The sequence below is a fragment of the Acidithiobacillus sp. 'AMD consortium' genome, assembly GCF_008926505.1.
In the GTDB taxonomy this organism is placed as follows: domain Bacteria; phylum Pseudomonadota; class Gammaproteobacteria; order Acidithiobacillales; family Acidithiobacillaceae; genus Acidithiobacillus; species Acidithiobacillus ferridurans.
In genome coordinates, this window is record NZ_CP044411.1 from 114,826 (window position 1) to 169,020 (window position 54,195).

Below are 54,195 nucleotides of genomic sequence, written 5' to 3' on the forward strand. Positions count from 1 at the left end.
GCCGGCAGTCGGGATAACCGCTGTAATCCTGGCTGTTTACCCCCAGGAAGATGTCCCTGGCGCCCAGCACCTCCGCCAACGCCAGGGCCAGCGACAAAAAGACGGTATTGCGCGCGGGCACATAGGTGATGGGGATGCCCGGCGCCAGGCCGCTCTCGGGGACGCTGAGTTGCGGGTCGGTCAGCGCCGAGCCGCCAAAAGCCGCCAGATCGATACGCAGCACCCGGTGGCTGGCCGCCCCCATGGACTGTGCCAGCAGCGCCGCATAGCGTAATTCTTCCTTATGCCGCTGCCCGTAATCAAAAGAGAGGGCGTGGACGGCAAAGCCATCCCGGCGCATGAGCGCCAGCACGGTGGCGGAATCCAGTCCGCCGGAAAGCAGTACAATGGCGGGTGTGGCGGGCATCGGCATGGTCAGTGTCCGGGCAGGTCGCCCCAGATCAGTTTGTGCAACTGAATCTGCAGACGCACCGGCAAATGATCGGCGAGTATCCATTCGGCGAGATCGCGCAGGGCGAGCGTGCCATGGCTGGGAGAAAAGAGTATTTCGCAGCGTTCGGCCAATGCTTCCCGCGCGAGCACCTCTTTGGCCCAGTCGTAATCGGCACGGCTGCACAGCACAAATTTAATCTGGTCCTGCGGGTTGAGTAAGGGCAGGTTTTCCCAGAGATTGCGTTCGCATTCTCCGGAATCCGGGCTTTTGAGGTCGAGCACCTTCACCACCCGGGTATCCACCCCCGCCAGCGAAAGGGCGCCGCTGGTTTCCAGAAAGACTTCATGGCCCGCATCGCAAAGCTGCGTCAGCAGCGGCAACACATCGGCCTGTGCCAATGGTTCGCCACCCGTCACCACCACCAGCCGGTTTCCGCCTGCCCGCACCTGTTCCAGAATTTCGGGGATCCGCCGCCATTCTCCGCCATGAAACGCATAGGCGGTATCGCAGTAACGGCAACGCAAAGGGCAGCCCGTGAGACGCACAAAGGTCGCCGGACGTCCGACGCTGCGGGTTTCCCCTTGCAGGCTGTGGAAGATTTCTGTGACGCGGAGCCGTCCCTCCATCACTTTCCGGCGGGCAACGCCTGTAACTGCGCCTCGGCCTTCTGTGCCGACGGTGTGCTCGGATACTGGCTGATGATTTTGCTGAGAACGGTGCGGGCTTTGCCGGACTGGCCGACGGCCTGATAGATTTCCGCCATCCGCAGCATGGCCTCCGGCGCCTTACTGCTCTGGGAGAACTGCGCCTCCACGGTATGGAGGCTCTTCAGGGCAGCATCGTTCTGGCCCAGTACGTACTGCGCCTGCCCAAGCCAGTAGTAGGCGTCGGGCACCAGACTGCTCTGCGGGTATTTCTGAATGAAACCCTGTAATCCGGTGACGGCCGATCCGTACTTGCCCTGCCGCAGCAGATCGAACGCCCGTTGATAATCCGCTTGTCCCAGACCCTGAACCGCAGGCGCGGAGGTATTGCTCGCTGCGGAGGCGACGGCCGCGGCCGGACTGATGATGGCGACATTGCCGCCCAGCACGCTGCTGGTGCTGGCGGTTGCCGCCGTGCCCCCCGTAAGCTGGGCGGTCAGAGCCTGTACCTGAGCGGCCGTAGACTGCTGTTGGGTTTGCAGGGCGTGGGTTTTGGTATCGAGTTCGCCGCGCAGGTCGCGCACTTCCTGTTCCAGATGCTGGGTGCGCCCGAGCAGGTCGGCCAGCGCGCTCTGGCTACCCTTGTTGGCCTGTTGAACCGCCACCAGACTGCTCAGTTCGCCCTGCATGACCGCCATCTGCTGTTGCAACTGCAGCACTTTCTCGCCGGTTGACTCGGCCTGTGCGAAGGGGCTCAGGCATAGCAAGGAAAGGACGGGGAAAAGATGCCAGCGTTTCATCAGCATACGCTCCTTGGTGTTCAGCCGTTATAGCCACCGCTATAAACGAAGTCCACGCGGCGGTTTCTGGCCCAGCAAGCGGAGTCGTTGGTGGTACACAAGGGATTGTCCTTGCCGAAACTCACGGTACTGATCCGTGCGGCGCTGACGCCCTGGGACTGCAGGAACTGCTTCACCGTCTCGGCGCGCTGTTCACCGAGGGCCAGGTTGTACTCCTGGGTACCGCGATCATCGGTATTCCCCTCCAGGCGCACTTGGACATGGGGATGGGCCACCATGAACTGCGCGTTCTGGGTGGCGATCTGTTGCGCCTGTGCATCCATGGCACCGCTGTTGAATGCGAAATGTACCCGCAAGTTCTGGGGCAAAGCGGCCAGTTCAGCGGCACTCAGGCCGCTGCTGCCACCCCCGATCGGTCCGTTGGCATTGAGGTTCTGGCCATTGATTCCCTCACCGGCAAGACCGGCCGTGGCCGCCGAGTTGGCGGGAGCCACCGCGCCAGCCGTCGTGGGCGCCCCACTCCCCACATTGTGCGCACAGCCCGCCAGCACCAACGCTCCAGCCGCGGCAACCACCACCTTCAGAAAATCAGAACGCATATCTTTAACCCCCGGCGAAAAATTTGGAGGAATTGTAGCCCGTAGCCAGAGACAATAGCAATGCGGCGACGTGGCGCGGCGCTCTCAATAAGCCCCCTCCCGCCGCAGACCACTTTGACCATAAACGCTAAATGTCCTATCAAGAATGTGCACAAACGTGCGCACGGTAACGCTCCTGTGCCGTCACCGCATGGCCTCCCACGGGTTGATGACGTTGAGGCCGGCCGCCAGGAACGGCGCAACGTCGCGCGTGGCCACCGTGAAGCCGCGCGCGTTCGCAATGGCGGCGATGTGGCCGTCTGGTGTGGGGAAACCCTTGCTGGCGGCACGGGCGTTAACGGCCAGCTCGACGTAGTGCCGGGCTGCGTCGGTGTCGAAGGCCAGCACGCGATCCCCGAACAGCTCCAATAGGCCATCCAGCGTTTGGGTCAGCGCATCTTTGCGTCGGCCGGAAGGCAGGGCACCGATGCCGAACAGCAGTTCGGCAAGCGTGATGCTGGACAGGTAGAGGGTTTCGGCCGCCTGATCATCCAGCCATACCCGCACGGCGGAATTCGGTTCCGCTTTCATCGCCTCGGAAACGACGTTGGTATCCAAGACGATCATTCAAACCTCACGGGCTCGGCCGGGGTCTTGTCGCGCACCTGCTCGAAGGTTGCGATGTCGTCATCGGTCAGCCCGGCGCGGCGGCCCAGCTCGGCCAGGGCCGTGCCCAGGCGAAGCCGCTTTGGCGGGCGAACGGTCGATTCGAGGATGTCGCGGATTTCGGCCTCGGTGCTGCGGCCGTGCGTTGCTGCGCGTACACGCAGCGCGCGATGCACCTCGTCCGGCAGATTTCTGACGGTAACTGTCGCCATATTGGCCTCCCGCGCTTTATGCTATCAATGATAGCATCATAATAAGAATGCTATCACTTCGCAATCGTCCGTCAAACCAACATCTTCATTCCGCATCACCGCCGCCTGCGTTGCCGCAGCTAAGGTATGGCGTGCTGCCCATGGGATCATTCCTCACCCATGGCGCTCTCGAATTTGCGGATATCGTCCCGGAAGGCTTGTAACAGAGCGAGCGCGTCTTGCGTTAATGCAAGGATTCGCTGCCGGTCCAGCACGCTTCCGTAAATATTGCGCTCTCGATGCCGGAATGCCCTGAATATATGGAGCGCATTGGCTGTGTCGTGGGAGAGCACCGCCGGACGGTCTTCGGTGGCGATCTCCATCTGGTCAATCAGGTCTTTGTGCCAACTATCCCCTTTTGGGCTGAATTCGTCCACATTGGCGGCGATTCTTTGTAGGCATTTCTCCATTCCGCTGTAGAGTTTCTCGATGGTGGAGGCCATGGCGATGTAGACAATTTGATCCAGTTGTGGGTGGACGGCGGGCAGGTCTTTATGGAGCGCGTCTTGCGCCGAGAGCAGGTAGTTGGACTCCCACACAATGTCATTCAGCTCCTTGTCGAGAAGAATGAATAGCGGATGCCTACTAATCACTCCACCGCACCTCGTCGGCGTATACCACATCAAACGGAATGTCTTGCAGCAGATCTTCCACAATGCCCTCCAGCGTGTACCTCTGCGAGGGGTCCGCCAAGCGCTCGATGAGGAAATCCACGTCCGAGTGCGCCTGGAAGCGGCCTTCCGCCAACGAGCCGATGATCTGCGCCTTGATGCCCATATTGTGTAATCTATCGACAGCGGTCGCGGCCCTCAGCAGGGCGGTTGCACGGCGCTGCTCGGCATGTTTCCGCAGAATGCGTTCGAGCCTGGTCATAGCCTCTTTCTTCCCCATGGGTTACCTCCCCGGCCAGAAGCGATCATTTAATCATCCTTGCGATTGTGGAGTCTCATTCCGCGATGTGCAAGTTGAACAATTTCCCCAATTATGGGCCCCTACCATAGGTCTCAGCGCGGCGGGATCTGCCGCTATGCTCGGCGGCCAGGTCGGGGTGATTCTGCAGGTATTGTTTCAGGCAGTCCTCCGCATCCAACACCATGCTGCGGAATTTCAGGCAAGCATAAGGTACCGCCCCCTCTGCCCACACGCTCCTGGATAAAAAACAGAGAATATTCCCCCTGGGGACCTTGGTGGACAACCGAGTAATGCTGCAGTACGCCTTCTGACGCGTCCCGCCGAGTTTTCGTCGATACCAACATCTCTGTTTACAGCAACGGTCATGGTCAGCAAAGATGATCCTGGAAACGACTGGTACACCACGACCGGCCTGCGGAAGCCCGCTGCAATGACTGCCAGCACTGGACAAGCGGCCAGCGAACATGTACAGTAAAGCGTACATACAAGGAGCTCCAGGATGGATGCGATTACCTACACAACGGTTCGCGCAAACTTGGCGAGCGCGATGGACAGAGTTTGCAACGACCACGAAGCGCTGATTATCACCCGCAACGGACAGCAGTCCGTGGTGATGCTCTCACTCGAAGACTACAAGGCGCTGGAAGAGACCGCCTATCTTCTGCGCACGCCCGCGAACGCGAAGCGCCTTCTTACAGCGGCCGCCCAACTGAACGCTGGCAAGGGCGTTGAGCGGAAACTGGCTAAGTGAAACTGGTTTTCGCAGACGAAGCATGGGAAGACTATCTGTATTGGCAGAAGCAGGACAGGAAGATGGTGGAGCGGATCAACAAGCTGATTCGCGAAATCCAGCGAGAGCCATTTGGCGGCATGGGCAAGCCCGAGCCGCTGAAACACGCCCTCTCAGGATTTTGGTCACGCCGGATCACGGATGAGCACCGCATGGTGTACCGGGTTGAGGACGACCAACTCCAAATAGCCCAATTGCGTTTCCACTACTGAGTGGCGCAGCCTCTTAAGGAATATTCCATTCTCAAGTCGTGAAGTTTTTGTTATTCGAAGTGCCCTACAATCAATAAGCCCCCTCCCGCCGGAAAACCACCTTCACCGTCAGGAGCAGGATGACGATGTCGTACCAGAGCGTCCAGTTCTTGATATACCAGGCGTCGAGGTAGGCGCGTTCGTCAAAGGTGGTCTCGGAACGCCCGCTGACCTGCCACAACCCGGTGATGCCCGGATAAACCATATGATACAGGCAGATATTGTCACCGTAGCGGTCCAGCTCCCGCGCCAGTAAAGGGCGCGGGCCCACCAGACTCATGTCGCCGCGCAGCACGTTGAACAACTGGGGCAGCTCATCCAGGCTGCCACGCCGCAGAAACTTCCCGATCCGGGTCACCCGGGGATCGTTGCGCAGCTTGAAATTTCTTGCGTACTCGGCGGCCAGGTCGGGGTGATTCTGCAGGTATTGTTTCAGGCGGTCCTCCGCATCCAACACCATGCTGCGGAATTTCAGGCAAGCAAAGGTGCCGCCCCCTCTGCCCACACGCTCCTGGATAAAAAACACCGGCCCGCCGTCCTCCCTGCGGATGCGCCAGGCGATATAAAAAAGCAGCGGCGACAAGAGCACGACGAGCAACGAAGCGGCCAGCAAGTCAAAAAGGCGCTTGACGATGCGCGGACCGGGCCGGGCCAGGTTGTCCCGCACCCGCAGCATCAGCACCTCGTGGCCAAAAAAGTGCATGGCCTCCATGCCAAACAGCGGCAGACCGCGCAAGGGCGGCACCACCGTAAGGTTGGGGTAGCTGAGCCCCAGGGAGCGCACCAGTTTTTCCTGCGCGTCCCACTGATCCATGTCCAGGGCCAGCACGACATGGGGTTTGCCCAGACGGGCCAGGGTAGCTAACGGATCGTCTCCCAGCGCCTCCATGGGCGCCTGGGTGGGGAGTTCGCCGGAAGCCGGATCGCACCCCCCCGGCATCAGCACCCGTTGCACGGCATAGCCCAGCATGGGCTCGCTGTCCAGGGCGCGGATGGCCTCGGCGGCGTTCCGCCCGCAGCCGATGACCACCACCGGCCGCACCCACGCACCCAGGCGCTGCAAGATATGGTGTGCCAGCCATCGGGTCAGGGGCAGCAGCGCCAGCGCAAGCACCCAGGTGGAAAAAAGCCATAGTCGTGACAGAGGCCATTTGCCCGAAAAGGCAATGGTGGCATTCAGCGCCAGCAAGAGCGTGAACACGCCCAGCACTTCGCCGGCCTCGTCCCAAAAAGCCTTGCGCCGGGCATAGTGCCCCTTGACGGCGAAGGCGGTAATGCCCAAAGCCATCAGCAACAGGAACAGAAGCACATTGACCTGCGCAAGGGTGCCCCACCAGTAGAGCAGCACCCAGCCGGGACTCAGGTGGTAATAGAAGGCGTGGGAAAGGCGGCCAAGATAAAAGGCGGTCAAAAGCGCCAGCACATCGCCCAGCACAAGCGCATAAGGCACCCATTGCGGCCTACGAAAACGGATACGGCCCGTTGCCGCAGATTTCATGACATCACCGATCAGAACCGCCCATACGCTACCCCGTCGCCCCGTATCATGACGCCGCAATTAGACTTGGGAAAGCGCCTGCGCGTCAAGCCGCGGAGGCCCAAGCCGGTGGAAGGCGCGATGTTTGGCTGCTAGACTAAAAAGCTGTATTGCTCTGACAGAGGACGCCGCATGCCGTTAGAAGACAACGCCGGAGCCGGACAGCCCCAGCGCGCCAATGCCGCGACCCCCATTTCCGAGGACGAGATCAGCCTGCGCGACCTGTGGGAGATCATCGCCAAACGCAAATGGCTGGTATTTCTCAGCATGGTGGTCTGTTTGGGGCTGGCGGCCGTCTATGTGAGTCTGGCGACCACGATCTATGAGAGCAAGGCCGTGGTGCAGATTGGCAAGGTCGCCGGGCAGCCGGTGGACAACGGCCTGCAGTTGGCCAACCGGCTGATGAACCAATACACCCCGGTCAATACCGTGCAGGCAAAAAAGCAGATGCCCAAGCTGTACGCCGTGACGCCGGATAAGGCAGACGGCTCCATTCTGACCCTGGAGGCCCAGGGGCGCTCGCCACAAGAGGCGCAGCAGTATCTGCAGGGGGTCATCCAGCGATTGCTGGCGGAGGATCAACAACGCTATCAGCAAATCGTGGGGACCCGCCAGGCGCAGTTGACACAGTTGCAGGCGCTGTATCAGGGCATGCGCACCTCCCTGGATACCAAAAGTGGCAAAGGGCAGGTCGATTCGACATCGGCTTTGCTGTTGCTGGAGCAGTCTCGGCGCAGCGACGCGCTTACCAACATACAGGCAGCCATCGCCAAGATGGAAAACGCACTGGCGCCCAATAACACCAGTCCCACGGTGCAAACCCTGTCCCCCCGTTATGACCCCATCCCCGTCGCGCCCAAACGTGGGCTGATTCTGGTGCTGGCGGGGCTGGGCGGTCTGATGTTGGGCGTGTTTCTGGCGCTCCTGCTAAATGCGCTCCGCAAACAGTCGGCATAACGGCCCCGCAACTGCCCAGGCCGTACGCCTTGACGCCCCCATTCCTAACCCCTAACCTAGCCATAAGTTCACTGCCTGAACAAGACCATGCTCGACGACGCCACACGCTACCATTTACTCAAGCTCCTGATGGAGCACCCCGAAAGCACCCAGCGCGAGCTGGCCGCCGCCATGGGCGTGAGCCTGGGCAAGGCCAATTACTGTATCAACGCCCTCATCGAAAAGGGCATGGTCAAGGCCGATAATTTTCGCCGCAACCCCCACAAGGGCGCCTACGCCTACCTGCTGACGCCCGAAGGGGTCCAGGAAAAGACCCGGGTCACCGTTCGCTTCCTGCAGCGGAAAATGGCCGAATACGACACCCTTCAGGCGGAGATCGCCGCCCTGCGCCGGGAAGTGGACGGCCTCAGCGCGTCCGGCCTCGATGCCGGGAAGGGGGCGGCATGACCGGCGCCGAGCGCCTCGCGCGCTACGAAGACCTCTTCGGCCTGCCCGACAACGTCGTGGGCGAGATCATTGCCGGTCAACTCCACACCCATCCCCGGCCCGCACCGGCTCATGCACGGGCCAGTTCGGTGCTCGGTAACAAAGTGGGGACACCTTTCGATCAGGGGGAAGGCGGCGGCCCCGGCGGTTGGTGGGTACTCGACGAACCCGAACTGCACCTGAGCGAAGACATCCTCGTCCCGGACCTCGCCGGCTGGCGCCGGGAGCGGATGCCCGCACTGCCCAAAACCGCGTGGTTCGAGATGGCCCCCGACTGGGTCTGCGAAGTGATCTCTCCGGCTACTGCTCGTACCGACCGTGTCCTCAAACTGCCCCGCTACGCCGCCGCCGATGTCGCCCACTGCTGGCTCATCGACCCCGACGCACGCACCCTGGAAGCCTATGCCAACCAGGATGGCCGCTGGCTGCTCCTCGGTACCTGGGGCGGTACGGACCAGGCCGCCATCGACCCCTTCGCCGCCATCACCCTGGATCTCTCCGGGCTGTGGGTGGATTGAACCCCATGCGCCTCAGCACCGAGCAAATCGCCCAGATCCGCCAGAGTGCGGCGGAAAGCTTCGGCCCGGAAGCCCGCGTCTGGCTCTTCGGTTCGCGGGTGGATGAGAGCAAGCGGGGCGGCGACATCGATCTGCTCGTTCAGACGCGCGCGCTGTCAGCCGACGCTGCATTGCGGCGCAAAATACGCATGCTCGGCCTGCTCGAATCCCGCCTTGGCCAGCGAAAGATCGACCTTGTCATCGAACAGCCTGGCGATGCTCGCCCGATTGTGCGCGTCGCCCACGAAACCGGGCTTGCCCTATGAAACAGACGCCAGAACAAGAGGATATCGCCGCCATGTCTGTCGTGGATCGTCTCAATCGCTTGGAACAACTGGGCTGGCTACCCTCTGCGGCGGAGTGGTCGGAACTTCGCCGTATTCGCAACGCATTTGCCCATGACTACCCGGAAACCCCAGAAGAACGCCACGCGCAGTGGCGTCTAGCCATGGCTGCCGCTGAACGGGTATTGACCATTCTGGATGGATTTGCCGCCCATATGCACACAGTGCTGCCGGGCTGAACTCATGCGCCCCAGCCTCGAACACATCGCCCAAATCCGCCAGAGTGCGGCGGAGGTCTTCGGTCCGGAAACAGAAGCCCATATGGACATGGGCCGGCAAAGTCCCTGACATGACCGCCCCTCACCCCCGTATCGCTCGCTCCACCCTTATCAATCTGGCGGGCGCTGCCGTACCTGCCGCCCTGCTGTTAATCACGGTACCGATCTATCTTCACCTCATTGGTGAAGCCCGCTACGGCGTCCTCGCCATAGTCTGGCTGCTGCTCGGCTACTTTGGGGTATTTGATCTTGGATTCGGGCGGGCAGTCGCCAACCGCATCGCCGCTCTCCACGACGCTACGGCCGAAGAGCGACAGGGCATTTTTTGGACCGGATTAGCGATCAGTGTTGTTACCGGCCTTATTGGCGGAGCTATTCTCTATCTGCTTGGGGATTGGCTGTTTGCTCATGTTTTCCACATCTCTGGTTCTTTGCGAATTGAAGCGGAAAATGCCATGCCGTGGTTGGCACTTGCGTTGCCACTAGCCATTATTATCTCATTGCTGGCAGGTGCCTTGGAAGGGCGACAAGCCTTTCTTGCGCTTAATGGAGCACAAATTTTTGGTACAGTGCTCTACCAGCTTTTCCCGTTAGTCGTAGCCTATGCGGGATGGATAACGCTACCTTATTTGATAGCAGCCGCCATCATTGGACGGCTATTGAGCGCCCTATTACTTTTCGCTCTCAGCTATCGCCATGTACCCCTGTCGCCACGCCCCCGCTTTGCCCTCCACCAGGTGAAATCCTTGCTACATTACGGCGGCTGGATCACGGTCACCGGGCTGGTCGGTCCCTTGTTGACCGTTTTTGACCGCTTCCTCATTGGCGCCAAGGTGGGCATGGTGGCAGTCACCGCCTACACTGTGCCTTACAATCTTGTCATGCGGCTCTCCATTCTTCCTGGCAGCCTACAAACTGCGTTGTTCCCCAGATTTGCCATGGTGGACCCCACCGAGGCAAAGGCGCTGGCGGCGCGTGCCGTGTTATCCATAGGGGCTATCATGACCCCGATAGTGGTGATATGGTTGCTGCTCATCAAGCCCTTTCTGATCCTTTGGGTGGGCGCAGCGCTGGCGGAAAAAACCGCCCCGGTCGGACAAATACTACTCGTCGGGATATGGATCAATACCCTAGCCATTATTCCCTTTACCTATCTCCAGGGCAGGGGGCGCCCCGATTTGCCCGCCAAGTTCCATGTCCTGGAGCTTCTGCCCTACGTCGCTATCCTGTGGGTGCTTATCGACCGCCTTGGCGTGCCGGGTGCCGCTTGGGCCTGGGATCTGCGCGTCCTTGCCGATACCCTGCTCTTGTTCTGGGCGGCGCGGACTACCTCAGGCTTAAACCGCACCTTGGCTGGTATCCTGCCCATTACCGGGGCATTGGTTATTGCCTTTGAAATGCCTTATGACTCTGCCCTGTATATTGGGATTTCGCTACTGTTGGTGGGTGCAAGCATTGGCTGGTCCATTGCCAGCATTCCTCAAGATCAGCGCACGGCCCTCTCGCGTCGCCTTTTATCGCGAACGCCTCCTGTCAACTCAACAGTAACTCAGGAAAAACATGGATCATAAACGGTTGGAAAATCAGCCCTGGCCCCCGGAAGGTCTGGAGCAAGTAGAGCGCTGCCCGATTTGCGGTGAGGCAGACCGAACGCTGCTTCATGACGGGCTGACGGACAAGATATTTTTTTGCGCACCGGGGCGGTGGTCACTATATCAATGCCCGACCTGTGGCGTTGCCTACCTGGACCCAAGGCCGACCCCTGCCACCATAGCCATGGCTTATAGTGACTACTACACCCATGAAGAAGGGGATGATGCTCCCAAGGGAGGATTCGCGCGTTTTAAGCGCCATTTGCGCAATGATTACCTCAATGCCCGCTATAACACCGATCTCCAGCCTGCATGGAAGGTCGGGCGATGGATCACACGCCTGTTGAGCCAGAAACGGAAGCAGATCGACGAAAGCGTTCGCCACCTGCCCGCCACTGGAAAACCGAGTGTGCTGGTAGACATTGGCTGTGGCAATGGTCAGTTTCTCGGCGCTGCCATGCAACTGGGTTGGGAGGCCTGGGGCGTTGATCTCGATCCCAAAGCAGTGGAAACTGCGCAGAAGACGGGGGCTACCGTCATACAGGGCGGCTTTCCAGACACTGGCTTACCTTCTGCTCACTTCGATATTGTGACACTCAGCCATGTGATTGAGCACGTTCACGACCCTCTAGCTGCGCTCCGGGAAGCATTTCGCGTACTTAAACCGGGTGGACACCTCTGGCTTGCCACGCCAAACATGGGGAGTTTCGGCCACGCACGCTTCGGTGCCGATTGGAGGGGGCTTGAGCCGCCGCGGCACCTCGTCCTCTTTAACAACAACAGCCTAGAAAAGGCGTTAAATGGCGCTGGATTTATAGATATTGAGCACAAGCCATGTCTGAGGCAGGCAGCATGGTTTTACCAAAGCAGTTTGCGTATTGCTCATGGTCAAGACCCGTACGACGCTAACGCAATCACCTTGCCCCTAGCCCTGCGGATTGCAGCCAAACTCGTTGATTTCAGAGTGGTGGTGTCACCCTTTCGCTGTGAGACCATCATGGTAACTGCGAAACGGCCAGATTCCGATTAACGCCGCAGGGATGGGAGCAGTTCATGGTTATGGAAGAAACCAACAGCACTAAAGGTGTTACGGTGGTCACTGTAACATATGGCGAACGTCGCCATTTTCTGGAGCCCATGTTGCGTGCAGCTTTGGCCCAAGGCGTAGAAAGGATCATCCTCGTCAACAACGGCGCCAATTGGGATGTGGCAGGACTCGCGAGAGAGATCGATCGTGCGCGCATCAAGCTCGTTCAATCAAGTAAAAACATGGGCTCTGCCGCTGGTTTCTCCACCGGGATATCTAAAGCCCTGGAGCAGGGCGCCGAGATGATTTGGTTATTGGACGATGATAACAGGGCAACCGAGGGATCCTTAAAAGCGCTACTCGATGCCTATGCAGAATTGCGGGAGACACACTCTCGTGACGAGTTCGCCGTCCTGGCTTTTCGGCCCGAGCACCAAGCTGACGTTGCCATGGGAGCACCCCGGTGCCGGGTCAATCCACGGCGTTCCAGCTTTCTTGGTTTCCATATTTTTGATATTCCCCATAAAATTTGGCGGCGAACGCCGCTGGGTAAGCGCCGCACGAACCAAGTGTTGCCTAAAATTATCCGGCTGGACACAGCCATTTATAGTGGTCTCCTCTTTCATCGCATGCTAGCTGATCGCATTGGTTTACCCCGAACTGACTTCGTTCTCTATGGTGACGATAATGAATTCACTTACCGCATTACTCGGCATGGGGGTGGTACCTATCTGATCACCGGAGCGTTGCTGGAGGACATGGAATCATCTTGGAATATTAAGCGCCGACATAGCAATTCCTTTTCTGGTCTGTTGAAAGGAGAAGGCGACTTTCGAGCCTATTATGGCATGCGCAATGGCGCTTTTTTCGACACCTATTGCAAAGATCATAATCCAATGATGTATGCCATCAATCTTAGGCTCTATCTTGCCATTCTTTTTCTGTTCTCCAATATATACAATCGCCGTGAGCGCTATCGCTTGCTTTCCAAAGCGGTGAAAGACGCCCTCGCGAAGAAACTTGGCCTTCATTCGGATTATCCGTTATGAAAATATTGCACCTGAATACCTTCGACGACCCGGTCGACGGGGGAGGCGCTGAAGTTGTTCTTTGGGAACTGATACGGGGACTCGCTAGTGCGGGCCACGCTAATGTTCTTCTTGCGACCTGCGACCAACCCGGGCTGCAAAGGACTGAACGCGATGGCATTCCCATCTGGCGCGCGGGGCTCCGCAATTTGTACTGGCCAGGGAACCGTATACCCAAAGGAGCCGCCCTGCGGGCCATGTGGCATGCGTTCGATAGCTACAATCTCTGGATGCAGGATCACCTGCTTCGGGTATTGCGAACAGAGCGGCCTGATGTGGTGACGGTACATGGCCTGTCCGGATGGTCAGCAGCATCATGGAAAACGATCCAAAGCCAAGGCATCCCCATCGTGCAAGTCCTGCACGACCATTATCTATTATGCCCAAGGGCAACCATGTTCAAAAAGGGGCGTACTTGTGAAAAACAATGTACTAGTTGCCACTTGCTGCGCATTCGGCATCCCAACTTAAGCAATGCGCTCTCTGCGGTAGTAGGGGTAAGCCGCTATATTCTTGATCGCCATATGGCATTGGGCTACTTTCAAGACGTAGCTCTGCGTCAGGTGATTCACAATGTCCGTAGCCCCGGCGCCTTGGGTCTTGATGAGCCTTCGCCGGTGCGTGAATCGCCTACTGGCTTGCGCATAGGCTTTATCGGCCAGCTAGTCCCTGCCAAGGGGGTAGATATCCTAATAGGAGCGTTCAAGGCGGCCGTGTTACCGGACGCGGAACTCTGGATTGCGGGCAGTGGTAAACCAGATTATGAGGCGTCATTGCGAAAAAACGCTGCATCAACCCCGGTGCGTTTTCTCGGTCGCGTGCCACCACGAGACTTTTATCCTCAGGTGGATATTGTAGTGGTACCTTCATTATGGCAGGAGCCCCTTGGCTTGGTCGTGGCGGAGGCCCTAGCGTTTGGTAAGCCCGTCATCGCTTCAAAGCGTGGAGGCATTCCGGAGATGATCAAAGATGGTGAGACTGGTTTGTTATTCGACCCGAATCGTCCGGAAGATCTGCAGGAATCTTTACATCATCTTGGCAGTGATCGGGCAATGCGCGTCCGTATGGGGAAAATGGCCAAAATATCGTCTACCAATTTTCTCGATGTAACCCGATGGGTCGACGGATATATAGGTATTTATAGGCAACTTGATAAGCGCGGAATATAAGAAGAGGTTTATTGCATGGATAGTATTTTGGCGCATGAAGCAATACCAAAGTATTTTGGTCGTCGTGTGCGCAGCATGCTATTAATGCCTGCTATAGTTCGCTGGACAACGACATTATTTTTGCTATCATTGGTTTGCTATGGTCCTTTTCGTTATTATATGGCGAAGTTTGGCCTTGCTGAATTTGTGTATATACCAAAGATTCTGTTGCTTATTATGATACCATTCATGATAAGTTACTTTGGGCGCGCTAGTAAGGCATTAATTATTGGGGGTGCGATTGTAACGCTATTCGCTGGGTGGGGCATGATAGAGCTTCCTTCTCCTGACCAATCATTATTTGGAGTGTGGGTGATCATACCATTGCTATATGGTTTGGCGTCAGCGCGCTATTTTATTAATGATCAGAACGCATACAAGAAGATATTTGTTGTGTTATTTATTATAGCTTTTTCAGGGGTTCTTGTTAACGTTTTCGTGCAATATCCGTGGGTTGGTGCAAGCTTTAAAATTGGTGGGGCGGAAGTGCAAATTTCTCGGAGATGGTGGGCGTTTGGGATCAGTAGGGTCGGCGGATTTTCCGGCGCCTCTTTCGACGCGGCCATACAGATCATGTTTTTTTCTGTCTGGCTGATGTTTGTTATAAACAGCAACGCCATAAAAATATTGGTGTGGATTATTTCTGGTGTAGGTATTACGCTGACAACAACAAAGGGTGTCCTTGGAGCATATTTGATATTAACTACATTTTTTATAAGCGGAAAAATATTTGGCCATAAATTGTTGTGGCGCCAAATCTGGGTGCTGCTTTTGTTGGTTAATCTCAGCTTGTTAGTTATTTTGCCGCTGTCAACTGTTATTATCCATTATAATCCAACATTTCATGGTTATTTTGATCGGTTTATCTTTGCGAGTTTCGGCGATAGACTGAACTATACATGGCCGGCGTCATTCGGCCTTTTGCATCATGATGCGGGATGGTTTTTCGGTCGGGGGATTGGCGGAATCGGCACCCCGCAAACCTATTTCGAGCCATCAAATGCGCTGCCCGCAGATAATTTATATGTTTATTTGGCGGTTGATCTTGGGCCGATTCTCGCTGCCGTAATATTGCTTGCCATTTGCTTGAAGGCGGCCCGGTCATTTTGGAGGGCGAATGATGCATCTTTAACCTTTTCTATCCTTATTGTTTTGATGGCATACGGTATGGTGGTAAATATCATTGAAGCACCTATACTATCCCTTTTCTTTGGGGTGGTCATTGGTAGATTATTTCAGAAGGACCGAGAGGTATAATTAAACGTGTTCTACGTTAATTCCAGAACTTTAGGCCATTCCATAACCGGTGTGCAACGCTATTTGCTAGAGTTGCGTCAACGCATGCCTGCAGATGAAATACAACAAATAGCCCCCCAGCATCCTCTCAGCGGTTCCCGCGCGCACCTCTGGGAGCAGGCGGTCCTGCCGCTGCGGACGCGGGGGCATCTGCTCTGGAGTCCAAGCAACACGGGTCCTCTGGGGGTATCCAGGCAAGTGGTGACCATCCATGATGTAGTACCGATCGACCATCCAGAATGGCTCAATCCGCGCTTTGCGGCGTGGTACCGATTTCTCACGCCCAAGCTGGCGCGACGGGTCTCACGGGTGATTACCGACTCGGAATTCACCAAGTCACGTCTTTTGGAAACCACTGGCGTCGCTGATGACAAAGTTATTGTGGTCCCATTGGGAGTGGACGCACGTTTTGTTCCACAGGATAAGGCGCAGATGGACAGCTCCATCCAAAAACTGGGGCTGCCAACTAGCCGTTACGTGCTGAGCCTCGGCTCCCTGGAGCCGCGCAAGAATCTTGGGCGGCTACTGCGCGCCTGGGAGGTGATTCATCGCGGCTTGCCGGAAGATGTGTGGCTGGTCGTGAGCGGGGCGAAAGGGAAAAGTCTGGTATTTCAGGATGTCCCGGAGCTAGAGACGCTGCCACCGCGAGTCTTTCTCACCGGCCATGTCCCCGATGAACTTCTCCCCTCCCTGTACGCCGGGGCGATGACCTTCGCGTATCTTTCTGTTTACGAAGGTTTCGGGCTTCCCCCCCTGGAGGCGATGGCATCAGGTACCCCTACGCTGGTGGGTAACCGTGCTTCGTTGCCGGAAGTGGTGGGCGATGCGGCCGTGCAAGTGGACCCTTTTGACATCGAAGCCATTGCGGACGGTCTTCATCGGCTGATCAAGGATTCTTCCCTGCGCACGCTGCTACGGGAGAAGGGTCTGGAACGTGCCGCACAGTTCAACTGGGATAAAACCGCCGAACAGACCTGGCGGGTGCTTGCGGAGGCTGCGAAAGACTGATGCGCGTCGCTATTGTCCACGACTGGCTGGTGGTGTACGCAGGCGCGGAGCGGGTGCTGGAGCGCTAATGTCGGTAACTAAGGTTGCATTGATCATTCCAACGTTGAACGGTGGCGAAGTCTGGCTGCGCTGCCTCGATGCCTTGCGCCAGCAGGTTCCGCCGCCAGAGTACGTGTTGATTGTAGACTCTGGCTCAAAAGATGGTACGGATGTGGCTGCATTGGAAAACGGTTTTGAGGTCCTGCGCTTGACCAAGGGGACATTCGACCACGGAGGGACGCGGCAGATGGCTGCGAACCGACTGACAGCGTTTGATGTGCTGGTTTATCTCACCCAGGACGCCGTGCTGTCAGATTCCAATGCCTTGGCGCAGTTGGTGGCGCCATTTGCTGATCTCCGAGTAGGTGCTACCTATGGGCGCCAGTTGCCTAGGCTGGGCTCCGGAGCCATAGAGGCCCATGCGCGACTTTTCAATTACCCACCTCAGTCGAATAAGCGAACCATTGCAGACAAGACACGTATGGGTATCAAGGCGGCCTTCACCTCCAATTCCTTTGCGGCCTACCGCACTGAAGCACTTATGGCGGTTGGAGGCTTTCCCCCAAGCCTGATTCTGGGTGAAGACATGGTGGTGGCTGCAAGGATGCTGCAGGCAGGCTGGGCTGTCGCCTATGTAGCCGAAGCTCAGGTGTGGCACTCGCATGGCTATAGCGTGGTGCAGGAGTTTAAGCGCTATTTCGATATAGGCGTGATGCATCAGGATCAGGCGTGGATTCTTCGGGATTTTGGAAAGCCGGAAGGCGAGGGCGGCCGCTTCGTGCGTTCCGAGATTGCCTATCTCATTCGGCACGCGCCGTGGTTGTTGCCTTCTGCTTTTATTCGCACCCTGGCCAAATATCTGGGATACAAGCTAGGCCAGCATTCGTCCTCGTTGCCCTTGTCCACCAAACGAAAACTGAGCATGCACCGAGGTTTTTGGGATAAGCATGGGTAGGAATGCGCGGGTCTGCATGTTGGCGGCGGAGGAGGACTTCGCCCTGCGCTTCGCCCCGGAGCGCTTCCGCGCGGAGTTCACGGCCTTCGTGGAGCGGGAATGGGCGGCGTTCCGGGGTGGTTAAACAGGGCGGATGTTCGACTGGATGAATTGTAAGGTTCGCTCGCGCCGTTGCGATGGTGTGTCTTGACCCGGCACTGCCTGCACCCGATAATACGCAGCCCTGTCGGGTATCTTGCCAGGGCCTTTGGGGGATGTAGCTCAGTCGGTAGAGCAGCGGCCTTTTAAGCCGTGGGTCGCGGGTTCGAATCCCGCCGTCCCCACCAAATAAAACAATAGATTATACGAATTCTGGTCTGGTCAATTTTCGCATTTTCGGCAACCGGTATCCAAGCGGTATCTATTGCGCGAACCCTACAACCTCCTAACACGGCCCGCTTCTGCGGAGACGCTCCCGAAAGTTGCTATTGTCAAGGTCATCAATAGGGTGTACAAACACCTATGTACGCAAACACTGATTGGAGAGCGCCATGAATACCGTTCGCTGGAACATCGCCGTGTCGCCGGAGGTGGATCAGTCCGTGCGCATGTTCATCGCTGCACAGGGCGGCGGCCGCAAGGGCGATTTGTCTCGCTTCATCGAGGAAGCCGTGCGCGCCTATCTCCTGGAGCGCGCCGTCGATCAGGCCAAGACCACCGCCGCCGGCATGAGCGAAGCCGATCTGACCGACCTTATCGACGAAGCGGTGCAATGGGCGCGTGAGCATTGATGCGCGTCATCCTGGACACCAACGTGCTGCTCGGCGCGCTGATCTCGCCGCACGGCCCGCCCGACACAATCTACCGCGCTTGGCGCGCGGCGCGCTTCGAGCTGGTGACATCGACGGCCCAGCTTGACGAACTGCGGCGCGTGAGCCGATACCCGAAGCTCAAGACCATCCTGCCCGCGCACCGCATCGGCACGATGGTCAACAACATGCAGCGCGCCATCGTGCTGAATACCCTGCCGCCTCTGCCGGAAGGCGTGGACGCGAACGATCCAAACGATGCATTCCTGCTGGCGATGGCCATGGCGGGCGAAGCGGACTACCTCGTAACCGGCGACCGCCGCGCCGGGTTGCTGCAACGTGGCGGCATCGGCCGCACGCGCATCGTCACTCCGGCCACATTCTGCGCCGAGGCGCTTTGACGCCCCATGTCGGCCAGCTTCCTGTCCCCACCACGCAACGCGAACGCTATAGCCGCTATCCAGACACGCTGATGAATATTCAGAGACGAAACTCGAAATCTCAAAACCCGTCATACATAGTATGAAATCGAGAATGAATTTAGAGGCTGTCCGCAGCTATACGGTGAGGTTCGTTCCGTTATGCAATGACGCAATCAGCGGGCAGGAAACATTCCCCTGCCGCGAGTGACAGGCGCACACCAGATCAGACAGGACGGCCTCCATGCGCGCCAGGTCCGCCATCTTTTCGCGCACGTCCTGGAGCTTGTGCTCGGCCAGACTGCTGGCTTCCTCGCAATGGGTGCCATCCTCCAGCCGCAGCAACTCGGCAATTTCATCCAGGCTGAACCCTAGCCGCTGGGCCGACTTCACGAATTTCACCCGCACCACGTCCGCCTCGCCGTAGCGGCGAATGCTGCCGTATGGCTTGTCCGGCTCCGGTAGCAAGCCCTTGCGCTGATAGAACCGGATCGTCTCCACGTTGACCCCGGCCGCCTTGGCGAAAACGCCGATGGTCAGGTTCTCCAAATTATTTTCCATACCGCTTTACTCCGTACATAAGTACGGAAGTAAGGTTACGCTATCCAATCCAAATTCGAAAGGAGAAGCGTATGTCTGAACCACAAACCGGGCGCGGCGCGCTCTTCGCCGGCGGGCTGGCCGCCATCCTCGCCTCGACCTGCTGCCTCGGGCCGCTGGTCCTGGTCGCCTTGGGAATCAGCGGCGCCTGGATTGGCAACTTGACGGCGTTGGAACCGTATCGCCCGTTCTTCATCGCCGCGGCACTCATCGCGCTGTTCTTCGCCTGGCGGCGCATCTACCGCTCGGCACAAGCCTGCAAACCGGGTGAAGTCTGCGCGATTCCACAGGTTCGCTCCGTTTATAAGCTCGTTTTCTGGATCGTAGCCGCCTTGATCCTGGTTGCCATCGCTTTTCCGTACGTCCTGCCGCTGTTCTATTGAAAGGAGATTGTCATGAAAAAAATCGCGATCCTTCTTGCCCTGTCCGCTGCCCTGAGCGCGCCCGCCTGGGCCGCAACCGAGACCGTCACGCTGTCGATTCCTGGCATGACCTGTGGCGCCTGCCCGATTACCGTGCGCACTGCACTCCAGCGAGTGCCTGGCGTGGAAAAGGTTGGCATCGACGAAGCAAAAAAACAGGTCACCGTCACCTACAACGACAGCAAGACCAACGTGCAGGCCCTGACCCGGGCAACCAAGGATGCTGGCTACCCTTCCAGCATCAAGCAGGGAGAGCGGGATCATGGCTGACACGATCATTCTTCAAATCGAGGGCATGACCTGCGACTCGTGCGCCGTGCACACACGGCAGGCTCTGGAGAGGGTGCCCGGCGTCCGCTCCGCCTCGGTGTCCTACCCCCAGCAGCGAGCGGAGATCGAGGTGGACACCGGCGTGGGCCTGGACCCGCTGGTTGCCGCAGTGGCCGCGCTGGGCTACCGCGCCCGGCTCTCGGATACGCCGAATACGCCCTCTGGTCTGTTGGACAAGGCGCTGGGCGGACAGGACGGCGAAACGAGGCGTAGCGGCGATGGAGAGGCGCTGCATATCGCCGTGATCGGCAGCGGCGGCGCGGCGATGGCGGCGGCACTTAAGGCCGTCGAGCAAGGTGCACGCGTGACGCTGATCGAGCGCGGCACCATCGGTGGTACCTGCGTGAACATCGGTTGCGTGCCGTCCAAGATCATGATCCGCGCCGCCCATATCGCCCACCTGCGCCGGGAAAGCCCATTCGATGGCGGCATCGCTGCGGTGGTGCCGGTGATTGACCGGGGCAAACTGCTGGCGCAGCAGCAGGCCCGCGTCGATGAACTGCGCCACGCCAAATACGAGGGCATCCTGGACGGCAATCCGGCCATCACCGTGCTGCATGGTGAGGCTCGTTTCAAGAGCGGCCATAGCCTCAACGTCCAATGGAACGATGGCGGCGAGCGCGAAGTGGCCTTCGACCGCTGCCTGGTTGCCACGGGCGCCAGCCCGGCGATTCCGCCGATTCCCGGCTTGAAGGACACAGCCTACTGGACTTCCACCGAGGCGCTGGTCAGCGCCACGATTCCTGAGCGGCTGGCCGTGATCGGTTCGTCGGTGGTCGCGCTGGAACTGGCGCAAGCCTTCGCCCGGCTCGGTAGCCAGGTGACGATCCTGGCACGCGGCACCTTGTTCCTCCGGGAAGACCCGGCCATCGGTGAGGCCATCACGGCGGCATTTCGCGCCGAAGAGATCGAGGTGCTGGAGCGCACGCAAGCCAGCCAGATCGCTTATGCGGATGGCGAATTTGTGCTTGCCACCGGGCACGGCGAGATACACGCCGATAAGCTGCTGGTCGCCACTGGTCGCGCACCGAACACACACGGCCTGAATCTGGAAGCGGCGGGCGTGGCCGTCAATGCGCAAGGGGCCATCGTCATCGACCAAGGTATGCGCACGAACAGCCCGAACATTTACGCCGCTGGCGACTGCACCGACCAGCCGCAATTCGTCTACGTGGCGGCAGCGGCTGGCACCCGTGCGGCCATCAACATGATGGGCGGTAGTGCGGCCCTGGACTTGACGGCGATGCCAGCCGTGGTGTTCACCGATCCGCAAGTGGCGACTGTGGGTTACAGCGACGCGGAAGCGCAGCACGACGGCATCGAAACCGACAGCCGCACGCTGACGCTCGACAACGTGCCGCGGGCGCTCGCCAATTTCGACACCCGTGGCTTCATCAAGCTGATCGCCGAGAAGGGTTCTGGCCGGTTGCTGGGTGCGCAGGTCGTGGCCCCGGAGGGCGGCGAAGTCATCCAGGTGGCGGCCCTGGCGATCCGCAACCGCATGACCGTCCAGGAACTGGCTGACCAGTTGTTCCCGTACCTGACGATGGTGGAGGGGTTGAAGCTCGCGGCGCAGACCTTCAACAAGGACGTGAAGCAGCTTTCCTGTTGCGCAGGGTGAGGAAAAAGAGGTTTACCCCATTACTTCCCAATTGCCGCTCTATGTTTGATCCCAGGGATCAACCACTGGAACTTGGCATCGCTGTAAATCCACAATATTTCGCGTGGCCACTGTGAGATGGTGAACCAGCGCCGTGGCGGCCAGCAAGCTATCTATCGCTGGCAACTTCTCTCCGCGTTGTTCAGCGGCACCTGTTATACCTCCCCATGCGCTGGCGATATGCTCGTTAACAGGAAGAATACGTCCGACGAAACGAGCTCGCAGATCAACGTCTATCCAATCCTGCAGCGTTGCTCGCTTATCGCCGTCAACAAGCTTGGCAACGCCTTTTTGGAGCTCTCCCAGTGTGAGCACACTAAGAAACCCCACAGACTCCCGTGCGTCTACCCATGTTACGACCCGAGGATCAGGATGCTTTTTGACCAACTCTGACAGAACGCAGGTATCCAGGAGGTATCTCACAGGCTGACGTCGCGCCCCACATCGTGACGATCTCGTTCGACTTCCAGATCAAGCCCTCGCAGTGGAGAGTCCGCGAAGAATTCGGATAACGTCTGGTTCGTCCGTGTCAACGTCCGAAACTGTTCTACGGAGAGCACTACAACTGCGGGCTCACCATGTAAGGTGATGGTTTGCGGACCATCGTTGCGGGCACGCTTCACGACATCGCTCAAATGATTGCGCGCATCCTGTAAAGGCCACTGAGTATTCATGGCAGACCCCCTTCCAGACTTCTGGCGTGACTAGCCAGTTTAGTATAAGCAATTTTAACGCTTGCTAACAGCAGAAACTCACTCATTGTGCACCCAGCAGCGCTGCTGGCAGGATATGAGCATGCTATATTTAAAAAAGGGTCTTTTGCATCTGGTTCCGCGATCATGTTCTACTGCGTTCTGCGTCCTATCTCGCGCTCCTGGCTTATGGCTCTTCTGGTCGCTTCGGCAGGTCTTGTTCTGTCCGACTGGATGAGTTCGCCGATAGCGCAGGCTGATCCTATCTACCGATGGGTATCTCCGAGCGGCGTCATCAGTTACGGAGACCAGCCTCCTCCCGATGCCCGAAAACTTCAGGAGTTACCTCCCGCCCTTCCTCCGGTCCCTGCGCCCTCGCAAAAGCGGCAACCTGCACCGTCACCCAAGCCTTCCACGGAAGGGAATAAAGCGCTGACTGCTATGGAGAGGCTAAACTTACTCACAGCCATCAATAATTATCAACGAAGTCTGCAGCCACAACCAGAATCCCGGCGGCATGTATACATTCCAGCCTATATAGGCCCAGGACCTTACCCCTTTGAACGCCCTCGTCGTCGCCACCGACCTCCACCCTTCCACCGGCGTCCTCTCCGCCCCCCTGCCAATCTGCCACCGACAGTGCTTTTGCCACCCGCGGCACCCGCATCGGCTTATTCTTCACCGGTGCTCTTGCCATAATGCAGAGCAAATGATGGTCTATGCGGCTCTCATTTCAAGGTAAAATGCAGGCACTAAAGGCGGCTCGACGCGAAATGGCCTTGCAACATTGCATAGATGATGATTTTTTCTGACGCGACGGTCACAGCTACAAAAAATCGTGCCCATATCGCTGGGTGAATGGACGGTATGCAGCGGTTGCAGTCGTCCAATGGACTGATCATCATGTTCTCGAAACTCGTCACCATGGCTGTAAACCGTAGCAGTCTTTTGAGAATGGTTTTCGAGAGTTGCAACTCATTTAATCAGGGAACAATTTGCTTGACCGGGCGCACTAGAATTTCTTCCACCAGTACATGCGGCGGCTGTGCAAAACTGTACACTAGTGCCTGGGCAACATCTTCGGGGTGCAGGGCATCCAGGGATTGCCGCCTTTCCCGCATGCTTTCTGTCGGAACATTAAATCCCCACTCGGTCCAGACTGCCCCAGGTTCAATCAACGCCACGCGAATGCCCTCTGGGCCCAATTCCTTTCGCAGCGCGTCATGAAATCCGACCACAGCGAACTTGGTGGCATTATAAACCGACCAACCCGGTAAGCCGTAACGCCCACCTACGCTGGAAACCGTGGAAATCATCGCGCCCGGACGTCCTCTGAGCAAAGGAATGGCCGCGTGCGTACAGCGCAGAACGCCGTAGAGATTGGCGTCGATCATTTCTTGCCATTCTTGCGGCTTGCTGTCCGCAAACTGGGCGTTGTAGCCCAGGCCAGCATTATTGAAAAGTAAATCCACGCCGCCAAACTGCATTTTAACCGTGTCAAAAAGATGCGTAACTTCTTCGGGGTTGCTTAAGTCCGTTGGAACTACCAGAGCAGCATCACCTAACTCCCGAGCCAGTTTTTGCAGACGATCTTGACGTCGCGCTGCCAGCACAACCTGCATGCCTTCGGCTACAAGTAAGCGGGCGCTAGCTTCGCCAATACCACTGGAGGCGCCAGTGATGACCGCTACTTTTCCGCACAAATCCTGCATTTTCACGATGATCTCCTGTCATGACGACTTTTCCGGATAAAATACCGTCTGGTTGGTATTCAACATAGTCATCCAGAGCAGTGCCGTCAAGTTGACGAAGCCAAGGGGGGGGACCCTTTTTTCTAAAGGGTCGGCCGCACGGTACTCTCATCCTTTGCGACCGTAGAACAACGCGACAGGCCGAGCTCCGCGGTCCTCTGTGTCCCGCCCTCTACAAGATGCCGTTCTCTAAAAGCTGGTTGCAAAAGCAACATAAATTGTTATAATTGTTTCATGGCATAGGAGGCGCACCATGACTCAAGCAGCGGTCACGACAGACAAAGAAAGCAAAGTCCATGACCGGTCCGTCCTGGCAAAAATGCTGATGAAGGTTTTCGACCTCTGGATGGTGGTGAATGAAGATCAGCTTGCCTTGCTGGGTTTGGCTGCCGACAATCGTGCCGCCCTCAGTCGGTACCGCAAAGGCGAACCCCTGGGCGCAAACAGGGATCTGCTGGAGCGTGCTGGCCATTTACTCGCCATACATAAAAATCTGCGATTGCTTTTTCCGCATGATAGGGACCTGGCTTATCAATGGATGACTACGCGTAACCGCGCGTTCGATTATCGAACCCCCGTGGAAGTGGTCCGCGAGTGGGGATTCACCGGATTGTTGATGGTGCGGGCCTATCTGGACCATGCCCGGGGCGAATGATTTGGTGGAGTCATTCTTTGACGGTCTGACGCTGGCTGACACGCACCAGACGCTGATTCGCAACATCATCAGTTTGCGGGTGTCGGAGGATCTGTTTAACGATCTTTCGGACAACCCGGAAGACTGGCTCGTGGCGCAGCGGTACGAAACAGCCGCCAAGCCGCACCACTATGTTTCCCAGACGCCTGCCATTGACCGGCCATTCGAGGAATCTGGATGGTTTGCAGCCATCTGGTTCCCATTTAAAAACTGGACGGCAAGCCGATACAGTGATGGTTCCTTTGGCGTTTGGTATGGCGCGGACACGGTGGAAACGTCCGTTTATGAGACGGTGCATCACTGGAAGGCACGGCTGTTACGCGATGCCGGATTTGAGCAGATGGTAATTTCTGGAAACCGGGAAAGCATTACCGTGGATCGTTTGTTATATGGGGTCCGTTGTGACGCCGCGTTGGTGGACCTGCGCCCACGTGTCGCCGATTACCCGGCGCTGGTTGATCCGGAGAGCTATCATTTTACGCAGCCTATGGGCGCTCGACTGAAGGCGGAGGGGCACCCCGGGCTGATTACTCTCTCCGCACGATGTGTCGGGGACGTGTATGCCGTGCTTAACCCCGATGTGTTATCCAACCCCAAAATCCAGTCTTATCTGACTTACCGTCTTACCAGACATGGGGTGCAGGTGAGTAATGGGTCCCGCGCTCCGCAAGGGGCGAACGAAGCGTGGATGTGTGTCACCTGATTCCACGGTCCGGCGAATGCCGCCCAGATCGCGTGCGCCACACCCGACGCCCTGACGCTAACCCATCAGTTTCCCTTTGTTGGCATCGAGAAACGCGGCGGTGACTTTCGATTCGCCCGCTTCCCTGGCGGCCTTCTCGATTTTGGCCTTGGCCATGTTGCGCACGAAAGAAGGCATCTTCTCCATGCGTTGCAGTGCGTCTTCGTCCCAGGGCAGCGTCTGTTCACTCATTCGTCGACTCCTTCATCAGGTAGGTACAGGTAGGGAATTGCGCTTGCGCGCACAGGTATTAAGGATATTATCAAGCAGTCTGCACAGCAAGACACGACGCGCCTGTGACCTCAGGAAAACCAACGCAGGAATGCCGCGGCGGTGAGTGCCGTGACGCCCAGGCCAAAATCGACACCCAGAACCCGGCGCTGCCCTGCGCCCGACCATCCACTTTCAAAGCCCAGGTAAGTCATTCCGAGGATGATACCCGCAACGGCACACGCCATCTTGAGGAACAGTGCCGTCAGGGCGATCCCGTGAATGTCGGGCAAACGGCCATCATAGACATAGCTGGTAATCCCGAAAAGGGCGCCGGTTACCCCCTGGTTAACCCATCCCAAGGTGATTACCCACACCAGCGTTCTCTGCATGCCGGGAGAACGGCGCGCCAGCAGCAGCGCCGCAGCCCCGCCGCCGACGATGGCCACCGCCCCCAGATTGTGCAGCGCCTGAATGCAGGCATAGAGCAGAAGTTGGGTGCTGAAGAAGAAGCCCGACATGGCTACTTGACCGTAACCAAAATGCACCGGTTGACCCCGATGAGGACGTGCGCCACCGTGGCCTCCTTGATGCAGATGTCATGGGTACCGGGCGCCAATGTGCCCAAGGAAAAGGTCCCTTTCAGTTCATGGCTTAATCCGGCCATGTGGTTGTCGACATAGAAGTGGATGTGATTGCCGTTAGGGGCCAGGGTGACATCGTAGGACAGGACCACGGGGACCCCGGCAGCGATCTCGGCGCCATTGGCGGGGGCGAGGATCTGGATATGCTTCAGTCCGGAAGGCGTGGTGCCCTTGGCTTGGGGCATTTTTCCAACGGCGTTGCCGTTCATGGCGAGCTGCAAGGGGGGACTGGCGGCAGCTCCGAGCGAAACCATCATCGGGCATAGCGACACAGCGGCGACCAACAGGATACGGCGGATATCGGGGATCATAAGGCACCTCCAGTGTATGGCCGGACACTACTCCTGCTTGGAGTATAGTAGATGGGAAAGAGAATGCTTCCGCCGTGGTCCGCAATGGCCACCGAACGTGCTGCACTGCGCCTGGCCCATGCGATTTTTCATCGGGATGGGCCCGTTCAGGGCCGTTCGGTGGTCTTTATGACAGGATTTTCTGCCAGAGACGCCTCGTTTCCGGTGATCAGGCGGGTGCCCCGTTTGAAGGTGAGATAGGCCCAGAACCAGTTGAACATCACCGAGATGCGGTTGCGCAAACCCACTAGAAGGGCTACATGAATCAGGCCCCATAGCCACCAGGCCGGTGCGCCGCTCACGTTGACGCCGTTGAAGCTTGCCACTGCAGCTTTCCTGCCGATGGTGGCGAGGCTGCCCATGTGGCGGTATGCAAATGGCGGTTGTTCCGACTGTCCTTGTAGTTTTCGGCGAATCGTTCTTGCCACGTAGACCCCGCCCTGCTTCGCCGCCGGTGCCAGGCCGGGCACCGGTTTTCCCTTCCAGGCATTGGCCAGCGCGGTGTCACCGATGACAAACACGTTCGGCAGACCGGCTACCGAGAGGTCCGGTTCGACTTTCACCCGTCCGCTGCGGTCGGCTTCAGCGTTGAGCCATCGCGCCGCCGGGGATGCCACGACCCCCGCCGCCCACAATACCGTGCGAGACGCCAGGCGTTCGCCGTTGATGCGCACTCCCTCCTGATCAATGTGCTCTACCCTGCTTTCCAGCATGACCTCGACGCCCAGCCGTTCGAGCGAGCGTTGCGCCCTTTCTGATAATACTCCAGGAAAAGTCGGCAGGATGCGCGCAGCAGACTGGATCAGAACCACGCGTGCACTGGCCGGGTCGAAATAGTGGAACTCCTTCTCCATGCCGTGGCACACCAGTTCGGCAATATCGCCTGCCAGTTCGACCCCTGTTGGTCCGCCGCCCACAATCACGAAGGTGAGCAGGCCCAGACGCTCGGCGGGATCTTCGGCAGATTCTGCCTGCTCAAAGGCGGAGAGTATCCGTCGCCGTATTTCTACCGCATCGTCGATGGTCTTCAATCCCGGCGCATGAGGCTCCCACTCGTTCCGCCCGAAATAGCTGTGGGATGCGCCCGTGGCAAGCACCAGGTAATCGTATGACAGACGTCGTTTGCCGATCAACACCGCCCGTTGCGTGGTATCGACCCCGGTCACCTGACCCAGCAGCACCTGCACGTTGAGGTGATCGCAAAACAGGCTGCGCACCGTAGCGGCGATATCGGCAGGGGAAAGCGAAGCCGTGGCGACCTGATATAACAAGGGCTGAAACAAGTGGTAGTTATGGCGATCGATCAGGGTCACCCGCACCGGCGTTTTGGTCAACCGCGCCGCGCATGCCAGTCCACCGAAGCCGGCGCCCACGATCACCACGTGCGGCGCACCCTCCGGCGGACATGCCTGCCTGCCGCTGATTTGCAGGAGGATAGACGAAATCCATTTGTCGAGCGACAGATCGCCCGGTCCATACAGGCCAACCAGTGCCAGCGTCATCATGAAATAGACATCCGCCGGATCAGCCGCGCCGGCTGCATGCATCCCGGCAACGGCCAGCATAAGCAGTAGTGCGGCGGGGCGGGCGGCCAGACCGAAAGTGACGAGCAGCGCGCCTACCAGCGCCAGCGTGGGCGCCGGGGCAAAGTGGGCCAGCGACTTTTCCGGAAGCAGTTTTATCAGCCCGACGGGTATCGAGGTTTCCGTACTTGCCGCCAGCAGTGCCAACCCCAGCCACAGACGGATAAGCAATTGATAGTACGGCCTGAGATATCGCGTAATTGCGCCTGCCAGGCGAGTCAGCGCCGTGGCGAAGGGCAGCGCGGTATCCCCCAATCCTCGGGCGAGGAGATGGTCCAGCGACAGCGGCCCCGCACCACATATCACGAACCACCCGAACAGCACCGCCGAGTACAGGTTGATATCCAGAGCGAGGTAGTTGAACTGGACCACCAGCACGAGAATGAGCATGTACAGCGCGGCCCACCGGGTTGCCAACCCCAGCGCGAGCAACAGCGGGATGATCATCTGTATCGCGGCGCCCAGATAGGTGGGGCTGAGCGGCTCCACCCACGGCACGGGATATGCCGCACCCGACAGGTAGGGCTCGATGCTCAGGCCGAAAATCCTTAATACGCCCGACACAAAAAAGACCTTCGCTAGCCACAGGCGGATCAGGAGGTCCACCACAGGCCCGCCCGAATGCTCCAGCAAGCGGTAGGTGGCAGCGAGGGCGCCTGTCGGAGCCGGCAGCCACCGGGTGGCGAGGTCGCGGAGGCTTCGCTCTGCCCTGTTCAATCTACCGGTCCGCAATAGCCGTAGGTTTGCCGACGCATTGCAGGTAGTCTGGACGCTTGAAGCAACAGCAATATGCCTTATCCATTAAATATTCCATATGATACATAAGTTGGTATTATAGGCGGTGGGGTACATCATGGGAACGACTTGTGCTGTAATACCCAGACGGATAAGGAGCGCGTTATGCCGCAAAGCAGCGGATTGTTGGTCATTGATCTTCAGTTTGGATTTTCCCCCAAGCCGGACCTGGTGGACCGTATCAGGGATGCGACGCAGGATTATGCGGTTGTCGTGGCCACCCGTTTCTGCAATCCGCCCGACAGCCTGTTCCGAACCCGCATGAACGACGGCAACGATGGCGGTGCGGTGATCGACGTGGGGCATGCGGTGGTGATCGATAAGCCGGGTTATGGATTGAATCACGCGGCGATAACCGTCTTGCGTGAGTTTACGGGAATCACCGAATGGGGGCTGGTCGGTAGCCGGACGGGCGCCTGCATCATGGCCTGTGGGTTTTCCCTGTGGGACGCGGGGATACCGTTTCACGTCATTCGCGATCTGTGTGCTTCTGAAAAGGGATCCATGTGCGAAGCGGTCAGCACGGTCCTGCAACAAAAATTTGGCGTGTGACCACCGCTATTTCTTGCCTATATACACATCCACCAGTTCGCCGGGAAACAGGTTCATGTGTGCCGGAATCTTGAACTTGAAGAGAATCGGCAGCACCCGTACGTCCACTTTTTCGGTTCTTTGATCGGACAGTTCGATCTTCGGCGTCACGTAGGGCTGTATCCGCACAAACTGCAGCGGCACGCTGACATTGCTGAGTCCGCGAATGAACATTTTCGCGGTAATGTCTGCGGGGGCCGGAAGCCGTGGCACCAGTATTTCATCCAGATAGGCGCGGACCTGCAGATAGCCGGTCTTTCTGCCCATCACCACGACCGGATTCATCCCCTGCGTATAGGTGCCGTAGACTCCCTGGGGCGACGCGTAGCTGCCGACGGCGGCGCCGATGCGCAGGACATCGCCGGTGACCGGCGCCCGCACGACATATTCCCGCAACAGGGCGTTGCTGGACGCATAGGTTTTTTGTGCCGCGTCATATATGGCTTGTTGATTCCGGATATCGTAACGCCAGGCGCCGGCCCTGGTCAGCGCATACTGCGCCTGTGCCACTTTAAGATTGTTCCGGGCAATCAGGACCGAGTTTTGCACGTTCTCCAGGGCTAGTTTGCTCACTGCCTGGGGATCGATGGCCCTTTCCCTTTGGGTGATTTCCAGTTGTGCCTGCTGGTATTTCAGGCTGGCTCGGGCATATTCGACCTGTTTTTCGGCAATGGTCAGGGTCTCTTTGCGGGGTTCCGCTTTCAGTTCCTGTAACAGGGCCAGGGCGGCCTGGGCCTGGGCCTTGTTCTGGGCCACCAGTTCCTTTTGCACGGAGTCATCGATGGCGAAGAGCAGCGTTCCCTTCGCCACCGTCTGCCCCTCCTGGACGAAGATGCCGGTCACCCTACCGGATACCTGGGGGTAGATGTTGATGTTTTCGCCATCGGCCGCGTAACTCTCGATGATGCCGTTGGCGAATATTCCGTTGACGTAGGGGTTGTAGTTGGTGGCCAGCGGGGGTTGCGGCGGCGTTTGCCGGCTGTATATGTAGGCGCTGACCAGGCCGATGAGGATGCCGACGATGGCGAGCCCGAATAGTATCTTATTTCTCATGGTCCGCTCCTGCCCCAGGAACGATCCGGCCATCCTCCATGCGGATGATCCGCGTCGCGTATTCATAGATTCTGCTGTCGTGAGTCACGATGATGATCGCACGTTGCGTATTCAAAATATGCTCCTTGACGAAGGCGACGATTTTCCTGCCGGTGTCCCCATCCAGGGAAGCGGTAGGCTCATCGAAAATCAGCAGGTCCGGTTGGGCAACGATGGCGCGGGCGATGGCGACCCGTTGCTGCTCGCCCCCGCTTAGTTTGTAGGGCGGCAGGCTTTCTTTTTCCGCCAGACCGACGATCTGCAACGTTTTGCGCGCCGCCGCCAGACTCTTGTCCCAGGGCTCGCGCCGGAGAATCAGCGGAATGGCCACATTTTCCAGGGTGGTCAGGCGAGGAAAGAGATGGTAATCCTGAAAAACGAAACCGATGGTCTGCAGGCGAAAGCCGGCCAGTGCGTCACTGCCCAGCTTCCAGATATCCGTATCCTTCACCACCACATCGCCGTCATCGGGGCGCAGGATGCCGGAGATGATGCTCAACAGCGTGGTCTTGCCGGAGCCGGAGGGGCCGACGATATAGAGCATCTCGCCGAAGTCCACCGCGAAGCTGACATCGCGCAGCGCGTAGGCCTGATTCGGCGCTTCGCCAAAGGATTTGGTGATATCCCGCGCGGTCAGGATCATGCTAACCCCGGAAGACGTCAAAGGGGTCGATGCGGATGACCTTGCGAATGCCGATATAGCTTGAAAAGGCGGAAATGATCAGAACCATGATCAGGGCCAGAAACAGGTTTTCGTAAGTGACCATGGCGGCGTAGTTGGCGATCTTCATTTTCCCAATGGCGATCATGGTGGAGGACAAGAGCACACCGAAACCAAAACCCAGAAAACCCACGACCAGCGACTGAAAGACGATCATCTGGATCAGTTCGCCGCTTTTGGCGCCGATGGCCTTGAGCGCACCGAAGTGCTCCAGATTGTCCAGAACGAACATGTAAAAGGTCTCTCCGGCGATGGATAGTCCGACGAGAAAACTGATCAGGGTCATGATCAGGATGTTGGTGCCCATCCCGGTCTGAAATTCATAGAACCGGTCGTTGCGAGTGATGAATTGCTGATCGGTCAAGGCCAGATAGCCCAGTTGCTTTACCTGCTGCTCGATGGCGGCGATATCCCGAGTGCTCTTCGGCTGCACCAGGAGGTAGGAAATCAGGTAGCGGGTGGAGGGCAGGTCCTGGGTGGCGCGGTTGTAGGTGGTATACAGGGTCGGCAAACCGAACAGGCCGGACACCGGGGTGTGGGCCAGGGCCACGACAACCGCGCGATGATCATTGATCTCAAAGCTGGTGCCTATTTTTGGGCTGCCCAGTTTGGCGTAGTTGGCGTCCTTGACCATGATGAAGGCGTTGTTCTTGTAAATATCCAGAATATTGCCGGAGATGATCGTCGGTCGGCCGAACAGGCTGGCGTCGTCCAGACCGATGATGGTGGCGGACTGATAGGTGCCGTCGTTGAGCTTGACGAGGCCAGCGCCGACATAAAAGGGCACCGCAAACTTTACGCCGGGTATGCTGCGCACCGCGTCCAGCACGTAGTTGGGCATGGGGATACTGTTTTGCGGGGTTTGGACGGCGGGATCCATCACCCACATCCTGGCGCCCACATTCACGATGTTGGACGCGGATTGATAGAGGATGCCGGAGAACATGGAGGTCATCTGCATCATCAGAAAGACGGAGAAGGTGATGCCGATGACCAGGGTGGCGAATTTGCCTTTGTCGTTGAGCAGCAGTTTCAGGGCGATACGGAGCAGGCCGTTCATGGCTGAATGCCTTTTGGTGCGTTGCCCCTGTGCGTGACGCTGATCGCACCCATATTTCTTCAACCTCCGCCTGATTCCAGACAACCCCGATCCTGCCGGCCCGCCAGGTAGAGATGACGATTCCTCGCAGCCATCATGTCACGATGTGCGATCTGCTACCAACCCGGAATGCTGGTCAATCCTCCGTAAACTCCCAACCCTCCCGCAAGAATCGTCACGAACAGCACCAGCCAGAGATAGGGGCCGCGCAAGCGGTGTTCGGCGGGCAGAGCCTTGACGGACAGGGCGACCAGAAAGCCCAGTACCAGGGGCAGGAGCAGCGCATTCATCACTTCGACACCGATGTCGAGGCTGACGAGATTTGGGATGGTGATCACTGCCGCGGCGCCAGCCACGATGATGGTGGTGTAGATCCCGTAAAACCAGGGCGCATCTTTGGGGTGATGCTCCAGCGAGTGGCGAAAGCCGGTGACTTCCCCCCAACCCCAGGCCCCGGCGAGGGAGGCGACGATGGCCGCCACCATACCTGCCCCAAGGATGCCCAGGGAAAACACAATCCGTCCCCAGGTGTTGCCGAGATAGGGAATGATGGCCTCCGAGAGCTGATGCACCGTATTGAGGGGTGCGTTGGGGTTGAGGCGGCCAATGGTGGCGGCTGTGGCGATCAGCACCGCCGCCATGATCGCCTGGGTAATGATCGCGCCGAACGCGGTATCCCAACGGGCATGGCGGTAATGTTCGGGGTGCAGACCCTTATCAGCCACTGCCGACTGCTGGTAGAACACCATCCACGGCATGATGACGGCACCGATATTGGCGGCGACCAGCATCATGTAGTGGTCGTTGGTGATGGGGGCGTGCAGCAGGCCATCCAGGATTTCATGAATGCTGGGATGGCTAGCCCAGGCGATACCAAAAAAAACCAGCTCAAAGAGGCCCATGATCAGGGCGATGCGTTCGACGCGTCGATACGAACCGGTCCAGACGATGGTCAGCAGGGTGGCTGCGGCCAGGGCAACCCCGACCCAGCGCGGCAAGCCATAGAGATGGCTGACGCCCGCGACTCCTGAAAATTCCGTCAGCAAGGCGCCGGTGGTGGCAACACTGAGACCGGCGACGGAGAGATAGGCCCAGCCTTTCCCGAAGGTTTCGCTAATCAGTTCGCCGTGGCCTTTACCCGTAAAAATGCCGAGACGGACCGTCAGCTCCTGCACAATGTAGAGAATAGGCATGAGGACGAATTGCAGGAGCAGCAGCTTGAAGCCCCATTGTGCGCCACTCTGGGCGGCGGTGATGATGCTGCCCACATCCGTATCGGCGAGCATGACCACCAGACCGGGGCCCAGTACCGCCAGGAAGATACCCCAGCGCGAGCGATGGGCCGGGGATTGGATATTGCGGGCAGCGGGCGCAGCAGACATGGAATGATCCGTATTTTTGGTGGTAGACGAGAATGATTCCCGTTTATTGATGCCTTGTCAAGCATCGGGCCGTCTGAAAAATACCCCTAAAAGGAGGTTGTGGCCAGCCTCGGCGCGACCGTTCCATGGTCGGGAAATGCAAGCTTCGCGATGAGCCCGCCGGTTCGGGCGTTGGCGAAACGCAGCGTGCCGCCGTGCAGAGCCATGATACGCTGGCAGATGCGCAGGCCGATGCCGGAACCGTGCCCGGACTGACGGGGCAGCGTGCCGCTGTTCATCGCTTCTATATCCCGTTCAGGCACGCCGGGGCCGTGGTCGCGCAGACAGATTTCGGTGCTGTCCGGGTGGCGGATGATCTGGATGTCCAGACGCCCGCCACCATACCGTCTGGTGTTGTCGAACAGGATGCGGAACACTCTTTCCAGCGCCAAAGGACGGCAGCGCAGGGGCGGCAAGACGGCCGCCTCGACGGTATGTTCTACCTGTACCTCCAGGCCGTAGCGTTCGCGACCTGTTTCGGCCATTTCCATCACCCAGTCGGCCACCTCTACCCGGATGACTTTTTCCTCGTCTCCGCTGCGTACCAGGGTCAGAAACTTGTCGATGGTTTCGTCCATTTCACTGACGTCCACCAGCATGGCCGCTTTCCCGGCCAGTAGATCGGGGTCCTGAAGATGCAGGGTCAGCAACAGACGCGACAGGGGCGTCCGCAGTTCATGGGAAATGCCGGTGAGCAGCAGGGTGCGTTCTTCGTGCAGGCGGTGCAAATCCTTGGCCATGCTGGTGATGGCCTGTTCCAGGTGGCGTACTTCCAGGGGGCCTCCAATGGGTGTGAGAGACTCCGGCATGTCGCCTCGGCCGATGCGCGGCGCTTCCGCCGCCAGCCGGGCCAAGGGGCGATTGATCTGGCGAACGATGATCCAGGCGCCGAGCAGGGTGCAAAGGGCGATGATCCCGAGGCGTATGAACATGAAGCCCCGGCCGCCGAAATTCATGGGGGAAACGCGCAGACCCAGCCAGGGCTGGTGATAGTCCCCGCGAATCCACATCCAGGTGGTATGGGCATCGGCGGGGCCGACCCGGAGTGCCGCGCCGGGGGCAATCCGAGCCAGATAACGGGCGCTTTGGCGCAAAAAATAGTTGTTGGCGGGGGTGCCGGGCAAAACCTGAGGTGATCGCCACTGCAGGGTACCGATGGCGGTGTGATCGGCGCCGGCTGCAATCAGGGCGTGGTCAGTCTGCCAGAGAAATTCCGCAAAGCGTTCGGCTGCGGGATTCAGCACGTACTGATGAAACAGGACATAGACGGCGCCCTGGGTCCCCAGCAGTAAAACCGCGAGCAGGAGCAGCGTCCGACCCAGAGTGCTGCGCGGCCAGAAACTCCGCATGCTCAGGGTTCCGCGACGAACAGGTAACCATGACCCCAAACCGTGCGGATGTGCCGGGGTTGGCCGGGGCTGCCGTCGAGCAGGCGGCGCAGGCGGGAGATCTGCATATCGATGCTGCGGTCATCGTTTTCGAGCTGACGGCCACGGGTCAGCCACATGAGTTTTTCGCGGGTCAGGGGCTGGCCTTCGTGTTGAATGAGGGTTGCGAGGGTCTGGAACTCGGCACTGGTGAGGGACAGGGCTTTTCCGTCACGCAGAATCTCCTGCCGGCTCATATCCACGCTAAAAGGACCACACTGAAAGGGGGCGGGCGCCATGCCGGATGGTCGGTTGGCCCCGCGGACCCGGCGCAGAATCGCCTGGATGCGGGCCACCAGTTCGCGGGGATGAAAGGGCTTGGCGAGGTAGTCGTCGGCGCCCATCTCCAGTCCCAGAATACGGTCCACTTCATCACCCCGCGCGGTGAGCATGAGGATGGGGACATCATGGTGCTGGCGCAGGCGCCGGCAGATTTGCAGGCCGTCTTCATGGGGCAGGCCCAGATCGAGGACGATCAGGTCCACGGGCGCTTCGGCAAGCAGACTTTCGATCTGCCGGCCATCGCTCATGCCTCGCACCCCAAAGCCAAAGCCCTGCAGGTGCGATTCCACCAGACCGCGCAGGCGCAGATCGTCGTCCACTACCAGAATCTGTTTCCGTGTATCCATGAGCACACTCTAACCTGTTGTTCCCGGACGGACCAACATGAATTGTAACAAGACCTTTCGGTGCGCCACAAAGTGACACTCTGTTACGTTTCAGTCCCTCTATGGCAGAGATTGTTACAGGCATCCCCGTTACCATTTGATCGGTTGCGATGACGGTATCGCAGTCTCTGTTTGCGCTTCTGGCGCGTATCCATCTTGCGGTTGATCGAGTGAACGAGGGTTTTGCATGAAAAACGCCAGGTATCCGCATGGCCACAGGCGGCAGAAGGCGGGGCGATCCGCCCCGGGCATGGCCCGGCTGGGCGTCTTGCTCGGGATGGTCGCTGCGGCCGGCTGCGCGGTGGGGCCGCAGCCGGGTGCGCCCAATGTGCCGGCGCCGGCGGCCTATAATGCGCATCCCCTGGACTTGCATGGCGGGCCGCAGCGGATTCGGTGGACGCAGCAGGAATCTCAGGCCTGGTGGTCGCTCTTTCATTCGTCCGCCCTGAACGGCTACATCCGGCAGGCCATGCAGGCCAACCCGGATCTGCAGGCGGCGCGAATGGCCCTGGCGCGCGAGCAATCCCTGATCGCCGTAGCGCAGGGCGGACTGCTGCCCAGTGTCGGTGCCGGTGCCGGAATCGGTCGTGGACGGGCACAGCGCACCGGCGCGAATGGCGGGGCGAGCTACCGCATTCCCGGTAACCTCTATAGTCTGCTGCTGGGCACCATAAACGTCAGCTACAACCCCGACGTGTTTGGTCGCCAGAAGGATCTGGTACATGCGGCCAGGGCGCGGGCGGCAGTCAGTCGCGCCAGTCTGCATCAAAGCGAAGTCTTTCTGGCGGCGGCGGTGAGCCGGGCGGTAATCAACGGTGCTGCGGCACAGGCCCAGCTCGATGCCGCCCGGCAGATCGCCACGGCCGATGACCGTCTGTTGCACCTGCTGCAGCAGGAATATCAGTTGGGTTATCAGAATCTGCAAAGCGTGGATCAACAGGAGGCCATCACCGCGGCGGCGCAGGCGCGCATTGCTCCCTTGCAGGCCGATGTGGCGGTGGCCCGCCATGGGCTGGCAGCTTTGCTGGGCCAGTCTCCCGATACGGATCTGCCCATGCCGACACTCGCCAGTCTGCAATTGCCGTCCAGCCTGCCCACCACCCTGCCTTCGGCTCTGGCCGCGCAGCGCCCGGATATCCAGGCCGCAGCGGCGGAGCTGAAAGTGGCGGCGGCACAGGCCGATGTGGCCACCGCTGATCTGTATCCCCAGTTCAATATCACCGCCGACATCGGTAAGGCGGCCATGACCGGGGGGATGTTCTTCAACCCGATTTCGACCCTCTGGTCCCTGGGGGCGGGGATCGCGGCACCGATTTATAATGGCGGCGCCCTCCATGCCCAACGTCGCGCGGCGCTCGACCAGTACAAAGCGGTCAGCGATCAGTATCGCGGCACCGTACTCAATGCCTTTCGTGAAGTGGCCGATGCCCTGCGGGCTTTGCAGGGCGCCGACACGTCTTATCAACATCGCCTGGCCGCACAGACTGCCGCCGGGGCCGCCCTGCGTCTGGCGGAGGCCCGCTACCGTGATGGCGCCACCGACTATGCTACGGTGCTCGATGCCGAAATCGCATATCAACAGGACACGGTCGCTGCCATCAGCGCCCGTAGTCAGCGTTATCTGGACAGCGTGGCGCTCTTTGTGGCGCTGGGCGACGGCTGGCAGCCTGAAGCCGGTGATGCCCGCCCGGCCAGCGACGCGCAACCCCATTCCGCCATTCACCAATCTCCGGGAGCCCCCGCATGAAGAAGGCCTTTTTCTTACTGGGTATCGTTGTCGTGCTGCTTTTTGGCGGCGTTTATGGCTGGTATCAATGGCGTCAGGGTCGGTTGCACACACGCTTGGCGGTGGCGGCCAATCCGGTGGTCACCGTTTCTGCCACGCGCGCGCAAAACGAGTCGATGGCGGGCGAGTTGACCGCCGTGGGCGAGATCGTGCCGCAACAGGGAGCGGTGCTCAGTCCCCAGACCGGGGGTGTGGTGCAGCATATCGGCTTTCACTCCGGTGCCACGGTGCAAAAGGGACAACTGCTCCTGTCTCTCGACCCCGGCGCTTTGCCCGGCCAGTTGCAGGCCGCCAAGGCCGAGGCCGCCCTTGCGCAGGTGGATTATCAGCGCGCCGAGAAGGTCTTTGCCATCCACGGCATCTCTACCGCTGCACTGGATAAGGCGCGTTATGGTGCCAGTGTGGCCCAGGCCCGGGTGACGGCCTTGCAGGAGTCTCTGGCGGATACGCAGATCCGTGCCCCATTCAGCGGGGTATTGGGCTTGCGTACCGTGAACATGGGGGAATATGTCCATGCGGGTATGCCGGTGGTGCATATCGAAAACCTGCAGACGCTCTACGCCGATTTCACGGTACCCCAGCGTGACGTGCGGGCGGTGCAGGCGGGCGCACCCATACAACTGGACGTGCATGACGGGATTGTCCTGCGCCATTACCGTGCCAAAGTGCAGGCAGTTTCCAGTCACGTGGATGCGCAAAACCGGGCAGTCAGCGTCCGCGCCCTCGTCGATGCGCCACGGGGCTTGAAGCCGGGCATGTTCGTTCGCGTCGTCCTGCAAAAGGAGGCACCCACGGCACGCCTGATGATTCCTACGGTGGCGGTGAGCTTCAATACCTATGGGGACTTTGTCTATGTGCTGACCCCGGGACCGGATCATACCCTGATCGCCAAAGAGCAGCCGGTGACCACGGGCCTGCAGCGCGGCAACCAGGTGGTGGTCCGTTCCGGCCTCAAGGCGGGTGACCTGGTGGTCACCGCGGGGCAGGTCAAACTGCACAGCGGCGACCATGTGCGTATCAATAACGCCGTGCACCTCTGAGGATCCCCATGCATTTCACCGAACCCTTTATCCGCCGCCCCATCCTCGCCATCTCCCTGAGCCTGGTGCTGTTTTTCTTCGGATTGCGTTCCCTCGGCCTGATGCCCATCACCGAATATCCGCCGACCAACAGCTCCATGATCACGGTGACCACCCATTACTTCGGGGCCACCCCGAAAACCGTCAATGCCTTTATTACGGCGCCACTGGAAAAAGCCGTCGGGCAAGCCCCCGGCATCAACTATATGACGGCGGTGAGTGAGGACGGCATCTCCATTCTCACCCTCTATATGCGCATGGGCGAAGATCCCAACGCGGCCTTGTCCCAGGTGCAGAGCAAGGTCAATACGGTCCTCAATCAGCTCCCCAAGGGGGTGATGCAGCCGGTGGTGCAGGAAATGTCCGGCTCCGGCGCCTACCTGATGTTGTTGAGCTACCATGGTAACGGCTTCAATCAGCAGCAGATCACCGACTATCTGACCCGGGTGGTGCAACCCGCCATCCAGTCCGTGCCGGGGGTGGGCCTGACTTCCATCCTGCCGCCGGGCACCGGACCCAACGGCAACACCTATGCCATGCGCGTCTGGCTCGACCCGCAGGAAATGTCCGTGCTCGGCATTACTCCGGAACAAATCAGTACCGCCCTGAAGCAGAACGACTTTGTCGCCGCGGTCGGGCGTCTGCGCGGTCAGTACACGGCGGTCTCCCTGAGTGCCAATACCGCCCTGCATAGCGCTGAGGAATTTCGCAATCTGGTGGTGGCGACAGTGCATGGGGTGCCGATTCGGCTGGGACAGGTGGCCAAAGTCTCCCTGGGCGCTCAGACTTATGACTCATCCGTCATGGTGGATGGCCAGCCGGCGGTCAATATCGGCATCCAGCAGGCTCCCGGCAGTAATGCCCTGAAGGTGTCCCAGGGTATTCAAAAGGTGATGGCCCAGTTGGACTCGACCATGCCGCCGGGCATGAAGGGCTACACCATTTACAATGGCGCGCAGTTCGTCAAAAGTTCTTTGCAGGAAGTGGAAGTCAATATCGCCCTCGCGCTGCTGGTGGTCATCCTGGTGATCTATTTCTTCATGGGCTCATGGCGGGCGCTGATCGTGCCGGTGCTCGCCATCCCGGTGGCAATGGTCGGCGCGGTCACCATCCTCCATGCCCTTGGTTACACGCTGAATTTGCTTACCTTGCTCGCCATGGTGCTGGCTATCGGGCTGGTGGTGGATGATGCCATCATCGTCGTCGAAAACGTCCACCGGCATATCGAAAATGGTGCCACGCCCCTGCACGCGGCGCTGCTCAGCGCCCGTGAACTGGCCAGCCCCATCCTGGTCATGGCGACGACGCTGGTGGCGGTTTTCGCCCCTATGGCCTTCATCGGCGGGTTGGTGGGGCATTTGTTCAGTGAATTTGCCTTTACCATTGTCGCCACGGTGCTGCTGTCCATGGTGGCCGCCCTGACCCTCGCCCCCATGCTCGCCTCGCGGGTCTTGAAGGCCGGGCACGAAGGGCGGATGGCGCATCTGGTGGATCAGGTTTTCGGACGGCTCAAGGCCTTCTATGGGCATGTCCTTCTTGCCAGTCTGCGGGTCTGGCCGGCCACCGTCACGCTGGCGCTGATTCTCACCGGGGGCATTTATTTTCTTTTCTCCATCAGCCAGAGCGAGCTGGCACCGCCCGCCAATCAGGGCATCGTCTATGTCAACGGCGTGGCCCAGCCGACGGCGACCCTGGAGTACATGAACGCCTATGACCGTTATCTGACCAAGACGGTTTTCAATAAAATCGACAGTCGCAGCCACAGCTTCGCGGTCAATGGGGTAGGTATCGGCGGCATGTTGCTGAACAACGAGGTGATGGCCGGTGTGGTGCTCAAACCCGAGCGCGGCAATGTCACCACTCAGCAGGTCAAAGAAAAAGTGCAGAAACTGGCCGAGCAGGTGCCGGGCATGAAACTCTCCGCCTTCGGCCTGCCGCCCTTGCCGGGAGCGGCGGTGGGGCTGCCGGTGCAGTTCGTGCTCACCAGTACCGGCGGCGGCTATCACCAATTGGATGCGGTCTCCGGCAAGCTGGTGCGGGAGGCCAGGGCCAGCGGCCTGTTCTCCTTCGTCTGCAAAAATCTGAAGTATAACAACCAGATACAGCAACTTCATATCAATCGTCAGATGGCTGCCTCCTTCGGCCTGAGTATGGCGGATATCGGGCAGAATCTGGAAACCCTGCTGGGCGGCAACTATGTCAATTATTTCGACATGGGTGGCCTCAGCTACCGCGTCGTGCCCCAGGTGCCACCCGCGTTGCGCGCCAATCCGGATTTCCTGAAGGCCTACACCATCAAGACGCCCTCCGGTGCGCAGGTGCCGCTGTCCACCTTTGTCTCCCTGAAGTCGCGACCGGCACCCACTTTCCTGCCGCAGTTCCAGCAGTTGCCCGCGGTCTTCATTCAGGCTAACCCGGCACCCGGGGTGTCTTTGGGCCAGGCCCTGCAATTCCTGCGGAACCATGCCCAGAAAATCCTGCCCGCCGGGGATCAGATCCACTATGCCGGCGTGTCTCGTCAGTACATGCATCAGGGTAGTGCCCTGGTGGTCACCTTCGGTTTTGCGCTGATGATGGTCCTGCTGCTGCTGGCGGCGCAGTTCAATAGCTTTCGCGACGCACTGGTGGTGCTCACCGCGGTGCCCGTCGCGCTCTTCGGCGCCCTGCTGCCCATTGCGCTGGGCGCCTCCAGCGTCAATATTTATTCCGAAGTGGGTATGGTCATGCTCATCGGGTTGATCGCCAAACAGGGCATTCTTATCGTGCAATTTGCCCGTGTCATGCAGGAGGAAAAGCATTTCGACCGGCGCCATGCGGTGGCGGAAGCGGCAATCCTGCGCCTACGCCCTATCCTCATGACGGTGGCGGCGATGATTGCCGGCGCCATACCCCTGCTCTTCGCCAGTGGCGGGAATGCCGATGCGCGGTTCTCCATGGGACTGGTCATTGTCAGCGGTCTGGGCTTCGGGTCGCTGGTTTCGCTCTTTGTGATTCCCGCGTTTTATGTGTGGTTCGGGCAGGTGGTACGGAAGCCGGAGAGCGATAAATATTGCATGAATCAACCCCTCGGCATCGAGGGGATGAAGGTGCAGAATAACAGGTCTGGAAAAGATGCATGAAGGACGAATCGCCATGTTTTCCGATGTCCTCGACTTCTGGTTTCACGAGATCGCACCGGCGCAGTGGTGGGCGGCCGATCCGGCGTTCGACGCGTTGATCCGCAGCCGCTTCGGCGCATTGCATGCGCAGGCGGTGCGCTGCGAGCTGTACGGCTGGCGCGACCGGCCCGAGGGTCGGCTGGCCGAAATCATCGTGCTCGACCAGTTCTCCCGGAACATGTTCCGCGGCGATCCGCGCGCCTTTGCCGCCGACACCCTGGCTCTCGCGCTGGCGCAGGAAGCGGTGGCCCGCGGTGCCGATCGGGCGCTGCCGGCCGACCAGCGCAAATTCGTCTATATGCCCTATATGCACAGCGAATCGCCGGCAATTCACGTCGTCGCCGAGCAACTGTTCAAGGCCAACGGCCTAGCGGACAACTACGACTACGAACTGCGGCACAAGGCCATCGTCGACCGCTTCGGGCGCTACCCGCATCGCAACGCCATTCTCGGCCGCGAATCGACCGACGAGGAACTTGCCTTTCTCGAACAGCCGGGGTCGAGTTTCTGAGCGCCCCAGGGCCTATGCCTTACTCCATTTCAGAGAGGCGACAACTACCCTGACACCGGGGGGTACCGCAAGGCGGCTGCCCAAGGTGATGCAGGTGCGGAGAACAATCTGGGTGTGGCCTATAATTATGGTAATGGGGTAGACAAAAATTTTTCACGCGCTGTGTACTGGTATCGTAAAGCTGCTGATCAGGGGAATTCCAGTGCCCAAACGAATCTGGGCGTTGCCTATTACCAGGGCGACGGAGTGAAAAGTAGCACCAAGGAGGCTCTACACTGGTGGACGAAGGCTGCCAAGCAGGGCGATGCGCGTGCACGTAGCTATTTGAATGTGGTAAAACTGACGTCACAGGGGGCTCAGTAACCTGAGCGGGAGTGTCGGAATTTCTATGTGTGAGGCGGTTTGGGACGTTTCCGCATGGGGTTCGTCAAGATTCATTCGGTGACGGCGATCAGGATGTCGGCAACGCTGCGTGTCTTGGGGTCGTTGAAGACCTTCATCCAGAACTTCGCGCATGGAACATACGCACATGTATACGCACGATGCCCACCAGCATCTCTACAATTTCCCGGTAGTTTCGGGAATCCGCCACAGCCATCCGCATGTTCCAGGCCTGCATCAGTTGCATAAGCATCATGCATAACTGGTTTCAGAATTTCCCTCTCCTTGCAAGGCTCGATGACGGTCCGGAAAAAAATCTGCTGATCACTGCACAACCCATAACCTGGGGATCGGGAGAAATCGTATTTCATGCAGGCGCGCCCTGCCATCAGTATTTATTGGTGCTGGAGGGACAAATCCGAGTGCAGCAAACTTCTGCGACGGGACGAGAAATCGTATTGTACCGCATCGGACCCGGAGAATCCTGCATTCTGACGACGGCTTGCCTGTTCAGCCATCGTCCTTATCCGGCCATGGGCATCACCGAATCTGCGGTTAAAGCCGTCAGCCTTTCTCAATCTGTTTTTGAGCGTCTCGTCGCGCAATCTAGCATTTTTCGGGAGTTTGTTTTCAACGCCTACGGAAACCGTTTGACTGATTTGCTCGCACTGGTTGAAGACGTCGTTTTTACCCGTCTGGATGTGCGGCTGGCAAAAAAACTGTTGGAGTTGGGAGGCGCTACGCCGTGCATCCACATCACCCATCAGGCATTGGCCACAGAACTCGGATCAGCCCGGGAGGTAATCAGTCGTGCTCTGAAAGAGTTTGAAATACGTGGCTGGATCCAGCGTAGTTCAGGACAGATCCAGATCATTCATCCTCAAGCGCTCCGTCAATTGGCGCATTCCGAATGTTGATCCCTGATTCATTGGGTGAGTAAGTCACAGACAAGCTGCCATAAACAGCCTACGATACAGTTCGGATGAGCACACAAAAGGAGTCCAAAATGTCTGTATCTTCGCTGTTTAACGAAGGCATGCCCGACCGGTTGATACGGGTCATTGTCGGGATTGTTGTCATTGCACTGGTGTTTGTCGGACCCAAAACCCCTTGGGGGTGGTTGGGGCTTGTTCCTTTAATCACCGGTCTGGTGGGTTGGTGCCCCGCATACACGCTCTTGGGTATCAGGACTTGTCCCTTGCGGAAATCATAACGTAGACAGTCCCGTTTCAGGAGGATGCCGGAAGCCCATATCGAGCGGTGTGTGCTATATTTTCATCCCTGCAAAAGGGCGGGAGCGGGTGTGATTGCGGCATGGATGAAATCAGCGGAAAGCATCAGGCAGGGTTTTGTGGCGGGGCAGGCGCGGCCTTTGATGCCATGGACCCTGACCAAAAAGTGGCTCTGGTGCGGGCTTTGCGCTGGCCGCTGTCGGCTTCAGCGGGCGCGCGGTCCTGTTCGACGACGCCGGGCCGTCCTGTCCGGCCACTGCTCGTGGACCCAAAAAATTTACCGCGGCGTCGCGCGCTGACCACTGCGACTGGTCGATTTGCCTTGCTCCATGCCCTCGCCCACATTGAATTCAATGCCATCAATCTGGCGCTGGACGCGATTTGTCGTTTCCCCGGTCTACCCGACGATTTCTATCGCGACTGGTTGCGGGTGGCGCAGGAAGAGGCGGAGCACTTTGTCCTGTTACGCGAGCAATTGCGACGCCTCGGTGGCGATTATGGCGATCTGCCCGCCCACGACGGTCTGTGGGAGATGGCCCTGGACACGGCGGCAGACCCACTGGTGCGCATGGCGCTGGTGCCGCGCGTCCTGGAAGCGCGGGGGCTGGATGTCACCCCGGCCATGCGCGAACGGTTGCTGGCCGCAGGGGATGCAGAAGCGGCCGCCGTGCTGGAGCGTATCGAACGCGATGAGCGCGGGCATGTGGCGGTGGGCAGCCGCTGGTTTCGCCATCTCTGTGCGCAACGCGGGCTGGAGCCGGACCGCACCTTCAAGACGCTTTTGCAGCAGCGTTACCGGGGACGGATTCAGGGGCCGCTGGCGCTGACGGCGCGGCGCGCGGCGGGCTTCTCGGAGCCGGAGCTGGACTGGTTGCAGAGCCGCATCGGACAACCCGCCGCCGCGCGGCCGGAGCAGGCGTGCCATGATTGAGCGGATACTGGGCATCGAAAGCTCCTGCGATGAGACCGGGCTTGCCCTCTATGACCGCCAGCATGGCCTGCTCGGCGAAGTGCTGTTCAGCCAGATTGCTCTGCACGCGCCCTACGGCGGTGTCGTGCCGGAACTGGCATCGCGGGACCATGTGCGCCGCCTGCCCTTGCTGCTCGACGAGTTGCTGGCGCAAACCGGTGGGCGGCGTCCTGACGCCATCGCCGTCACCGCCGGGCCGGGACTCATCGGTGCCCTGCTGGTGGGGGTGAATTTCGCCCGCGGCCTCGCCATGGGCTGGGATATCCCGGTGATCCCCGTGCATCATCTGGAAGGTCACCTGCTGGCGCCGCTGCTCAATGGGGTGGACCCCTTCCCGGCGGTGGCCCTGCTGGTTTCCGGTGGGCATACGATGCTGGTGGAAGTTCGGGGCATCGGCGACTATATTTTATTAGGGGAGACGCTGGACGACGCCGCCGGTGAAGCCTTCGACAAGGCGGCGAAGATGATGGGTCTCGGCTATCCCGGCGGGCCAGCGCTGGCCGCCCTGGCGGAGGGGGGAAATGCCCAGGCTTTTCGCCTGCCGCGGCCACTGCTGGACCGACCGGGACTGGACTTCAGCTTCAGCGGTCTGAAAACGGCCTTCCGCTTGGCCTCCATGCCCATCGCGCCCGACGACGGGCAAAAGCGGGGCGATCTGGCCGCCAGTTTCCAGGCGGCGGTGGTGGAGACGCTGTTCACGAAGTGCCAGCGCGCCCTGCGGCAGACCGGGCGGAGGTGTCTGATCGTGGCCGGCGGGGTCGGTGCCAATAGGGCGCTGCGAGCGGCCCTGAACGGCTTGGTGTCTGAAGGTGTCGAAGTCTTTATCGCCGATCTCGCGCACTGTACGGACAACGCGGCGATGATCGCCCTCGCCGGCGCCCTGCACACGGAGCGGGCTCAGGCAGCCACGGCGGACTTCCCGGTGCGGGCGCGCTGGTCCCTGACGGAGGAGGAAGCGTGATGAACGAACCATTTTCTCTGGATATGATCGTCGACGAGCTGGCGGCACAGGATGTCGACTTTCAGGAGGGCCTGGACTGGCAGCAGACGGATCATCCGCAGGAAGCGGCCATCGCCTTCCGGCGCGCACTGGAACATGGCCCGAAGAGTGCGGTGATCTGGACCTTCTACGCTTGGGCACTGTCTGCTTCCGACGACCCACACGGGGCCATCGCCGCCTGCCGCCGCGCCATCGCCTGCGATGCGGAGTGGGGGCAGGCGTGGAATGATCTCGGTGAATATCTGATGGACGCTGGCCGTGAAGACGAGGCACTCTTCGTGATCCGCCGCGCCCTGAAGGCCAAACGCTTCGACAGCCCGCATCTGGCGCAGATGAATCTGGCCCGCTACTACCTGCATAAAGGCAGCATGCGCCGTGCCCTGGCCGCAGCGCAGGAGGCGCAGCGGCTGGTTCCCGGGTTTCGCCCGGCGGCGCGACTGGCGGACTGGATCAGCGACCGGATGCAGGAGTGGAACATCCGGGATTGACCGGTCTTAGCGTCTTTTGAAGGGACGTTCGCTGCCATCCAGCAAACGGCGGATATTGCCGCGGTGCCGCCAGAGGATCAGCAGCGCCAGCACCAGAACGAGTAGTCGCATGCTCGTGGCGGCAGAGACCGCAAAGACGATGGGCACCGCGCCGACCGCCGCCAGCAGCGCCGCCAGTGATGAAACCCGCGTTACGGCGAACACCAGTATCCATATACCCAATATCGACAGGCCCAGCACCGGCAGGAGCGGCAGCAGAATACCCAGCGCCGTGGCCACCCCCTTGCCGCCGCGAAAACCAAAAAACACCGGATAGAGATGGCCAAGAAAGGTGGCGAGGGCCACGGCGGCCAGCGCCCAGTCCTCCAGCCCGAGCAGGCGGGCGATGACGATGGGGACGACGCCCTTGGTCAGGTCGCCGAGCAAAGTCAGCAAGGCGGCCTTTTTGCCACCGATGCGCAGGATATTGGTGGCGCCGGGATTGCCCGATCCGGACTGGCGCGGGTCCCCCAGACCCAGGGCGCGCGCCACCAGAATGGCGGTGGCTATGGAACCGACGGCATATCCCCCGCCGATCAGGGCAACATCCAGAAGAAGTGACATGCAGTGCTTTAGCCGGAAAATTGGTTATTATAGGCCGAGCTGCGGCGGATTGCCGCTTTTTTCGGGATAATCATGGATATTCTTTTTGTACGTGAACTGAAGGTGGACACCCGCATCGGCATTTACGACTGGGAACGTCAGGTCAAACAGACGGTGCTCATCGATCTGGATATTGCCGGGGATGCGGGGGCTGCGGCGCGAACCGACAAGGTGGAGAACACCATCAACTACCAGACCATCTGCCAGCGCCTGGTCGCCCATGTCGCCGCGTCAGAAGTGGAACTGGTGGAGACCCTGGCCGAGCAGATCGCGGACATCGTTCGCGGCGAGTTCGGCGCCGCCTGGGTGCAGGTGACGGTGCACAAACCCGCCGCCGTGCGCGGCACACGGGACGTGGGGGTGAGGATCGAACGGGGCAGTCGCCTGCCCTGAGCAACCAAAGGCCCTGGTCAGGCCGACACCACCATCCCGTACAAATCATGGGCATCCGCCCGGCTGATCTCCACCTCCACCCAGTCCCCGACCTTCAACCCCGCGGCTTTGCCCAGATGCACCACACCATCGATCTCCGGGGCATCGCTGGCGGAGCGGGCGGTGATTTTGCCGCCCCGGCCCACAGCGTCCACCAGCATGCGCTGACGCTGGCCTACCCGGCGTTGTAGCCGCTGGCGGCTGATGGCTTCCTGCACGGCCATGAATGCGGCGCGGCGTTCCTCTTTGACCGGCTCCGGCACCGCTCCGGCGATCGCGTTGGCGGGCGCACCTTCTACGGCGGAATAGGCGAAACAACCGACCCGATCCAGCTCGGCCGCACGCAGAAAATCCAGTAATACCGCAAAGTCCGCATCGGTCTCGCCGGGGAAGCCGACGATGAAGGTGCTGCGGATGGTCAGGTCCGGCACCGCCTGGCGCCAGCCGAGAATCCGGTCGAGGGTCTTTTCGGCGGCGGCGGGGCGGCGCATGGTCTTGAGGATGCGCGGACTGCCGTGCTGCAGGGGCACATCCAGATAGGGCAGAATTTTGCCAGCCGCCATCAGGGGCAGGAGTTCGTCGATATGCGGGTAGGGGTAGACGTAGTGCAGACGCACCCAGACGCCGAGTTCCCCCAGAGCCGCGCAGAGATCGGTGATGCGGGCCTTGAGCGGGCGGCCGTTGTGAAAGGCGGTGCGGTATTTGCGGTCCACCCCGTAAGCCCCGGTATCCTGGGAGATCACCAGCAGTTCTTTGGCGCCACCGGCCACCAGCGCCTCGGCCTCGCGCAGAATATCGTCCGGCGCGCGGCTGACCAGTTTGCCGCGCATGCTGGGAATGATGCAGAAACTACAGGACTGATTGCAGCCCTCGGAGATTTTGAGGTAGGCATAGTGGGGCGGCGTCAGGCGCAGGCCCTGGGGCGGGACCAGGTCGGTGTAAGGGTCGTGGGCCGCAGGGAGCGCCTCGTGAATCGCGTCGAGCACGGCATCGGCCTGGTTGGGGCCGGTGACGGCGAGCACCTTGGGATGGGCGCCGCGCACAAAGTCGCCGCCCTCGCGGGCACCGAGGCAACCGGTGACCACCACCTTGCCGTTCTCATCCAGCGCCTCGCCGATGGCCTCCAGGGATTCCTCCACCGCCGCGTCGATAAAGCCGCAGGTATTAACGACGACCACATCGGCGCTGGCGTAATCCCCCACCAGCAGATAGCCCTCGGCGCGCAACCGGGTGAGGATGCGCTCGCTGTCCACAGTGGCCTTCGGGCAGCCGAGGCTGACGAAGCCGACTTTGGGCGGCGTATTTGCGCCCGCCTTCAAAAGGTATTGCTCACGCTGACCACTCCCGGCACCGCGCCGACGATACGTTCGACCACCTGTTTGAGATCGATGACGGCATTGGGGCAGCCCGCGCAGGCGCCCTTCATGCGGACGCGCACATCGCGTTCGATGATTTCCACCAGTTCGATATCGCCGCCATCGCGGTGGAGGATGTGGTGTACCGTTTGCACTGCCTCTGCCACGGCCGCAGGGTCGGGCAGGGGGTCGTCGGGACCGTAGCGTTTCTGGCGGTCAAGTCCGCGTTCGGCCATGGCCTGGGCGTGGGCGATTTTGGCCGCGGCGAGGGGGTCTTCCGCCTCCAGGGCGTCCAGTTCTTCTTCGCTGTAAAAGCGGATGGGGGATTTTACGGTGGTGCGCATGGCCGTCAATATAACATGCGGCCGCCGTCGACGACGAGGTTGTGGCCGGTGACGTAAGGTGCATCGAAGAGCAGATAGGCGATGGCGCCGGCAATATCCTCCGGGCTGCCGACGCGCTTGAGCGCGTTGCGTTCGATGAGCCCTTGCTGGTCGCCGTCGGGTGGGTCTTTGTCCTCGGCCCAGAGCACCACGCCCGGCGAAACGCTGTTGACGCGGATCTCCGGCCCCAGTTCCTTGGCGAGGGCGCGGGTCAGGGCCAGCAGGCCCGCCTTCGTCACACTGTAGGGCAGATAACCGCGCAGAGGGATTTCGGCGTGGATGTCGCCAATGTTGACGACGGCGCCGCCGGTTTTTCGCAAATACGGTGCGGCGACCTGGGTCAGGAAGAGGGGCGCGCGCAGATGCACGGCCTCCATCGCCGCCCAGTCTCCCGGCGTGATTGCGCCGAAAGGAGCAGGGGAGTACAGCGAAGCGTTGTTGACGAGGCCGTGCAGGCAACCAAAATGCCCGATAGCGGTATCCATCAGGCGGGCGGGCGTTTCTGGGTCAGCCAGATCGCCCGCGATCAACAAGGGTTCGGTTCCATGCCGTGCGCGCAGCTCCTGCGCCAGGGCTTCGGCGTCTGCGGCGGATCGCTTATAATGCAGGGCGAGCTGGCAGCCTTCCGCGGCGAGCTGGCGGGCAATGGCGGCGCCTACCCTGCGGGCGGCGCCAGTGATGAGAACAACTTTTCCGGTAGCTTTCAAGAGGTGTCCATGCGCGTAGAGCGTCCCGATTTTTTAACCCATTCTCACGGGGCGCGCAAGACAAGTCTGCCCGCCCCGGACGCCGATGCGCTGGCCCACTCGTCCGCACTGCTGACCCATATCCGGCGGGAAATCGATGCCGCAGGTGGGGTGATCCCCTTTCGTCGTTATATGGAACTCGCCCTCTACACGCCGGGGCTGGGCTATTACATGGCGGGGCAAACCCGTTTCGGCGCGGCGGGCGACTTCGTCACGGCACCGGAAATGGGACGGGTGCTGGCCGCCGTGCTGGCGCGGACCCTGCAACCCGATCTGGGGCCGGATGGCATTCTGGAATTCGGCGGTGGGAGCGGCGCGCTAGCCGGCCAGATCCGGGATATTTTGCCGGACACACCCTACACCTTGCTCGAACCCAGCCCCGATTTGCAGGTGCGGCAACGATCAGCCGTGACTGGTATTCAGCATCTGCAAACTCTGCCGGAGCACTGGCGTGGCGTGATGCTCGCCCACGAAGTGCTGGACGCCATGCCGGTGCAGGTGCTGGAGTTGGACGCCTCCGGGCAGTTGCACGAATGCGGTGTGCGCTGGAATGGCGAGGCACTGGATTGGGTGATGTTGCCTCCACCGGTCGCTGCGCCTCTGGCGGCGCGGCTGGCGCCCTATGTAACGCATTGGCTCCGGCCCTATCGGACGGAAATCAACCTTACTGCCGAATCCTGGCTGCGCGAGGTCGCCGCCCGCCTGGACTCTGGCGCCATCCTTCTGATCGATTACGGGCACGAGGCGGCGGAGTTTTATCATCCGCAGCGGCAGACGGGCAGCCTGCGCGCCTATTATCGCCACCACTGGCTGGATGATCCCTTTTATCTGCCAGGCCTCTGCGACCTCACCGCTCATGTGGATTATACCGCGCTGATGACTGTTGCGGTGGAGGCCGGGCTGGAGGTGACCTTTTATGGCCATCTCGCCCGCTTTCTGGTGGAATACGGGCTGGCCGAGGTGTATGGCAGCCTTTGTGCGCAGGTGGGTGAGGACGGCCGCTTCGCCCTGAATAATGAGATCAAACGGCTCACCCTGCCGCAGGAAATGGGCGAGAGCTTCAAGGTGTTGATGCTGAGAAAGCGAGAGAACACTTGACCAGCGAGACCATGCAATTCAGGGTCAGGGACCGTCAGTCCGCACGGAAGCGGCGCGCCTGGAGCCATTTGTCATCCTGGCTGCGCAGGGGTCTCTTTGGGATCAGTTGACGGTATATTCTGACGGATCGCTGTGGTGTTCCAGAACACCTTCCATCCATTGCCAGAAATGCCAGGTTACGAGGCACATCGTGGGCAGGGAAAGAAAGGTCATCATCATTCCCGCAAGGTGTTCGTCGACCAACGGGGTCAGCCCCCAGAGCATATGAGACGATTGCGCGGGATTCATGCTCATGGCGCTCCAGAACCAGATGCCACCCATCGCCATCATGGCCATTTCCATGATCCACACGTAAAGCGCCTTTTGCAAATGGTTACGCAGATTCGGCCACGACGGGAATACCTGAAGAGACTGCATCCAGACAATGATTCCTGAAACCAGATAAACGCCCGGCAGCAAGGCAAAAACCAACGGGCTTTTTAAGCCCAGCGACATCTGATCGGACATGTCCCATATCACCAGTATCACGGCCAGAATAACTGCGGTAACGGGGGGGCGATGCAGGAATCGCAACAGCTTCCAGAATGCGCCGTTCGTTTTTGCATCGATCAGTTTAAAAGGAATTCCGAATACGATCAGTGGCGCCGCCAATTCGAACTCACCCATGAGCTTTAAGGTGTACAGCGTCATCGATTCAGGCACAAAGGCATTGAGCGGAGATTCCCAAAGAAACATCGTCATCAGTATTCCGGCAACAAATGTCCACACTTTCCACTTGGACCAGTTCGCGTCAGAGCCCCGATCTGCCATGTAGCGATCATATTGTTGAAAATAGTAGGTTATCACGCCGATGGCCCCGAGCCACGGGATAGGGTTGAGGTTCATCAGCAATAACGTTGTCAGCCTGACGGGTGCGCCTGCCACCAGATATCCCGACGCATATAAGACAATCACCACCAGCGATATTGGTAAGGCTATTTTCCAACGCCGTATGAGACTACTCGCCCAAACCATATATCCCATTTGCAACTGTTTCATGTCGCCACCTCTTCCTTTCGGTGTGTACGGTGCACCTCAATACCATACGGCAATTTTACCGAAAAACAAGGCATGAATCGCGTCTTGGCGCTGCCCCACCCAACCCGTCCCTTGCCGTCATGCCGCCAGCGCAAATCCCAGCGCCGGCGTACCGCCGGTATGTTCCGGAATGCGGCAACACCTGATTCCGGCGACGTGAACAATCCTATGCCCACCCGAACTCCCGTAAAATGCGGCAAATTGTCGCACCCCGATATCAGGAGCATTGTGCTTCTCTGGTGACAGCCGCTTGCCGGAATGGGCCGGGCTGTGCGTGTCCACACATGATGGCCGGGAAATGCGACACTTAGCTATTGGGATCGTCGATTAGAGTCGGCCATTGCCGCTCAAATTACCCGTGAGTAATGCACCGGCTTTTGCGCGAGGTAGGCGTCGAAGGCCATGCAGATATGGCGGATCAGCAGCCGCCCCTGCGGCGTGACCGTCAGGGTATGGGCGTCCATGTGCAGGAGTCCATCACTCGCCATGGCCTCCAGGGCGGGCAGGCTGGCCGCGAAATGCTGGCGGAAATCCAGACCGAACTGTCGGTTCAGCGCGGCAAAATCCAGGCTGAAATCGCAGATCAGACGGGTGATGATGTGGCGGCGCAGCAGGTCCTCGTCGCTCAGGCGCAGGCCGCGCTCCACCGGTAAGTGGCCGCTCTCCAGGGTGGCGCCCCAGGTATCCAGATCCTTGATGTTCTGACTGTAGGTGGGGCCGACCATGGCGATGGCGCTCATCCCGAAGGCCAGCAGATCCGTCCCGGCATGGGTGGAGTAGCCCTGAAAATTGCGATACAGACTGCCTTCCCGCTGTGCGATAGCCAATTCGTCATCGGGCAGGGCGAAGTGGTCCATGCCGATATAGAGATAACCGGCCTGCTGCAGGGTGGCGATGCTTTCGGCGAGGATGCGCAGCTTGGTGTCGGGGCTGGGGATGTCCGCATCGGGGATCCGCTTCTGGGGCGGGAACCGCTCCGGCAGGTGGGCGTAATTGAAGACGGACAGGCGATCCGGGCGCAAGGCGAGAACCGCCTCCAGCGTCCGGGCAAAGCTTTCCGGGGTCTGCAGGGGCAGGCCATAGATGAGATCAAGGCTGACGGAGCGAAAGCCAAGCTGGCGCGCCTCGCCGATGACACCCGCAGTGAGTGCAAAACTCTGTTCGCGATGCACGGCTTTCTGCACTGCCGTATCCAGATCCTGCACCCCGATGCTGATGCGGTTGAAGCCGAAGTCGCGGAGGAGGCGGAGCGTGCCGGGCTCCAGCGCGCGCGGGTCGATTTCGATGCCGTATTCACCTCGATCATCCGGGAGCAAAAGGAAGTGTTTGCGGATGCTGTCCAGGAGGGTGGTCATGTCATGCCGGCGGAGGAAAGTGGGAGTGCCGCCGCCGAAATGCAGCTGGTCCACGGGACGGTTGCCGTCGATGTGGGCGCGTGTCAGGGCCATTTCCCGGTCCAGATGGGCGACATAGGGTGTTCCCCATTCGTGATGGCGGGTGACCACCTTGGTGCAGGCGCAG

The 54,195-nt window shown here is 59.6% G+C and carries 65 protein-coding genes, 1 tRNA gene and 1 pseudogene (2 of these 67 cut by a window edge); 37 read left to right on the forward strand and 30 right to left on the reverse strand.

Annotated features, from left to right (window positions below; all coding sequences use genetic code 11):
- From queC to F6A13_RS00600, 8 genes are all read right to left on the reverse strand, one after another.
- On the reverse strand, positions 1-412 hold the 5' portion of the coding sequence (gene queC / locus F6A13_RS00565; protein ID WP_151527975.1) for a 7-cyano-7-deazaguanine synthase QueC. It extends 278 nt beyond the left edge of the window; the window shows 412 of its 690 coding nt (coding positions 1-412); its start codon is at positions 410-412; its stop codon lies off the left edge, out of view.
- 2 nt (positions 413-414) lie between these two features.
- Positions 415-1,059 (reverse strand): 7-carboxy-7-deazaguanine synthase QueE, encoded by a 645-nt coding sequence (gene queE / locus F6A13_RS00570; protein ID WP_126604658.1) that lies wholly within the window; start codon positions 1,057-1,059, stop codon positions 415-417.
- The gene (ybgF, locus tag F6A13_RS00575) at positions 1,059-1,877 is read right to left on the reverse strand and encodes a tol-pal system protein YbgF (RefSeq protein WP_113526373.1); all 819 of its coding nucleotides are present in this window, start codon (positions 1,875-1,877) and stop codon (positions 1,059-1,061) included. The genes queE and ybgF overlap by 1 nt, the downstream gene beginning before the upstream one ends.
- A gap of 20 nt (positions 1,878-1,897) precedes the next feature.
- The gene (gene pal, locus F6A13_RS00580; RefSeq protein WP_113526148.1) at positions 1,898-2,476 is read right to left on the reverse strand and encodes a peptidoglycan-associated lipoprotein Pal; all 579 of its coding nucleotides are present in this window, start codon (positions 2,474-2,476) and stop codon (positions 1,898-1,900) included.
- 183 nt (positions 2,477-2,659) lie between these two features.
- Entirely contained in the window at positions 2,660-3,082 is a 423-nt protein-coding gene (locus F6A13_RS00585; protein ID WP_126604657.1) for a type II toxin-antitoxin system VapC family toxin, read from the reverse strand.
- Positions 3,079-3,333, reverse strand: coding sequence for a FitA-like ribbon-helix-helix domain-containing protein (locus F6A13_RS00590; protein ID WP_113526150.1), 255 nt, complete (start codon positions 3,331-3,333; stop codon positions 3,079-3,081). The genes F6A13_RS00585 and F6A13_RS00590 overlap by 4 nt, the downstream gene beginning before the upstream one ends.
- Positions 3,334-3,479: 146 nt before the next feature.
- The gene (locus F6A13_RS00595; RefSeq protein ID WP_151527976.1) at positions 3,480-3,965 is read right to left on the reverse strand and encodes a hypothetical protein; all 486 of its coding nucleotides are present in this window, start codon (positions 3,963-3,965) and stop codon (positions 3,480-3,482) included.
- The gene (locus tag F6A13_RS00600; RefSeq protein ID WP_151527977.1) at positions 3,958-4,263 is read right to left on the reverse strand and encodes a nucleotidyltransferase domain-containing protein; all 306 of its coding nucleotides are present in this window, start codon (positions 4,261-4,263) and stop codon (positions 3,958-3,960) included. The genes F6A13_RS00595 and F6A13_RS00600 overlap by 8 nt, the downstream gene beginning before the upstream one ends.
- 520 nt (positions 4,264-4,783) lie before the next feature.
- Between F6A13_RS00600 and F6A13_RS00610 the strand changes: the two genes are divergently transcribed.
- Positions 4,784-5,035, forward strand: a complete 252-nt coding sequence (locus F6A13_RS00610) for a type II toxin-antitoxin system Phd/YefM family antitoxin (protein ID WP_151527978.1) — start codon at positions 4,784-4,786, stop codon at positions 5,033-5,035.
- Positions 5,032-5,286 carry a Txe/YoeB family addiction module toxin gene (locus F6A13_RS00615; RefSeq protein WP_151527979.1) on the forward strand — a complete coding sequence of 85 codons (255 nt, stop codon included), beginning with the start codon at positions 5,032-5,034 and terminating at the stop codon, positions 5,284-5,286. The genes F6A13_RS00610 and F6A13_RS00615 overlap by 4 nt, the downstream gene beginning before the upstream one ends.
- 70 nt (positions 5,287-5,356) lie before the next feature.
- Here F6A13_RS00615 and F6A13_RS00620 read toward each other — a convergent pair whose 3' ends face one another.
- Positions 5,357-6,823 carry a sugar transferase gene (locus F6A13_RS00620; RefSeq protein WP_151527980.1) on the reverse strand — a complete coding sequence of 489 codons (1,467 nt, stop codon included), beginning with the start codon at positions 6,821-6,823 and terminating at the stop codon, positions 5,357-5,359.
- A gap of 171 nt (positions 6,824-6,994) precedes the next feature.
- On the opposite strand from F6A13_RS00620, the gene F6A13_RS00625 reads away from it, so the two are divergent.
- From F6A13_RS00625 to F6A13_RS00700, 16 genes are all read left to right on the forward strand, one after another.
- A complete protein-coding gene (locus tag F6A13_RS00625; protein ID WP_151527981.1) occupies positions 6,995-7,819 on the forward strand; it encodes a Wzz/FepE/Etk N-terminal domain-containing protein in 825 nt (274 codons plus the stop codon).
- A gap of 87 nt (positions 7,820-7,906) precedes the next feature.
- Complete coding sequence (locus F6A13_RS00630) at positions 7,907-8,266, forward strand: MarR family EPS-associated transcriptional regulator (protein WP_151527982.1); 360 nt, start codon at positions 7,907-7,909, stop codon at positions 8,264-8,266.
- The gene (locus F6A13_RS00635; protein ID WP_151527983.1) at positions 8,263-8,823 is read left to right on the forward strand and encodes a Uma2 family endonuclease; all 561 of its coding nucleotides are present in this window, start codon (positions 8,263-8,265) and stop codon (positions 8,821-8,823) included. Before F6A13_RS00630 ends, F6A13_RS00635 begins: the two co-directional genes overlap by 4 nt.
- Positions 8,811-9,128, forward strand: a complete 318-nt coding sequence (locus tag F6A13_RS00640; RefSeq protein ID WP_225981888.1) for a nucleotidyltransferase family protein — start codon at positions 8,811-8,813, stop codon at positions 9,126-9,128. The genes F6A13_RS00635 and F6A13_RS00640 overlap by 13 nt, the downstream gene beginning before the upstream one ends.
- Positions 9,125-9,385: a hypothetical protein gene (locus F6A13_RS00645; protein WP_146778662.1), complete on the forward strand. Its 261-nt coding sequence runs from the start codon at positions 9,125-9,127 to the stop codon at positions 9,383-9,385. Before F6A13_RS00640 ends, F6A13_RS00645 begins: the two co-directional genes overlap by 4 nt.
- A gap of 110 nt (positions 9,386-9,495) precedes the next feature.
- Positions 9,496-10,995 carry a flippase gene (locus tag F6A13_RS00650; protein ID WP_151527984.1) on the forward strand — a complete coding sequence of 500 codons (1,500 nt, stop codon included), beginning with the start codon at positions 9,496-9,498 and terminating at the stop codon, positions 10,993-10,995.
- Positions 10,996-11,200: 205 nt separating this feature from the next.
- On the forward strand, positions 11,201-12,046 hold the full coding sequence (locus F6A13_RS00655) for a class I SAM-dependent methyltransferase (RefSeq protein WP_225981889.1): 846 nt from the start codon (positions 11,201-11,203) through the stop codon (positions 12,044-12,046).
- Positions 12,047-12,069: 23 nt separating this feature from the next.
- A complete protein-coding gene (locus F6A13_RS00660) occupies positions 12,070-13,092 on the forward strand; it encodes a glycosyltransferase (RefSeq protein ID WP_151527986.1) in 1,023 nt (340 codons plus the stop codon).
- A complete protein-coding gene (locus F6A13_RS00665) occupies positions 13,089-14,300 on the forward strand; it encodes a glycosyltransferase family 4 protein (protein ID WP_151527987.1) in 1,212 nt (403 codons plus the stop codon). The genes F6A13_RS00660 and F6A13_RS00665 overlap by 4 nt, the downstream gene beginning before the upstream one ends.
- 15 nt (positions 14,301-14,315) lie before the next feature.
- Positions 14,316-15,596, forward strand: a complete 1,281-nt coding sequence (locus F6A13_RS00670; protein WP_151527988.1) for a hypothetical protein — start codon at positions 14,316-14,318, stop codon at positions 15,594-15,596.
- Positions 15,597-15,680: 84 nt separating this feature from the next.
- Positions 15,681-16,643: a glycosyltransferase family 4 protein gene (locus tag F6A13_RS00675; RefSeq protein ID WP_225981890.1), complete on the forward strand. Its 963-nt coding sequence runs from the start codon at positions 15,681-15,683 to the stop codon at positions 16,641-16,643.
- Positions 16,644-16,710: 67 nt separating this feature from the next.
- Positions 16,711-17,637: a glycosyltransferase family 2 protein gene (locus F6A13_RS00680; RefSeq protein WP_151527990.1), complete on the forward strand. Its 927-nt coding sequence runs from the start codon at positions 16,711-16,713 to the stop codon at positions 17,635-17,637.
- The gene (locus tag F6A13_RS15720; RefSeq protein ID WP_264158130.1) at positions 17,630-17,761 is read left to right on the forward strand and encodes a hypothetical protein; all 132 of its coding nucleotides are present in this window, start codon (positions 17,630-17,632) and stop codon (positions 17,759-17,761) included. Before F6A13_RS00680 ends, F6A13_RS15720 begins: the two co-directional genes overlap by 8 nt.
- A 126-nt stretch (positions 17,762-17,887) precedes the next feature.
- Positions 17,888-17,963, forward strand: a tRNA-Lys gene (locus F6A13_RS00690).
- A 204-nt stretch (positions 17,964-18,167) separates the two neighbouring features.
- The gene (locus F6A13_RS00695; RefSeq protein WP_113526161.1) at positions 18,168-18,407 is read left to right on the forward strand and encodes a ribbon-helix-helix domain-containing protein; all 240 of its coding nucleotides are present in this window, start codon (positions 18,168-18,170) and stop codon (positions 18,405-18,407) included.
- Positions 18,407-18,826, forward strand: a complete 420-nt coding sequence (locus F6A13_RS00700) for a putative toxin-antitoxin system toxin component, PIN family (RefSeq protein WP_113526162.1) — start codon at positions 18,407-18,409, stop codon at positions 18,824-18,826. The genes F6A13_RS00695 and F6A13_RS00700 overlap by 1 nt, the downstream gene beginning before the upstream one ends.
- 156 nt (positions 18,827-18,982) lie before the next feature.
- On the opposite strand, the gene merR is transcribed toward F6A13_RS00700, so the two are convergent.
- The gene (merR, locus tag F6A13_RS00705) at positions 18,983-19,405 is read right to left on the reverse strand and encodes an Hg(II)-responsive transcriptional regulator (RefSeq protein ID WP_113526163.1); all 423 of its coding nucleotides are present in this window, start codon (positions 19,403-19,405) and stop codon (positions 18,983-18,985) included.
- A 71-nt stretch (positions 19,406-19,476) separates the two neighbouring features.
- On the opposite strand from merR, the gene merT reads away from it, so the two are divergent.
- The 3 genes from merT to merA are packed head-to-tail and all read left to right on the forward strand — an operon-like array spanning position 19,477 to position 21,817.
- Positions 19,477-19,827, forward strand: a complete 351-nt coding sequence (gene merT, locus F6A13_RS00710; RefSeq protein WP_126604641.1) for a mercuric ion transporter MerT — start codon at positions 19,477-19,479, stop codon at positions 19,825-19,827.
- 12 nt (positions 19,828-19,839) lie between these two features.
- On the forward strand, positions 19,840-20,136 hold the full coding sequence (merP, locus tag F6A13_RS00715) for a mercury resistance system periplasmic binding protein MerP (RefSeq protein ID WP_151527991.1): 297 nt from the start codon (positions 19,840-19,842) through the stop codon (positions 20,134-20,136).
- Positions 20,129-21,817: a mercury(II) reductase gene (gene merA / locus F6A13_RS00720; protein WP_151527992.1), complete on the forward strand. Its 1,689-nt coding sequence runs from the start codon at positions 20,129-20,131 to the stop codon at positions 21,815-21,817. The genes merP and merA overlap by 8 nt, the downstream gene beginning before the upstream one ends.
- A gap of 39 nt (positions 21,818-21,856) precedes the next feature.
- Here the strand turns inward: merA and F6A13_RS15930 are convergent, their stop codons facing one another.
- Positions 21,857-22,279: a type II toxin-antitoxin system VapC family toxin gene (locus tag F6A13_RS15930; protein WP_151527993.1), complete on the reverse strand. Its 423-nt coding sequence runs from the start codon at positions 22,277-22,279 to the stop codon at positions 21,857-21,859.
- Positions 22,276-22,530 (reverse strand): type II toxin-antitoxin system Phd/YefM family antitoxin, encoded by a 255-nt coding sequence (locus tag F6A13_RS00730; protein ID WP_151527994.1) that lies wholly within the window; start codon positions 22,528-22,530, stop codon positions 22,276-22,278. Before F6A13_RS00730 ends, F6A13_RS15930 begins: the two co-directional genes overlap by 4 nt.
- A 252-nt stretch (positions 22,531-22,782) precedes the next feature.
- Between F6A13_RS00730 and F6A13_RS15935 the strand changes: the two are divergent.
- Positions 22,783-22,926, forward strand: a pseudogene (locus tag F6A13_RS15935) (DUF4124 domain-containing protein); the annotation flags it as partial.
- A 91-nt stretch (positions 22,927-23,017) separates the two neighbouring features.
- Here F6A13_RS15935 and F6A13_RS15505 read toward each other — a convergent pair.
- Both F6A13_RS15505 and F6A13_RS00740 read right to left on the reverse strand, forming a co-directional pair.
- Positions 23,018-23,230 carry a hypothetical protein gene (locus F6A13_RS15505; protein WP_225982035.1) on the reverse strand — a complete coding sequence of 71 codons (213 nt, stop codon included), beginning with the start codon at positions 23,228-23,230 and terminating at the stop codon, positions 23,018-23,020.
- Positions 23,231-23,531: 301 nt separating this feature from the next.
- The gene (locus F6A13_RS00740; protein ID WP_181710108.1) at positions 23,532-24,260 is read right to left on the reverse strand and encodes an SDR family oxidoreductase; all 729 of its coding nucleotides are present in this window, start codon (positions 24,258-24,260) and stop codon (positions 23,532-23,534) included.
- A gap of 292 nt (positions 24,261-24,552) precedes the next feature.
- Between F6A13_RS00740 and F6A13_RS00745 the strand changes: the two genes are divergently transcribed.
- Positions 24,553-24,954: an MbcA/ParS/Xre antitoxin family protein gene (locus F6A13_RS00745; protein ID WP_113526169.1), complete on the forward strand. Its 402-nt coding sequence runs from the start codon at positions 24,553-24,555 to the stop codon at positions 24,952-24,954.
- Entirely contained in the window at positions 24,938-25,696 is a 759-nt protein-coding gene (locus tag F6A13_RS00750; protein WP_225981891.1) for an RES family NAD+ phosphorylase, read from the forward strand. The genes F6A13_RS00745 and F6A13_RS00750 overlap by 17 nt, the downstream gene beginning before the upstream one ends.
- 57 nt (positions 25,697-25,753) lie before the next feature.
- Here the strand turns inward: F6A13_RS00750 and F6A13_RS00755 are convergent, their stop codons facing one another.
- The 4 genes from F6A13_RS00755 to F6A13_RS00770 all read right to left on the reverse strand — a co-directional run bounded on the left by F6A13_RS00755 (position 25,754) and on the right by F6A13_RS00770 (position 29,239).
- Positions 25,754-25,927 (reverse strand): PCP reductase family protein, encoded by a 174-nt coding sequence (locus tag F6A13_RS00755; RefSeq protein WP_113526170.1) that lies wholly within the window; start codon positions 25,925-25,927, stop codon positions 25,754-25,756.
- Between the two features lie 110 nt (positions 25,928-26,037).
- On the reverse strand, positions 26,038-26,466 hold the full coding sequence (locus F6A13_RS00760) for a hypothetical protein (protein WP_126604634.1): 429 nt from the start codon (positions 26,464-26,466) through the stop codon (positions 26,038-26,040).
- Positions 26,467-26,468: 2 nt separating this feature from the next.
- Positions 26,469-26,900: a hypothetical protein gene (locus F6A13_RS00765; protein WP_151527996.1), complete on the reverse strand. Its 432-nt coding sequence runs from the start codon at positions 26,898-26,900 to the stop codon at positions 26,469-26,471.
- A 146-nt stretch (positions 26,901-27,046) separates the two neighbouring features.
- A complete protein-coding gene (locus F6A13_RS00770; RefSeq protein ID WP_151527997.1) occupies positions 27,047-29,239 on the reverse strand; it encodes an FAD-dependent oxidoreductase in 2,193 nt (730 codons plus the stop codon).
- A gap of 183 nt (positions 29,240-29,422) precedes the next feature.
- On the opposite strand from F6A13_RS00770, the gene F6A13_RS00775 reads away from it, so the two are divergent.
- Positions 29,423-29,869: an isochorismatase family protein gene (locus F6A13_RS00775; RefSeq protein ID WP_113526174.1), complete on the forward strand. Its 447-nt coding sequence runs from the start codon at positions 29,423-29,425 to the stop codon at positions 29,867-29,869.
- A 6-nt stretch (positions 29,870-29,875) separates the two neighbouring features.
- Here the strand turns inward: F6A13_RS00775 and F6A13_RS00780 are convergent, their stop codons facing one another.
- The 6 genes from F6A13_RS00780 to F6A13_RS00805 form a co-directional block, all read right to left on the reverse strand.
- Entirely contained in the window at positions 29,876-30,961 is a 1,086-nt protein-coding gene (locus F6A13_RS00780) for an HlyD family secretion protein (protein ID WP_151527998.1), read from the reverse strand.
- The gene (locus tag F6A13_RS00785; protein WP_126604630.1) at positions 30,951-31,643 is read right to left on the reverse strand and encodes an ABC transporter ATP-binding protein; all 693 of its coding nucleotides are present in this window, start codon (positions 31,641-31,643) and stop codon (positions 30,951-30,953) included. The genes F6A13_RS00780 and F6A13_RS00785 overlap by 11 nt, the downstream gene beginning before the upstream one ends.
- 1 nt (position 31,644) lies before the next feature.
- Positions 31,645-32,781, reverse strand: a complete 1,137-nt coding sequence (locus F6A13_RS00790; protein WP_151527999.1) for an ABC transporter permease — start codon at positions 32,779-32,781, stop codon at positions 31,645-31,647.
- Between the two features lie 155 nt (positions 32,782-32,936).
- Positions 32,937-34,202 carry an NRAMP family divalent metal transporter gene (locus F6A13_RS00795; protein WP_151528000.1) on the reverse strand — a complete coding sequence of 422 codons (1,266 nt, stop codon included), beginning with the start codon at positions 34,200-34,202 and terminating at the stop codon, positions 32,937-32,939.
- 86 nt (positions 34,203-34,288) lie between these two features.
- Positions 34,289-35,590 carry an ATP-binding protein gene (locus F6A13_RS00800; protein ID WP_151528001.1) on the reverse strand — a complete coding sequence of 434 codons (1,302 nt, stop codon included), beginning with the start codon at positions 35,588-35,590 and terminating at the stop codon, positions 34,289-34,291.
- 2 nt (positions 35,591-35,592) lie between these two features.
- Positions 35,593-36,297, reverse strand: a complete 705-nt coding sequence (locus F6A13_RS00805; RefSeq protein ID WP_113526180.1) for a response regulator — start codon at positions 36,295-36,297, stop codon at positions 35,593-35,595.
- A gap of 226 nt (positions 36,298-36,523) precedes the next feature.
- Here F6A13_RS00805 and F6A13_RS00810 point away from each other — a divergent pair, with 226 nt between their 5' ends.
- The 10 genes from F6A13_RS00810 to F6A13_RS00860 all read left to right on the forward strand — a co-directional run bounded on the left by F6A13_RS00810 (position 36,524) and on the right by F6A13_RS00860 (position 46,941).
- Positions 36,524-38,083 carry an efflux transporter outer membrane subunit gene (locus F6A13_RS00810; RefSeq protein ID WP_151528002.1) on the forward strand — a complete coding sequence of 520 codons (1,560 nt, stop codon included), beginning with the start codon at positions 36,524-36,526 and terminating at the stop codon, positions 38,081-38,083.
- Positions 38,080-39,162 carry an efflux RND transporter periplasmic adaptor subunit gene (locus F6A13_RS00815; protein WP_151528003.1) on the forward strand — a complete coding sequence of 361 codons (1,083 nt, stop codon included), beginning with the start codon at positions 38,080-38,082 and terminating at the stop codon, positions 39,160-39,162. Before F6A13_RS00810 ends, F6A13_RS00815 begins: the two co-directional genes overlap by 4 nt.
- Before the next feature lie 8 nt (positions 39,163-39,170).
- Positions 39,171-42,320 (forward strand): efflux RND transporter permease subunit, encoded by a 3,150-nt coding sequence (locus F6A13_RS00820; protein ID WP_225981892.1) that lies wholly within the window; start codon positions 39,171-39,173, stop codon positions 42,318-42,320.
- Positions 42,321-42,333: 13 nt separating this feature from the next.
- A complete protein-coding gene (locus F6A13_RS00825) occupies positions 42,334-42,870 on the forward strand; it encodes a DUF924 family protein (protein ID WP_126604625.1) in 537 nt (178 codons plus the stop codon).
- Between the two features lie 108 nt (positions 42,871-42,978).
- On the forward strand, positions 42,979-43,233 hold the full coding sequence (locus F6A13_RS00830; protein ID WP_225982033.1) for a tetratricopeptide repeat protein: 255 nt from the start codon (positions 42,979-42,981) through the stop codon (positions 43,231-43,233).
- Between the two features lie 239 nt (positions 43,234-43,472).
- Entirely contained in the window at positions 43,473-44,168 is a 696-nt protein-coding gene (locus F6A13_RS00840; RefSeq protein WP_151528004.1) for a Crp/Fnr family transcriptional regulator, read from the forward strand.
- Between the two features lie 89 nt (positions 44,169-44,257).
- Positions 44,258-44,464: a DUF2892 domain-containing protein gene (locus F6A13_RS00845; RefSeq protein WP_113526185.1), complete on the forward strand. Its 207-nt coding sequence runs from the start codon at positions 44,258-44,260 to the stop codon at positions 44,462-44,464.
- A 101-nt stretch (positions 44,465-44,565) separates the two neighbouring features.
- On the forward strand, positions 44,566-45,414 hold the full coding sequence (locus F6A13_RS00850; RefSeq protein WP_215886247.1) for a ferritin-like domain-containing protein: 849 nt from the start codon (positions 44,566-44,568) through the stop codon (positions 45,412-45,414).
- Complete coding sequence (tsaD, locus tag F6A13_RS00855; RefSeq protein WP_151528005.1) at positions 45,407-46,414, forward strand: tRNA (adenosine(37)-N6)-threonylcarbamoyltransferase complex transferase subunit TsaD; 1,008 nt, start codon at positions 45,407-45,409, stop codon at positions 46,412-46,414. Before F6A13_RS00850 ends, tsaD begins: the two co-directional genes overlap by 8 nt.
- Positions 46,414-46,941, forward strand: a complete 528-nt coding sequence (locus tag F6A13_RS00860; RefSeq protein ID WP_113526187.1) for a tetratricopeptide repeat protein — start codon at positions 46,414-46,416, stop codon at positions 46,939-46,941. Before tsaD ends, F6A13_RS00860 begins: the two co-directional genes overlap by 1 nt.
- Positions 46,942-46,947: 6 nt before the next feature.
- Here the strand turns inward: F6A13_RS00860 and plsY are convergent, their stop codons facing one another.
- Positions 46,948-47,544, reverse strand: coding sequence for a glycerol-3-phosphate 1-O-acyltransferase PlsY (gene plsY, locus F6A13_RS00865; protein WP_113526188.1), 597 nt, complete (start codon positions 47,542-47,544; stop codon positions 46,948-46,950).
- Between the two features lie 72 nt (positions 47,545-47,616).
- Here plsY and folB point away from each other — a divergent pair, with 72 nt between their 5' ends.
- Positions 47,617-47,976 (forward strand): dihydroneopterin aldolase, encoded by a 360-nt coding sequence (folB, locus tag F6A13_RS00870; RefSeq protein ID WP_113526378.1) that lies wholly within the window; start codon positions 47,617-47,619, stop codon positions 47,974-47,976.
- Between the two features lie 17 nt (positions 47,977-47,993).
- Here the strand turns inward: folB and rimO are convergent, their stop codons facing one another.
- From rimO to F6A13_RS00885, 3 genes are read right to left on the reverse strand one after another with little or no spacing between them, the layout of a single operon-like run.
- Positions 47,994-49,334 (reverse strand): 30S ribosomal protein S12 methylthiotransferase RimO, encoded by a 1,341-nt coding sequence (gene rimO / locus F6A13_RS00875; protein ID WP_113526189.1) that lies wholly within the window; start codon positions 49,332-49,334, stop codon positions 47,994-47,996.
- Positions 49,331-49,714 (reverse strand): NifU family protein, encoded by a 384-nt coding sequence (locus F6A13_RS00880; RefSeq protein WP_151528006.1) that lies wholly within the window; start codon positions 49,712-49,714, stop codon positions 49,331-49,333. Before F6A13_RS00880 ends, rimO begins: the two co-directional genes overlap by 4 nt.
- 5 nt (positions 49,715-49,719) lie before the next feature.
- A complete protein-coding gene (locus F6A13_RS00885) occupies positions 49,720-50,460 on the reverse strand; it encodes an SDR family oxidoreductase (protein ID WP_151528007.1) in 741 nt (246 codons plus the stop codon).
- Positions 50,461-50,469: 9 nt separating this feature from the next.
- Between F6A13_RS00885 and F6A13_RS00890 the strand changes: the two genes are divergently transcribed.
- Positions 50,470-51,597, forward strand: coding sequence for a class I SAM-dependent methyltransferase (locus F6A13_RS00890; RefSeq protein WP_192796476.1), 1,128 nt, complete (start codon positions 50,470-50,472; stop codon positions 51,595-51,597).
- A 102-nt stretch (positions 51,598-51,699) separates the two neighbouring features.
- Here F6A13_RS00890 and F6A13_RS00895 read toward each other — a convergent pair whose 3' ends face one another.
- Both F6A13_RS00895 and hemN read right to left on the reverse strand, forming a co-directional pair.
- Complete coding sequence (locus tag F6A13_RS00895) at positions 51,700-52,635, reverse strand: cytochrome c oxidase assembly protein (RefSeq protein ID WP_151528009.1); 936 nt, start codon at positions 52,633-52,635, stop codon at positions 51,700-51,702.
- A gap of 386 nt (positions 52,636-53,021) precedes the next feature.
- A protein-coding gene (gene hemN / locus F6A13_RS00900; protein ID WP_126604615.1) for an oxygen-independent coproporphyrinogen III oxidase crosses the window boundary here: on the reverse strand, positions 53,022-54,195 show its 3' portion. It continues 218 nt past the right edge of the window; 1,174 of the gene's 1,392 nt are visible here — the last part of the coding sequence; the start codon falls outside the window, past its right edge; it ends in the stop codon at positions 53,022-53,024.

Bases quoted from the DNA above. Each gene is read 5' to 3' on its own strand.
- queE (WP_126604658.1), bottom strand. From the start codon at position 1,059: ATGGAGGGACGGCTCCGCGTCACAGAAATCTTCCACAGCCTGCAAGGG.
- ybgF (WP_113526373.1), bottom strand. From the start codon at position 1,877: ATGAAACGCTGGCATCTTTTCCCCGTCCTTTCCTTGCTATGCCTGAGC.
- pal (WP_113526148.1), bottom strand. From the start codon at position 2,476: ATGCGTTCTGATTTTCTGAAGGTGGTGGTTGCCGCGGCTGGAGCGTTG.
- F6A13_RS00585 (WP_126604657.1), bottom strand. From the start codon at position 3,082: ATGATCGTCTTGGATACCAACGTCGTTTCCGAGGCGATGAAAGCGGAA.
- F6A13_RS00590 (WP_113526150.1), bottom strand. From the start codon at position 3,333: ATGGCGACAGTTACCGTCAGAAATCTGCCGGACGAGGTGCATCGCGCG.
- F6A13_RS00600 (WP_151527977.1), bottom strand. From the start codon at position 4,263: ATGGGGAAGAAAGAGGCTATGACCAGGCTCGAACGCATTCTGCGGAAA.
- F6A13_RS00610 (WP_151527978.1), top strand. From the start codon at position 4,784: ATGGATGCGATTACCTACACAACGGTTCGCGCAAACTTGGCGAGCGCG.
- F6A13_RS00620 (WP_151527980.1), bottom strand. From the start codon at position 6,823: ATGAAATCTGCGGCAACGGGCCGTATCCGTTTTCGTAGGCCGCAATGG.
- F6A13_RS00625 (WP_151527981.1), top strand. From the start codon at position 6,995: ATGCCGTTAGAAGACAACGCCGGAGCCGGACAGCCCCAGCGCGCCAAT.
- F6A13_RS00630 (WP_151527982.1), top strand. From the start codon at position 7,907: ATGCTCGACGACGCCACACGCTACCATTTACTCAAGCTCCTGATGGAG.
- F6A13_RS00635 (WP_151527983.1), top strand. From the start codon at position 8,263: ATGACCGGCGCCGAGCGCCTCGCGCGCTACGAAGACCTCTTCGGCCTG.
- F6A13_RS00645 (WP_146778662.1), top strand. From the start codon at position 9,125: ATGAAACAGACGCCAGAACAAGAGGATATCGCCGCCATGTCTGTCGTG.
- F6A13_RS00650 (WP_151527984.1), top strand. From the start codon at position 9,496: ATGACCGCCCCTCACCCCCGTATCGCTCGCTCCACCCTTATCAATCTG.
- F6A13_RS00655 (WP_225981889.1), top strand. From the start codon at position 11,201: ATGGCTTATAGTGACTACTACACCCATGAAGAAGGGGATGATGCTCCC.
- F6A13_RS00660 (WP_151527986.1), top strand. From the start codon at position 12,070: ATGGTTATGGAAGAAACCAACAGCACTAAAGGTGTTACGGTGGTCACT.
- F6A13_RS00665 (WP_151527987.1), top strand. From the start codon at position 13,089: ATGAAAATATTGCACCTGAATACCTTCGACGACCCGGTCGACGGGGGA.
- F6A13_RS00670 (WP_151527988.1), top strand. From the start codon at position 14,316: ATGGATAGTATTTTGGCGCATGAAGCAATACCAAAGTATTTTGGTCGT.
- F6A13_RS00675 (WP_225981890.1), top strand. From the start codon at position 15,681: ATGCCTGCAGATGAAATACAACAAATAGCCCCCCAGCATCCTCTCAGC.
- F6A13_RS00680 (WP_151527990.1), top strand. From the start codon at position 16,711: ATGTCGGTAACTAAGGTTGCATTGATCATTCCAACGTTGAACGGTGGC.
- F6A13_RS15720 (WP_264158130.1), top strand. From the start codon at position 17,630: ATGGGTAGGAATGCGCGGGTCTGCATGTTGGCGGCGGAGGAGGACTTC.
- F6A13_RS00695 (WP_113526161.1), top strand. From the start codon at position 18,168: ATGAATACCGTTCGCTGGAACATCGCCGTGTCGCCGGAGGTGGATCAG.
- F6A13_RS00700 (WP_113526162.1), top strand. From the start codon at position 18,407: ATGCGCGTCATCCTGGACACCAACGTGCTGCTCGGCGCGCTGATCTCG.
- merR (WP_113526163.1), bottom strand. From the start codon at position 19,405: ATGGAAAATAATTTGGAGAACCTGACCATCGGCGTTTTCGCCAAGGCG.
- merT (WP_126604641.1), top strand. From the start codon at position 19,477: ATGTCTGAACCACAAACCGGGCGCGGCGCGCTCTTCGCCGGCGGGCTG.
- merP (WP_151527991.1), top strand. From the start codon at position 19,840: ATGAAAAAAATCGCGATCCTTCTTGCCCTGTCCGCTGCCCTGAGCGCG.
- merA (WP_151527992.1), top strand. From the start codon at position 20,129: ATGGCTGACACGATCATTCTTCAAATCGAGGGCATGACCTGCGACTCG.
- F6A13_RS00730 (WP_151527994.1), bottom strand. From the start codon at position 22,530: ATGAATACTCAGTGGCCTTTACAGGATGCGCGCAATCATTTGAGCGAT.
- F6A13_RS00740 (WP_181710108.1), bottom strand. From the start codon at position 24,260: ATGCAGGATTTGTGCGGAAAAGTAGCGGTCATCACTGGCGCCTCCAGT.
- F6A13_RS00745 (WP_113526169.1), top strand. From the start codon at position 24,553: ATGACTCAAGCAGCGGTCACGACAGACAAAGAAAGCAAAGTCCATGAC.
- F6A13_RS00750 (WP_225981891.1), top strand. From the start codon at position 24,938: ATGCCCGGGGCGAATGATTTGGTGGAGTCATTCTTTGACGGTCTGACG.
- F6A13_RS00755 (WP_113526170.1), bottom strand. From the start codon at position 25,927: ATGAGTGAACAGACGCTGCCCTGGGACGAAGACGCACTGCAACGCATG.
- F6A13_RS00760 (WP_126604634.1), bottom strand. From the start codon at position 26,466: ATGTCGGGCTTCTTCTTCAGCACCCAACTTCTGCTCTATGCCTGCATT.
- F6A13_RS00765 (WP_151527996.1), bottom strand. From the start codon at position 26,900: ATGATCCCCGATATCCGCCGTATCCTGTTGGTCGCCGCTGTGTCGCTA.
- F6A13_RS00775 (WP_113526174.1), top strand. From the start codon at position 29,423: ATGCCGCAAAGCAGCGGATTGTTGGTCATTGATCTTCAGTTTGGATTT.
- F6A13_RS00780 (WP_151527998.1), bottom strand. From the start codon at position 30,961: ATGAGAAATAAGATACTATTCGGGCTCGCCATCGTCGGCATCCTCATC.
- F6A13_RS00785 (WP_126604630.1), bottom strand. From the start codon at position 31,643: ATGATCCTGACCGCGCGGGATATCACCAAATCCTTTGGCGAAGCGCCG.
- F6A13_RS00790 (WP_151527999.1), bottom strand. From the start codon at position 32,781: ATGAACGGCCTGCTCCGTATCGCCCTGAAACTGCTGCTCAACGACAAA.
- F6A13_RS00795 (WP_151528000.1), bottom strand. From the start codon at position 34,202: ATGTCTGCTGCGCCCGCTGCCCGCAATATCCAATCCCCGGCCCATCGC.
- F6A13_RS00800 (WP_151528001.1), bottom strand. From the start codon at position 35,590: ATGCGGAGTTTCTGGCCGCGCAGCACTCTGGGTCGGACGCTGCTCCTG.
- F6A13_RS00805 (WP_113526180.1), bottom strand. From the start codon at position 36,297: ATGGATACACGGAAACAGATTCTGGTAGTGGACGACGATCTGCGCCTG.
- F6A13_RS00810 (WP_151528002.1), top strand. From the start codon at position 36,524: ATGAAAAACGCCAGGTATCCGCATGGCCACAGGCGGCAGAAGGCGGGG.
- F6A13_RS00815 (WP_151528003.1), top strand. From the start codon at position 38,080: ATGAAGAAGGCCTTTTTCTTACTGGGTATCGTTGTCGTGCTGCTTTTT.
- F6A13_RS00820 (WP_225981892.1), top strand. From the start codon at position 39,171: ATGCATTTCACCGAACCCTTTATCCGCCGCCCCATCCTCGCCATCTCC.
- F6A13_RS00825 (WP_126604625.1), top strand. From the start codon at position 42,334: ATGTTTTCCGATGTCCTCGACTTCTGGTTTCACGAGATCGCACCGGCG.
- F6A13_RS00840 (WP_151528004.1), top strand. From the start codon at position 43,473: ATGTTCCAGGCCTGCATCAGTTGCATAAGCATCATGCATAACTGGTTT.
- F6A13_RS00845 (WP_113526185.1), top strand. From the start codon at position 44,258: ATGTCTGTATCTTCGCTGTTTAACGAAGGCATGCCCGACCGGTTGATA.
- F6A13_RS00850 (WP_215886247.1), top strand. From the start codon at position 44,566: ATGGATGAAATCAGCGGAAAGCATCAGGCAGGGTTTTGTGGCGGGGCA.
- tsaD (WP_151528005.1), top strand. From the start codon at position 45,407: ATGATTGAGCGGATACTGGGCATCGAAAGCTCCTGCGATGAGACCGGG.
- F6A13_RS00860 (WP_113526187.1), top strand. From the start codon at position 46,414: ATGAACGAACCATTTTCTCTGGATATGATCGTCGACGAGCTGGCGGCA.
- plsY (WP_113526188.1), bottom strand. From the start codon at position 47,544: ATGTCACTTCTTCTGGATGTTGCCCTGATCGGCGGGGGATATGCCGTC.
- folB (WP_113526378.1), top strand. From the start codon at position 47,617: ATGGATATTCTTTTTGTACGTGAACTGAAGGTGGACACCCGCATCGGC.
- F6A13_RS00880 (WP_151528006.1), bottom strand. From the start codon at position 49,714: ATGCGCACCACCGTAAAATCCCCCATCCGCTTTTACAGCGAAGAAGAA.
- F6A13_RS00890 (WP_192796476.1), top strand. From the start codon at position 50,470: ATGCGCGTAGAGCGTCCCGATTTTTTAACCCATTCTCACGGGGCGCGC.
- F6A13_RS00895 (WP_151528009.1), bottom strand. From the start codon at position 52,635: ATGAAACAGTTGCAAATGGGATATATGGTTTGGGCGAGTAGTCTCATA.